Raw genomic sequence first — 53,008 nt, 5'->3', positions numbered from 1 at the left:
GCGGCCCGCGCTGCTGGTGACTGGCTGGGCAACGGAAAACGCCCTCGCTGATGCGCGGGGCGAACTGGAAAATGAAAATGAAATGTGCCATCCCAAGTAAGGCTGATGTTGAGATCAAACGAAACGTCATGCTGTGCGTTGGTTCCATCCTGCTCGCAGCCGCATGCTATGTGTTGTCTCAGGTGCATCAAATCGACCATCGAGCGGACGATTTGCTCGGAACGGCCTACTGGATCGGCTTGAATCTCTCCGTGTTGGCAATATTGTTTTTCGGTGTGCGGTGTTTTTTGGTGTGTCTGTGGCCTGCGAAATTCGCCAAGATATCCGGTACGTGGAACGCGCTAGTAACGCGGGCGCTTGAAAAGCAATATCCGGGAACAAGCGTGACCGAGTTCGGCAAGGAAGGATGGTTAGTGACCGATATCGCGAGCGGTAAAACGGTGACGGAGATATCTGGCGCCGATGCGGCTATGCGCGAACTTGGGAAGGAGCAACCTCGCGCAGATGGCTTTCCGCACCGGCCAGGTACTGGAGCGAAAATCACGCATCTGTCACAGTTCAGAAAGTAGATCGGAAAACATCATGCAAAACGTACAAGCCAACTTTGAGGACATTACCCGTGCGCGGGAGTTGTTTTCGGGATCGGCAGAAATGAACAAGGCGCTAGACGGCTACCTTTCGCCCCTGCCTACTCGGGCCGAACTGTTCAAAATCGCGCAGAACATAAAAGACGGCGTGCTGCCGCATGACGCGCCGCCGCAAACGATTTCGGAACAGGTCCGCGCTCTTGAGGCCGAACACGCAGCCTTGACGGTGGAAAATCAATCGCTTCGGGACGAGGTGAAACGGTTGAAGGATGAGCTTGAGAGCGAGCGCAACAAGGCTGGTTTCGGTACGGGGCTGATCGTCGGATCGCTGCTTGGCTGACACACCGGAAAACGGGGGAATGTTGGAACCAGTAGATCTCAAAACCTTGCTAAATTCCGATGCCTCCGCTCCGGGCATCATCGCGCTGTATCAACGTGCCATGCAGCATCGCACGAACGAGGCAATGAATGGACTTTCTAACCGGCTCGACCAAATCATTGTTCAGGCCGAAAAAAACGGTAGGGCTCAGGGCCGTCAACAAGCGGCGATGATCGCATTGACTGCGGTACTTGCCGTTGCAACGATCGTTTATACCGTCACCACCGTATACGCCACGCGGGAGACGATCCAGGCGCAGCAAGCGTCCGCTGGTTCGCAGTCTCGGATTGAGTACATTCGCAGCTCCGGCGCTGTGCCCGAGAGCGCCGCAGTGCATATGGGTGTTGATGAAAAAGGCGTGCCTGCTGTTTGTGTCAACGGTACGGCGTATGACGTTCCCGCTCTTGGCGACGTGCGGCTCAAGGAGCGTCCGCAACCAACTCGACCAGACGGCGCAATGATGCCCGTCCTGCGTTGCAAAGATTGATCGGAAAACGGCGTGAAGCGAAAAATCACAATTGAGTTGCTGACGTGGATTCCAGTGTTGTTACTCTCGTTTGCGATCGCAGTCGTAGGCGAGCGGTTCGGGAATTTCGGTCTGTCGCCGTGGCAGTTCTCATGCGTGACATTTGCACTCGGCGCAGCGCTGTATCGTGGGGTAACGTCGCCGCTTGTGGATTTGTACATCGTGTGGGACTTGACCCGCAAAGCGCGTCGTAGCAGCGATAGCACCAACTGAATTCGGAAAACGTTATGTCGAAGAGAATTTCAGTAGAGGAGGCAGCAGAAGCGGGCAAGCTCGATTTGCCGGATTCTGAGTATGCCGTGACCGCACGGTCGATGCTCGGCGTGAATGTCGTCGTAGCGGCAGATTCACTTAAGGACGCTCAGGCGCGAGCGAGTGAGCTTCGCGTCCTCGAAAATCATATGGTCTGCATCTTGGAAAAGAGAGAGCGCATCGCGCGCTGGGACCGTATCAATGCTGCGGGTGGCTACGTCTACGGCGAGCATACTCTCGTGCCGAAAGACAATCGCTGGCGTCGGGTTGCTGTGGACAGGGGCGAATTTATTGGCGGCGTCCGCGAAATCTGGACGCACTTGGTGTAACGGATTAGCCCAGGAAAACCCATGAAACTGTATGCCACCATCGTTTGTACACTGACTATCGCTCAAATCGGTTTGGCGAATGCGCAAGTCCCGATCGCCAAGCCTGAGAAGATGGCTGATTTCGCCTCGCAAGTTCAAGCGGCCGCAGACAAGGTCGCGGCGGTGCCGAAAATCCCATTGATGCTACTCAACGACCTGCAAAACGCCACACCTCAAATGGTTATGCTTCGCGAGCGCGACGGGCAAAAGTGCTCCTACATTGGAGAACTCAAGCCGTCTCGCAACGTGTGGTCGATTTCGATCACAAGAAAGAATTGCCCGGATGGGCTGTCGTCTCCTGCTGCTCTCGTCGTTCCACTGCGCAATCTCGCTACGGAGCCCGGATACTCTGCCGGATCGACGGTGATTGCCTACCAAGTGAAAGGCGCCGCGAACTAGGAAAACACATGGATGCTCGATGGAATAACGCGTTGACTGCTCCGCTCGATCAGACGCGATGCGCAGACCTAGCGGACGGTCAATATGACGAAAACCGACCGCTATTTCGCTGTGCAATCTGCTTGGATTCTGGTGAGAAAAATTTGCACCGCTACGTGGACGATTGCCCGTCCTTCAATGACTAGTCGGACAGCGGAAAACGCTCGCGCTCGATGCGCTGGCCGAACAGGAAAATGGCGATGACTGAATATCACTACACCTGTGATAGCTGTGCAAACCGGACCCGTGTGTTCCTCCACGGAGAGGAACACGACGGCAAGTCCGATATGGTTGTGTGCGATCAATGCGGCGACGATGTGACCGTCGAATTGCTCAAGCCCGACTGACTGGAAAACGGGAAAGTGAATGATGGCTAACGCGCTGATTAACCCGATTGCGTTCACCGTTGGAGCACTATTTTTGGTGGTGCCGTTGGTGTTGGCCGGATACGGATTCCGCCTGGGTTGGGCAACGCGTGCAGTCCTTGCCGTGGGTTTCGCGCTGTCCGCGATTAACGCCACTAGCAGTTTTTCAGGGGGCGTTTGTGCGCGCGTAGTGCCGCCCTTTGAATGCTCAGGCGGAATTTTCTTTTCTTCGAAGTAAGCAGAAGCCGCCCAAGGAAAACGCTCGCGCCCGATGCGCGGGCCGAACAGGAAAATTTGGATAGCCCCGTAAGCGGCCCGTACTGGCCGGTAGCCACGACAATAGGACCTAAGAATGAAGAAAATCGCTGCGATGTGCCTGCTTTCGATCCCTGCATTTGCAATGGCCGATAGCGCTCCGAAAGTCCTTTCGGAAAATGTGAAGAACATCCCGTATGCCGCGTCGATCAAGGATGGCGTGGTCACGACGGCCCAAGCGTGGGAAGGTGAGAGGATCGTCAAGCTTAATACTGGTGTGTGCAGGAAGATCGTGCATTCGAATCTGCACATCGTTGACCTGGGGCATGGCCTGCAAGGTGCAAATCTCCACGAGGACGAATCCCCCGTCGCCTGTCCGGCTTAAAGTTCGACCTTTTTGCTGCTGCTACGTGCGGCAGCGGAAAGGTGACTTACCAAGGAAAATTCCATCATGAAACTTTCGAATCGTCATCGACGCCAGCGCAACTCAATTGCTTTCGGTCATCCACGTCGGAACTTCGTGGTGACGATGCATTCCCGTTCCATACTGCCGTTGCTGAAAGCGCTGGAAACAGGCCATCCGGGGGGTACGAGGTCTCTGGCGCAGTCGAACATGGAGGCATCCCGCGAGGCCGCAGATGAATACACAGCGTTTCGGTTAGCGGATGCCGAAGTGATTGAAATTGGCAGCGGCAACGTACCTCGATAGGTCAGGGGAAACGGAACGAAAATGCGAAATTGGCCGCAAGCGTGGAGAGTTGAAGTTGACTTGGCGGTGAAGGTTCTGCTTTCCGTCTCGATGGTCTGGGTATACCTCACGACCATTTTTGGCGTTCGCGTCACAGAGGGGGGGCGTCAGTGGATCATTTACCTCGGCGGACTGGTGGCGCTCAACGCGTTAGCCCTTGTGGTGCTTGAAGCACTCCCCACTGCTGTAACCGATCGGATCGCCTAAAGGCTGATCGAAATAGTTGGAGATAAAATGGTACAACCCAAACGCATGTCCACTCCTGCGCAGTTGTTCCTTGGCGCGTTTGTTGGTTTTTGCGCGGCCGGCGTTTTGGCATGGGGAATCACGACCTTCGATTACGGCGTGCGTCAGATTCTCGACGGCTTGCCCTTGATAGCAATACTGGTGGGATTCATCCTACTGGCGATCACTGCCATTCGTTGCGTTTTCGTCCGCTACTACTTCCCGATCGTTCTTTGTTTGCTCTACATCGCGGGCATAGGTTTCACTGTGTTCCTTTACGAAAATTCGGGGGCAGAGGACAACGCGGTGGTAACGAATCTCCTGCCAATCCTACCGTGGGCATTCTTCGGCCTGTGTTTTCTCAGTACGGTCATGAGCTTTATGACCGCGCGGCAACCTGCGACAGATGTTAGCGGGTGAGACTTTTGGCATCTGCATCCAATCCCAAGTAACCATTTATGGGGGGCGTGCGTCTCATTGCCATTTGAGCCGCATGCTGCGGCTGAGTCGATGACGTTACGACTGAATCCGCCGCATGGCGCGTGAAACGAACGCGTCAATTTCGTCAAAACGCCGGCCACGCTCGGCCGTGACATAGATCGTCGTCGTATCAAGAGTCGTATGGCCGAAATTCGCCTGAACGACTTCAAGGCTCGCACCGTCACTCAGGGCGTGGGTGCCGTGCGTGTGACGTAGCCAATGGGCGCTTGCGCGGGCGAGTTGCGCCGCATTTGCCGGTTGGGTTCCAGCAAGCGCCGCAGCTGCCCGCTCAAAGATCGTCTTATACGCAACTCCGACCGCCCCAGCGGTCAGGGGCTTCTGTTCGTCTCCGGCCAGGCGGCCGAACAACGGCGTTGCAGCTGGCCACGCATCTGGATCAGCACCATGTCCACGGCTCGTCATGTACGCGGCCAGTTGCTCCATCAGCGCAGTCGGCATGGGCACGTACCGCGCGCGCTTGCGCTTGCCGATGACGCGAAGCAGGAAACGATCCGTGAGGTCATCGTTTCGCGTGAGGCGGGAAAGGGCGCCAGCTGTTGCACTCGCAATCTCCGCGCGCCGCAGGCCCGTCGCATATGCGAACAGAACCGCAAACAAGTCTCGCGCGCCGGCGCGCGCAGCGTGGGCGTACACGTATTCCCACTGCGCGACAGAAAGGCTTCGGCGTGTTTCTTCCTCTATTTCCTCTGGTTCCTGCAAAGGCACGCCGTCGATTGGATTGCTATCGAGGTAATTCTGGCCTACAAGCCATTTGAACAGGCTGTTGAGTACGTTCGTGGCAGTCCCCACGCTCGAAGCCGACAGCGGGCCGGAAAAGGGCCTCCATGCGTCACTAAATCGGTCGATGTGCCGGGGAGCGATCCATCGATCGGGGGGCACTGGCTTGCGCATGAAGCGCTGATATTCTGCGCAGTCAACCGCATCGAGATCCGACAGTGCGATGCCGCGCTCGAAAATGCACCATAAAAGAAGCCGTTCGGCCTCCTTCCGGTAGGCCCGCCATGTGTGACTGCCGGGCGCGTGGACGTCGAGCCACGCGTGAATTGCCTCGTAGTCGTTTTTTGCGCGAGTGCGGTTACGGTCGAGCTGGGCACGGTTCCGTCCGAAAGAGCCGTCTAGCAGGGACGGCGATCGCAGATACTCGAACGGCACGATGCCCGTGGCCGGCGGCCGCCTACGGGCAATCTCGGTGGCGATCGTGCGTTTCGGGGCGCTGGCGAGCGGCGACAGGTCGCGCTTCAATTCATCTGCGTGCAGCTGAATCCAGCCAACAATCCGGCTGCCCGCAACGCGTCCGATCCTCGGGATGCGATGGTAAAACCGGAAGCCGTGGATATTGATGAACCCGATCAGATCGTCAATCGTGTCCAGGCCGGCGGCCGCAAGTCGATCAGCCATGACAGGATCGAACCAGCCTGCGAGTGCATGGGCGGGATGGGGCGAAACGGCGATTTGCTTCTCGATGCGCTCAAGGGCGAGCTTCATGCGACGGCGCAAGCGTTCCGCCCGCTTGCCGCGTTCCGTTACCTGACTGTTGATCGCGCCGCCGAACCGCTCCTTAAACTCCTGGATCAATTCGGCCTCGGAATGGTAGTCGGCCGGGAATTGCGCTGCGAACTCGTCAAGGGTGGGGAGGTCCGCAATCGCGGCAACAGGCTTGTCGAGTGCCGTCGGCGACACGCGCAACAGGCGCGCGTCGCCGTGGTTGCCTGTGCGGTGAGCCGCAGCAACTAGCTCGCGCCGAATCCAGTCTAGAACTGTGCGAGCGCGTCGCGGATCGTCGTCGGCCAGAAGGTATTGACGTGCGAGCGTCGCTAGATCCACGCCGTTGAGATAGCCGCGAAAAAACGCCATGTGGTCGGCGCCGATGTAACGTGCGTAGGTCCGCTGCTTATTCCTCATCGGGTTTGATCTGGCTGGAACGCACAATCTGCATGATGCGCTGGTGATGGCCTACCGATTTCCTGAACTCAGCGAAATCAGCCAGGGAAACGCTATAGCCGCCACCGCGGTCGTCCAATTCTTCCAGGTGCGCAGCGACAGAGGCTAAGAGCCGGTCCATATGCGCGGCGGTCGGCATGGCGCTGACCTTACTCATGGCCTCGGGGAGTCCAGCGTAGATGAAAAGGTCAAAGTGCCGCGTGTCGCGCTTCGTGGCCTTCCACCAAACTTTGCCGACGTTGCCCGCAAACGCCAGAATGTCCTCCGCAAGACGGTGCAGGTTCTCGTGTTGAATGTCTTTTTTGGAGTTGACGTCCAAGGCCGTGAGCACCAGAGAAAGACGCCGCGTGCGCCGTTCGTCCTCGCGTTTCGCGTCGGCTTTCTTCTTGACTTCGCGCGCGAGCTTTTCCGCACGCTCAATATCATCTGCGAGCCCGGCGAGCGTTTCCGCAGTTCCTGAAATCGACTCGATCTGGACGCCACTCAGGTACTTCTCGTAGTGGCTTCTGATGCTGCGCAAAGCGCCAGCGGCGCGGCGGACCGTCGAGCGTGCCTTTTTCAGTTCTTCATCGCCATGCCACGCCGCACCAAGGCGGAAGCGTTTGAATATCTGTTCATCGCGTGTCATCGGCGCGTTGTCCGCGCACTCATGCTTGACGAACACGTATTTGTGCGGTGCTTCGTATCCCTTGGCGCAGCCCCACGTATGGAACTCGCCCGTGAAATTTTGGCAATCTTCGCAGCGGACAAGCTGTGGTTGTGGGGGATCGAGAGGGCGGGGCGTTTTCGGCATGGTCGGGAGAGTGCTGTTGCACTGTTGGCGTACAAGCGAGTTTGGGTCTTATCTGGAGCCAGCTTTGGAAAGCGGCGCGCGGAGTTATGCACAAAAACTGTGGATAACTCCGGCTAGGGACAGTAACCGCTCAAATCGATTCTCGCATGCGAGAATCGGACGCCGGCGGCGGCAATTCAGGCATCGGGCCTTCGGCAATGTTCCACGTCCACGAGTCCAGCTGACTTTCGTCCTGCAACGCCACGAATTCGTTTTCGAATTCCTCGGTGGCATTCGCCGGCACAATGTACATGGCAACCGGGGTGTCGGTGTCGGCAAGCACGGCGCTCGCGATCGGTTTCGTACTCGGCATGTTGTACCGCAGGCTCTTGACGAAACGCCTTTGCGAGAGTGCGTCGATCAGATCCTTTTCGTCGGTACTTTCGAAGGGAATCCAGTTCTCGTTCGTCAGAACAAGCGACGCTTCCTCGATCGAAGCGATGCCAGTGTCCGCAACGCCAAATGTCGCGACCACGAGAAGGTGCGTTCCTTCAAGCGCGCCCCAAAGGCCCAATTCAGCGCTGAATCGCTTCGCAAGTTTTTTGTGCAGCCCGTCGTCAATCATGAAAAAGCTGTCCGGCATGTGCTTGACGATCAACTTCTGGCCAAGGCGCGCCGGAAGTATCTCTTTGACTTCGCCGATCAGGATCATCAGCTTGCGTGTCGATTTTTCGGTCACACGCAGCTGGTTGAAAACTTCCATGCGGCGCTGGTCGATCTCCGGCTTGCGATCGACAGAAAACGACTCGGGCATGAACAGGTTGCCCGCAAGCGAATTGCCCTTAACGGCCTTGTCGTAAGCCGCCTGAAGCATGTATTTGCGAAACACGTACCAGCTGCGCTTTCCGGCCATTGCAGGCGACCAACGCGTGAAGCCGGATTCGTCCATCAGATAGTGCAGGGCGCCGCGCAGCGTGAGCTTCTTGCCGTCCGATTTCACTGCGGACTTTTCTGCGCCGCCGGTGCTGGGGGCGATGCGCGAGCCGGACTTTGACAGCGCAAAGTCGAACTTGAGAGTGGTGATGCCGGTTTTCACGTCCGTCTGGATCGCGGAACCGCTGACCTCGGCGAGACCGGACGTTTCGGCCGGCGGCTCGAACGATTCGCACGATGAGCCATGCAGCGCGCCCGTGTTCGGCATGCGCTTGATGACGTGCGCTCCGCCTACTTTGGCGACGTACATTTCGATACCGCCGGGGCGGCACTTGCACCGCGGCCGCTCGTTGTTGCCGTAGGCGTGGGAGAGAAAGGCTGCGAAATCAGGCGTATCGTCGGAATACGTGCGCCCCTGGAAACTGTAGCTTGCGGTCATCGGTGGTCTCGGTAGTTGGAGTCGGGCGTGGGCAGGTCCTTCATTCCGCACTCGGCGACGTGGAACACGTATTGCCCCGTGCCTTCGGCGTCGAATATTTCGACGTTGGGCGATTCCCGGCAATTCTGATCTTGGAGCGGGCCGAGCGCGTATCGAACGCATTCGCTCCTAGGTTCAGCTCCCAGCGCGTCGATGCGGCCCGATGTACGCCCCTTTTCCTCGTTGTCGTGTAGTTGAAATCCGTTGCTTACCCGTCGTTTCGAACTCGTGAATTCTCCTTTGCAATCAGAATCTTAAACGCGCCGCCGGAAAAATGTTCCTTTTTGGAGAGAAAAAATGCGATTGATGATTATGTAGGTAATCATCAATCGCATTTGACCTTCATTTCAAACTTGGCACTCGCGCCGGGTGAGTTACCGATTAGTCGGATTCGGTTTGAGGAAATAGAACGTCGAAGCCGGGCACGGGAATCACCCTTCCGTCGTTCAAGCATGCGGCCGCGGCGACAAGGTGTTCCGAAGCGGCACGCTGTGCGTGCGGCCGCCATCCAAGGTGATCGAGCGCGGTTTTCGCTTCCTCTGCGAAAACCGCGGCGACTTCTTCGGGCCGCATGTTGTGCAGCCTAATGTGCGCGTTCACTTGCTCGATGATCGCGCTCCTGAATGCCTCTTTACGTTGATTGCTGTCCATGCTCGTTCCTCGGGGAAATCAGCGTGTCGCAGGGTTAGCGACAGGGGATTGCTGCGCGGAGCATCTGGTTGCGCTGCCTACGCACTCGCCGTTGCATCCAACGCAGAAGCGGCGAGACACGATGCCGTCGCTGTTCCAGTGCATTCCGTTCGTTTGCGGCGGCGTGCCTACGGTGCGGCCGTTTTCCCTCGCATAGAAAACCGGCTCGCCGTTCATGCCAGCCCTGACGATCGGCACGATCACGTCTGCGCCAAACGCATCGCGCAACTGGTCGATCCAGGCGGCCGTTTCAGGCATAAGTTCACGCAATGGCTTGGCGCTAGACATGAGCGATTTAGTGCTTGATCGCAGACGCGATCACGTCCTTGCCGTCCTTGCTGAAAAGGACAGTGCTCGCACGCGTTTCGACGTCCACGATACCCATGGGCCAGAAGCGCAGACCAACAACCTGATAGGTGCCATCCGGTTGCTTGGCCGTGATGGAGTCCGGCATCTGTGCCATCGTTTTCGGGAGCATCTTGAAGCGGACATGAATGCCGGTCTCGTCTGCCCACACACCTTCAGGTGCCCACGGCTCGCCGGTTGCGCCCGTGAGGTTGTAGACGACGGCCGGCCCATGCGACTCAAGCGGCGGTCTCGCGCCGGGGAACGGGGCATCCGGCGCCGCCGCGTGACTTGCTTCGATGCGGTTGAGCGCAGCGAGGATCATTTGATCGGTTTGGAGCACGCTGGTCAAAAGCAGGTTCGTCGTTGCCGACGATTGAGCCTGCAACGCCCCGGGGTCGCTTGCGGCAGCAACATTGCTACCGGCGTGCGCTGCGGTTGCAGCGACAAAGAGGGTGAAGGGAAGGAGGATATTTTTCACTGCTTGTTTCCGTGTGGTTGGGAAGTGGATCAGAAAAGCGACTGTTGCGCGGCGCATAGTTCATCAAGCACGCACAACAGGTCATCTTTCGCCTTGCGCACCTTCTGCGGTGCAGCACTCTTGATAGCGTTAAGCAGAGGGGCCAGCGTTGTTCGAGCCGTGGCCGCTGCCTTCTGTGGATCTCGCATTACTGCGCCGCGGCCGCCAAGAAAACTCGGGTCTCCAAAAAGGCAATCGCTTTCGATGCGCTCGAACTCAGCGCCCATTTCCGTCGCGCCAAGGTAGTCGAGCAAACGCACGACAAGCTCGCACAGTTTTTCCTCGACAGGACAGGGGGGCGTGGCGGCGCAGCGTGGCATGGCTTATCTCGCAACAAGACACTCAGCGGATACCAGGGTGCCTTTCGGAAGCGTCTCGGGAGCCGGGTTGGTTCCGGCTGGATAGGTGATCCGGCAGCCGTGCGCGTCGGGAACAAACACGATCGCGTGCGGTGTGGCCGGTCGCTTTGACTGGAGCATGGTGCCGGTCAGCAAGATCAGCACACCAAGCAGGCCAACGGCTCTCAGGATTTTCTGTTTGTTGTCGTTCATTGCACGAGTCGGATGAGCAACCTAAAAGTCATGTTTACGGCTAACCGTGGCAAGGATTGAAGCCGGTTAGAACAGGTCGCGTTGCGCGTCGGCGTCGCCTTCTGCGGCGCGCGGGGTGGTCGCGGATTCGGCTCGCTCGCGCTCGCGTTCGAGTTCGGCGCGGTCGGGGTGAAGCGTGACAGGGTGCGGGATAACAACAGAGCGCGAAAATACGACGCCCGGCATCAGCGTGAGCAGGTCCATGAAAATTTCCGGTTTTCTCGCATGCGAGAACGTTACTCGGCAGCCGGCTCGTCGTCGGCGGGCGTGGCGCGACGCAGCACGACTTCCGCGAGGGCGGAATCGAGATCCGGGTAGCGATCCAGCAAAACCAGTCGTGACGCGATGGACTTTTCGCTACGACCGAACGCCGCGCAAATGCTCTCGGTGGGCTTCTTGACTTCCCACATGGTCAACAGTGCCAGGTCTGCGTCGCTGGTCCACGGTTTCCCCGAATTGCGTGCCTTGTTCATGATGCAAGTTCCTTTTGGGCGACTGCGATTGCAGCGCGCACGATGTAGCTTTGGTCGTTAATAAAAAATGATTCCGCGTGGGTCACGATCATGCGCGCATAGAGTGTCGCCAACGCACTCGCTTCCTGACACAGCGCCAGTTCGTCACCTTGCGACGGCGAGCGTTCGCGCCAGAAGTTGATAGCAACCTCAAGATCGCTGATTGAACAGGCGACAGCATCCATAGCATGGCTCCTTTATTGGCTAAATACGTCAACGCGCGTCATGACCTTCGATGCCCAACATTTTGCGCCGTCGAGCCAGTGTCTCAACAGCGTCAGCCTCATACCGGGCCAGCGCCTGCGCATCCCGGTCGCGTTGAATCAAATCATTAAGGTGCTCAATTCGCAGCGACCCGTTATCCGCGAGCGAGAACAGCAAGTCGCGCACATCGCCACCCAACGCCTCGTGCACAGACATAAGCGCCGCGTCGCTCAAAACATGAACCTCAACTTTTTTGGCGGGCTTCCGCCATTGCGTCCCGTACACCGCGAACAGAAGAAACACCGCAAACTGCAACACGTTTCCTCCCTGACTCACGAAACCCCAAGGAGCCTTAGCCGCGCCAATGCCAACCGCCAATGCCATCAAATACCATCCGATCATGTTCGATCGTGGTGTCTCGCGGTAGATGATTCGCTTGATTGATCTGACCTCGTGCTTGCTCAACATTGCTCGCCTACGTTGATATCATAATCGCATGCGCGTATGATATCACGAAGCGCGGGAAATTGCACTGCGTATAACAGAACAGGAAACTACGATGCCGGGTGAGGTTCACAAACAGTTGGTGACTCTCGGGGCAAAGTGGCTACGGCGACAAGGGTTTGCGGTCGTCGCCAACGAGTTGGTCACAGGCCGAAGGGGTGAGGAAGCTGACACGATCGGTTTCCGGTCGAACTGCTCCGCGTTGATCGAAGTCAAGGCGTCACGCTCGGATTTTCTCGCCGACGCGCGCAAGCCGCATCGGACAGCGGGTGGATTGGGCGTGTACAGGTTCTATCTGTGCCCGCCCGGCGTGATCGACGTTGACGATCTGCCGAAAGGATGGGGACTGCTGTACGCAGAGGGGCGGGGCGTGCGCGAGGTTCTGCGGCCTACTGGAAACGCGTGGCCGTCGTGGGGCGCGAAGATTGGAGACTGGCCAGCGTTTCAGCACGACGCCAATGTAGACGCGGAGCGCGGCGTCCTGTTCTCCATCGCCCGCCGGCGCTCATTGTCCCGATCGGACGAACGATACGAAAAGCGGTTGCAGGATGAGGTACGGCGGGGGAATCGGCTCGCCGGCCAGAATGCCCTTCTCGTTGAGCGGGTAAAGAAGCTGGAGCTCGATCTGTATCTGGCCACGAAGGGAGGCGTCGCGGACGAGAAAAGCCCTGCGGAATTGAAGGCGGCGATACGTCGAAAAGTTACGCCGCTGTAAGCCGAGGGGTGCTTACAGCGGCGGCGGGCGCACACTGATCGCGGTTGTTTGATCGACTTCGGCGGGCGCATGCACTAGGCATGACGCCTCGCCAAAGCCCTACGGCAGATTACTGCGATACCGTGGCGGTGAGAACGGCAAACTTGCTGGAAAACGGGACATAGCGGGCAGGGCGGCTAACCCCAACGGTCTGCGCAACTCGCAGAGCCGGGACCGGCATGCCGCCCGCGCGCAAGATGCGATCGACGTAGCCATTGCTCAGTCCACTTCTAAAGTTTCCTGTGTTGAATGCCGATAAGGCAGCAAGCAAAGCTGCGTTCGAATCCTGATATTTGGGGAGAGCGTTCCTATAAAACGCCGACAGGATCTGTCCGCCCGTGCGAACGTTGATGCAGGGGTCAAGTGCATCGCGCACAGAGAGGTTGTAGCGGGCCAGATTGCGGCTGCTCACCTGAGTCAGCCCGATATCCACGATGTGCCCGCTGGCAATGAGGTTGGTTGCGATCTGTTCGGCCTCTGCGGCACTGCTCGGCGCGAAGCTGCGAATTGTCTTTTGACGGACGGACCAGGGCAACCCCTCCAGTCCGCTATCGGACAGCGCGTAGGGATTGCCCTTCGATTCAATGCGAATAAGCGCGGCCATAGTGGTCGGATGCACATTCGGCGCGCATGACGCCATGATCGCATCGAGCGACTGCGCCCGCACGATCATAGGGGCAGTGCATGCGATCGACGCGGCCAAAAGTTTGATCCAACCACCGTATGCCATCGTCGGAACTCTTATTTGACCTTGCCGTTGTGTTTCTTCAACCACTCATCAAGGATCTCTCCGATGAGCGCCGGCGCACTCACGTTCTCGCCGCGACGCTCCGACTCGGCCATAGCCGCCTTGTGCAGTTTCGGGTAGATGCTGACGATCGGTTCAACGATTTCTTCGACCAGCTTCGGAACCGTCACCTGGTGCCCGCGACGCTCCGTTTCGAGCCCGGCGGCCTTGAGAAGCCTTTGGTACGTCTCAACCATAAACCGGATCAATGTGGGTCGCTTCTCGTCGCTCGACATGATGTATGCAGATTCCTTTCTAGGGTTAAAAATTCCGGTCCGGCGCGCAAAGGAAGCGAGGCTGATGGGCTACTTTCGTCTAATTTTTGGCGCGACACAAAGGCCACATTGTTATAATATCGTGAGCGCATAATATCATGCAATCACAACGCCAAAAGGAAAATAGCATGCGCGCCAAAGTAGCCTTCCTTGTGTCAGCGGCCTTCGCTCCTGCTGCGCACGCGGGGTTTTATGTAACGGATGCGACGGCACCGGTCGCAACCAGGGTCGCGAGTCAACCCATCGCAAACGACAACAGCACGACCTATAAGGTGCCTTTCTATGCGCATAGCAGTCAGATTTCCTGGACTGCCAAGCGATCGCTGGGCGCTATTCTAACGTCGCTTCAGGACGCCACGAACATTACCATTTCTGGATGTGGCGAAACGAAAGGCGGGGAGGCGCTGGCATACCGCCGCGGTGCCGCGATCAAGGGGTGGTTGATCGACAACGGGATCAGCCCCGACGTGGTGAACGTCACCGCCGACACCGATTCGAGAGTCATTCGTTCGGGAAAGGCTTACAACTGCGTGATCGCCGCAACGCGGCAGATGACCGCCTATCAGCAGCTTTTCGGCGTGAGCGCTCCGGCACCCAACCAGGCGGCCGCAAGCTACGCGCAACCGGCCATGCCGACGCAGACCGTCGAACAGGGCGCGCGAGATACCGCAGCCGAGCCGGGCGGTGAAGCGCAGCTGACGATGATTCGCCAGGTCCTGGGCATGGTGAAGGACAAGATCCTCACGCCGGAAAATGCAGTTTCGATGTTGCAGGCGATCGTCAAGACGAGCGGCAATCATCCGGGTAGCGCGCCGCCGCAAGGGGTGCCGCCCTCGATGCCGCCGATCTACGCCCCGACCACCGTCCAGGCCAGCGCGCAGCCGCATATGCAGTACGTGAGCACGCGCGCAGCATCGGCACCGATCGTCACTCCGGCGGTCATGCCGCCGCCCGCAATCACAGTCGAGCCCACGACGCAGACGTGGGCTTTCGGGGATAACCAGACGCTCCAGGACACGCTCGCGACGTGGGCGCGTGATGCAGGGTGGAAGCCGCCCGTATGGCGCGCGTCGAATCCCTATCGTGTGTCAGGTGCCCCGGTGACGGGAACCTTCTTCGATGCCCTTCGCGCGATCTGCGCAGCTGCTCCGTCGCTCGATATCAAGGCTGACGCGCAGACGCATGAACTGATCGTCACCGACGCCGGGCATTGATATGTGGCCCGCTCTCGCGGTTGTGGCGACATTGATCTTTGCGTCGTTCATGCAAGGTGAATTCGTTACAGCTGCACAATCTTCTGTGACGCAGGGGCAGGCTAATGCGCTCGCCACCAGTCTCGTCATTTACGGGAGCTACGCAGTCAAATACGCGACTGCGAATCCAACGGTGCAGGGGAGCGTGAGCGACGCCGCCTTGGGCGTGCCGTACTGGTTGGTACGCTCACCGCAGATCGGAACCTATGTCTCGAACGGTCGCGGCTATGCCTACTATACTGGTGCGCGCGTTCCTTCGCTTGCAGGGCAGGTCGCGCAAGCAACGCAAATGGCGATGACTGTTGGAACCGTGACGGCTGGCGTTCTCGTGGTTCCGCAGCTGGGCGCGACGCCGAGCATTCCTATTCCCGGTCAAATCGCAAACGGGAGTGTGGTAGTTACAAATTAGTGTTGACAAAAAGGCGACGCGTATATATAATAATTTCTGTGGTGATCGTGCGCGTGGGCGCACACTTTTATCCAAATTGAGGGTACACGACGATGAAGAAGAACTACAACTTGGCCATCGCGGCTGCGGCCGCAGCACTCATGTTGTCGGCTTGCGGTGGCGGCGGGGGCGGTGACTCGGCAAGCGGAACCGCCGCTTCGGGCAACAGCGGATCGAATACCACTTCGGCATCGACGGGGAACGTCACGACGCCGACCTACTCGGCATCGAGCGCGCAACTCGCGGTGTTCAACACCATCAACTCGCGTCGTCAGGCGTGTGGCTTCCCGGCGCTCACGGAAAACACGGTGCTCGATACCGCCGCACAGGCACACGCGGCGTACATGGGCGCGAACGGTGGTACGGTCACGGACAGCGAAGTTTCGGGTAACTCGGGCTTCACCGGCGTCACGTACTCCGATCGCGCGGTCAAGGCGGGCTTCCCGGCCAGCGCTGTCGTCGGGGGCATGAGCGCCGGCTTCTACACGAATTCGACGCTCACCGAGGCCGACTACGGCGAACAGATCGCGGCCGAGTGGCTGTCGGGCGTCTATCACAGCGCACTCGTCGATATGCCGGTCACGCAGATCGGCGTGGGCTGGAATGAATTGCAGTACAACGGCTTTCCCGAAATCCAGTCGAGCGTGACGATCGCCAGCCTGCAAACGATGACCGGCAATCTGCCGCTGACGTACCCGTGCGAAGGCACGACGGACGTTCCGTACCAGGTCGTCGGTGAATCGCCCACGCCGCCGAACACCTCGGGCGCATGGGGACCGGCGATCTCGGTGGGCGCAAACCCGACCGACACGATCCGCATGACGTCGGGTACGCTCACCGACACGTCCGGCAATGTCATCGCAATGCAGGTTCTGGATTCCTCGACCGACACGAGCGGCGTCATCAAGGCATACGAGGGCCGCGCCTACCCGGCCGTGGCGCTGAGCAAGAACACCACATATACCGCGACGGTCTACGGCACGACCAACGGCGTCGCCTTCACCCGCACGTTCAGCTTCACGACGGGCACGAAGGTCGGCTAATCGCCATCACCGCGGCCAGAAACAGAAAAAGCCCGCTTCGGCGGGCTTTTTACTTTCGTCGCGCGACTCTTTCAGTGGCCGCAGTTACCGGATGCGTGTGTCGTGTAGTACGCCCACTTGTAGAAGTCGTTGCTTCCGGTTTTGGTCCAGCACTCAAGAATGCTCTCGGTATACGTGGCGCCGCACTTATCCGTCAGGACTGACGTGCTACCGCTGTACCAGGCGATCTGATATCCCGCAGGCGGAGTGGCGCTGACTGATCCGCTATACGGTCCGCTCACCGTCCAACCAGCCGGCAAGTTCGCCGAGCAAACCGTCCCCACGTCAGGAATCTGTGGCGTAGACGGCGTGCAGATGAGGTTGACCCATGCAGTACCATTCCAGTCGGGGCCGGTCTGCGCGTAGCCATCAGCACAACTTGGTGGTGCTTGATAGTTACACTGCGGTGCGCTGTAGTACGCACCTTGCCATTTCGCGGCGGAAAGGGTAGTCCAGCCGGGCGCAGTCGAGCAGGTCGGCGCCGTCTGCGGAGCCGCAGAAAGGGCCGGTGGGCATGTCGAGTCCTGATAGCCCGACGTGCAGCGCGCAGGCGCAGAGAGAGTGTTCTGGCTGGCCGCAAGCATACAAGCCAGCAAGGCGATGTTTTTCGTTGTGCTTTTCATCATTTTCCTTTTTGGTGCTGCCTCGATTAGTATCCGCAGAACGTCTCTGCAATGCCCCAGCCCGTGACTGCGTTTCCGCTTCCGTCCGTGATATGCACGACCCACGGCCCCGAACCAGTAGACGGGCCAAAGTTCACCGTCGCGGTCGTGTCGATGGTCATGTTCATCGGGATCACCTGAATTTGCGGCGTACCGCCGGACGGGCACGTCGGCATGGGCACGCTGTATCCGTTCGCAACCTGATAGAAGCCCTGGAACAACTCTTGACCGCCAATAGGCATCCACTGGCCGTAGCGGCATTCCAGCGATTGGCCACTGTTATCAGCATTGGCAGCAAAATGGCCTGGGCCGGGACATGAGGTGCGCGGCGTTGCGATGCTACCAACCTGCACCGTGCCTTGAACCTTCAGGGAGCTTTGCCCGTTCGCGGCAATAAGCGAAATGCGCCCATCGGCATCGTTTTCGACACGCGTGTTGTAGTCCTGCACGCCTTGGCCAGCAAGATGAAAGTCGATATAGGGCGTGCCCGCGCCCGCCTGCGAGTTGTTGCCGCCGAGCTCCAGCGAACCGCCCTGATCGGATGAGAACTGTCCGCCGCCGGCGCTTTGGTACGTGGTGGCGTTTACCGAACTGGCGTTGTTCAGGTCATTGCCATTCATGTCGATCGACGCGTCATTCATCCGGTTTACCTCGGGGTGGCCGGGAACCGTGTTGCGATACAGATAGCCGTTCATCAGCCCGGCATTCGGCACGAAAAGCGCATAAGCAACGTGGCCAGCACCCGGCGAACCGCCGAAATTCGACCATGCAATGTTCCACGCGTTGAACGCCCCTTGGCCTGTTGCGGGGGCGCTGCTTGGCACATAGCCGCCGGCGCCGCCCAGCAGCGTCGCTACCTGCTGCGCGTTGCCGTCGCTAATGGACTGACCGCCGGTCGTGACCACCACGGCGTCCAGCTTGTTCGCCTGGCTTTGGTAGACGCGTAACTCATAGCTTTGTCCATACGCGTTCGTCGTCTGGCTGAACGACGAGGGCAGGTAGCTCGCGAAGGTCGAAAGAGGGTAGGTCTTTTCCGGCGCGGCATCCGTGACCACGGTGCTCTGATTCGCGTTGATAAAGTCGTTTGCTGCCTGCCCGACGATCAGCGCGTCGTGCGCGACGCCCTTATTCACGAAGTAGTCGCTCAACAGATTGAGCGCGCGAGCCGCGACGATCAGAAACAAGGCAACAACGACCGTTCCTATCAGGATTTCGATACTCGTCCACCCGCGTTGCAACGCGCGGCGCGTCGGATATGCGGTCGGATTCTCACCGGGTGCCAGAACGCGAAATCGGGTATTTTTTTTCATGCCAATCCTGTCTTTTTTGGAGTCACGCGCGCGGCGTGTCGTTCGACCACAAAACGCGATTGCGTTGCAATTCGATTTCCTGCTCAAGATCGCCGAACCGGCCTGCGCGAATCTTCGCGCGAACGCTGTCACTCTCGCTCTTGTTGACAAAGAGGAAGTCTGATCTCAGAAACGCCGCCGTTTCGCCTTTTTCCTGAAGCGGCACAACCTCAAGCTGCTGAAAGATGACGATCGCAAGCCCGGCGGCCAGAAGGCCGTTCGCGCTGCTTTGCTTCGCAGATGCAAGGGCGGCTGTGCGCTCGATGAGATCCGACAGGCTCGCGCCGTGCGCCGTCGCGATAATCAATTCGCCATTGACGCCAGATTGCACCGCCTGGTATGCCTCGGACGGACGCCGAATTTCCCCGATGTAAATTGCGTCGGCGCGCGAGCGCACACCACGGGCAAGCTGTTCTTCGAGATCAAGGCCATCGCGCCGGATTGGTACTTGCAGGCAACGCCCCGGCCCGTGGGGGCCGTTCAGATTGGTTTCTTCGGGATCTTCCGCCGCGTAGATGAGCTCGCCCAACTGCTCCATGCGTGCGATGGCGAGCGCAGCCGCGCTCGTCGTCTTGCCAGCGCCAAACGGACCACCAAACAGCACCAGGCCAGTCAGGTCGGGAGCCAGCAGGGCGTCGCACAGAGGGCGCGGGTAGCCAAGATCCGCGAAGCGACGCTTCTGTTCGTCGGCGATCGCCAGCACATAAATGGTCTCGCCACGCACGTCCACCATCGTCGTCACACGAAAAGTCCGGTCGTCGTAGACCAGACTAAATTCGTCCTGTCCTACGCTCTCTCGCACCTTCGCGCAGCGCGCGCGAATGTCCTTCAAGTCCTCGCTCCATTCGAGCGGCGCCGGCGTCAAACCCTTCCGCCCGTTGAGCTTCGATACGTCGCAGAAGGACTCTCCGATGTAAAGGTCAAAGAATCGTTCCGTCTGGATAAAAGACATTGCGCGCGCCTTCCTTTTTAGGTGAGGGACGTGAAGGTGATCGTGTTGGACGTGGCCCCGTTGCAGAGATTGCCAGCAGTGTTCAGGTCGATCGGCCCGGAGTTGCCGCCGCTACCGTTGACGCTGATCGTGTCCCAATCGCCGGTTTGCGAAGCGTTCTGAACGACCCCGGCGCACGCGTCGGAGGGCACCGTGTCGGTCATCGAGAAGCCGTAGCCGGTGCTCGTGATGGTGTACGCGACGTTCCACGGGTTGAGAATCGTTGTGCCAGTGGTCGGCATGTTTGTCGGCACCTTCTTGGCGGCAATCAGGGCGGCCGCGAGGTCCGCATTGGACGGCCCGTAGCCCGCCGCGGTCTTGGCGGCCTTGACCTGGGTGTGCAACAGGTTCACGTTCCCTGCTTCGGTCGTGCCGTCCGCGCTCTTACTCAGAAGGTTTCCGCGGCTCGCGACCCAATAGATAAAGAGGGAGACGACTGCGACGCTGACCAGAATTTCGATCATCGTCCAACCACCCTGTTTCTTCGTGAGGCCGAGTGCGCGAGCCGGGGAGACGAACTTTCGTTGTTTGATTGCCATAGTGTTGTTGCTCCAGAAAATAAGGTTCAGACGTGCAGTGGGGTTACATTATGTTGAAGGCTTTCAGCAGTCCCTGGCTCATGTCGTTCATGGTGGACCCGAGCACGATCAGCAGAGCGCCGAGGACAAGCATCGCAGCGTTGCGAAATACAACGGAGGTCGCCTTGAGCTCGATGATCGACTGCTTCATCCAGTTGTTGCCGAACTCCTTGAGCCGGTCATCGCTGCCCTTGAGGTTGCCGATAACGCGGATATAGGCAATCGCGTCTCGCGCCGGGAAGTTGAGTCCTGTGTTCTTGAGCGCGAGGCCGAGATTGCGGCCATCGCGAACGCCCTGGACACCGTTGAGCGTCGCGTCGATGCGCTCCCGCATGTACGGCGTGGCGTGAATCAGCATGCGTTCGAGCATTTCAACGCGGTTGACGCCGCCGCCCTCCAGAATGGCGCCGACGTTGTAAATGAAAATCGCGCCCTGCACCGTGCGATAGGTTGACCACGGCTGGAGCTTGTCGAGCGTAACGCGCAGCTTTCCCGTGAGTCTCGGAAAGCTGACGAAAACCAGCACGACGAGCAACGCCGTCGCAACGGCGACAAAAATGCCGTAGTTGCCGAACCACGTCGTCAACGTCTCGGTCAACGTCTGGTGCTGCTCTTGCCCCGCCCGGTGAGACGCCTTGAGCATCTGCGGAAGAATATGCGTTGCCATGTAGTAAAAAACGGCGAACGCGAAGGCCAGGATGAAAGAGGGGTAGGCGGTCGCGGCAATCAGGGCATTGCGCATCTCCTCCTTGCGGTCGATGATTTCGACCGCTCGATCGAAGGCGAGCGCGAGCCGGTTTTCCGAACCCTCGCGGGCTGCGCCGAAGGCGCCCGACTCGATCGACGTTTGCTCGTCGTAGGGTATCCAGCGCGAGAGCGTTTCAAAAATTGCGGTTCCTTGGGCAATGCCGGTCGCGCAGTCCTGTGCAACGATTGCGAGAATGCGGTTCGGTGTGCGTCCTTCGTCGCTGTAGATATCGTAGATTTGGTCGCACGCCGGCTGGATTGCGATGGACGACTTCAATTGCAACGAAAGTGCCGTGTAGAAAATGCGGCGTGCTTTGCCATCGAACTGACCGCGCCAGAAGGTGGCCTTGATGCTGTCGAGTATCATGCGGCCTCCGCGATCGTTAGCGCATCCTCGTCCAGCGGTACGATGGTGTCGCCGTCGAACGGATCGAGCTCGCCGTCATTGATCCGCATGATCGTGTGACGATTTTTGGTGATGCCGTTCATTTTTTTGACCCAATACGATCGCGCTTCGGCAGAACCCTCCTTCCGATAAATTTCCAGCAGCGCCTTGTTGGTCACGCACACCTCCGCGACCAGTTTGCGATCGACGTAGCCCATGCCACCGCAGTCAGGGCATTGATCGTCCTTGCCCCGGAGAAAGACGCTATCGGGGTTGCAGAACTCGCGCACCCGGTCGGCGGTTACTGCGTCGAGCTCGTGATAGTGTGTGCTGAACGGCACCTTGCAACGCTTACAGAGAATCGGCGCGAGCGACTGATTCACGAAACCCTTGAACAGTTTCGGATTGGCAAGGCGGCGATCATCAACGCCAAAGTCTGCGAGACGGTCGAGAATCGCGAAAATTTCTTCGGCGTGGATCGTGGACAGCAGGCCGTGGCCGGTGAGCGCAGCCGTGACCGCCGCAAGGGCCGAAGCAAGGTCGCGGAGCTCGCCGACCATGAAGTAGTCGATATCGAGACGCACTACGTTCGTGATCGCCGACGCCCACGCGCGCGAAATACCTTCTGGCGAGTCCAGGTCTCCCGTGAGGATCGTTTGTACCGCGCCGTCAATGACGTATTCCAGCGGGTTTTCGATCGTCAGCAGGTTGATCTTGCCGTCGAACAGTTTCAGCAATTTGCGCAGCAGGATAGCCAGCGAGGACGATTTGCCGGAACCCGTTTCGCCAGAAAAGAGGATGATGCCCTTGCGGCGCAACATCGTTTCGAGCAACACGATTTGCTCCGTGAGGTAGCCCGCATCCTCAAGCGACGTAACGCGTGCCTGATCGTGCGTGTAAAGCAGACGCAGCACGAAAATGTTTCCGTACTCCATCGGCCTTGTTGCGATACGCGCCCCGGCGAGGCCCGCTTTCTTCATGAAATCGCGGGACAGGCGGCCGTCTTGCGGCGCACGAATCAGGTACGAGTGCCCAGCATCGTCCGTCATGGACTCGTACATGCAGCGGCAAAGTGATTCACCATCCTCGGGCAGCAGCTTGAGTTTCGTGATGAGCGAACCGTGGATACGCCAGCGCACAAGCGTCTGCTTCTCGTAGTTCAAAAAGTGAATGTCGCTGGCTTTGTCCTCGACCGCCTGACGGATGATCTTGAGAACGTCATTCTGGCGCTCACTATGGTCCGTCGATGCTTTTTTTGCGTCGAGGCCAGCTGCGCCCGACGCGACGCGCTCGATAACTGCCGGGTCCGCTTCCACCTCGCTGAACTCGATGTTGAGTCGCTTGAGTTGGTCCTTATACGTCAGTACGCCGAAGTCGGTCCGATACTCGCGGCTGACCAGCAGCCTGCCATCAGTGAGAAGAAGCACCTTGTCCGAAGAATCTTGGCGCGGCGGGTGGCGCAAGTCGGGTGCCATGTCGATCATGACATTCGTGGCAACGTGCGCAGATTCATTCATGCCCATTTTCGTGCCTCAGCGTTGAACGCCGTTGATCGACGGCACGACTGCGCCGGATGGGGTCGCCTGGCCAAAAGCGATCGCAGGAGGCAGGGGAGTCGCCATCAGTGGTGCTGCGGTGGCCACGGCGGGCACCGGCGCGGACACGCCAACCTGCGACGAGCCGACAGCGATGATCTTGCCGTGCTTGTCGCGGAGCTCGCCACTGGCCTTCTCGGGCCACAGGTGGACGATCGTGTAGTCGCCCGGAATCTTGTCACCTACGGCACGCTCGACGGTTTGGCCGTCCGCGTATTGGAAACTCCCGAACACGATGCCATTGACGCCCATCAAACGCGTCAGTGTCGGAACGTCTACGCTGCGCTCGACGCCGGCGCCTGCGCCGGATGCGGGCAACTTGCTCTGGTAGTTGGCCTCGGCGTCCAGCAGCGCAGCCTTGCCGATAAACATGATTCGGTCGGCCTGCACGCGTGCGAGGTCGCCGACCGTCGCAGCCTGTGCTTGCGTTTCGGCGTGAAGTGACACGGAAATTGCCGTCATGGACAGTGCAGCGATCGCACGGACTTTAACGTTGCGCATAAAGGTTTCCTTCAATTTGCCAAGTCAATTCAGCCTTGCCGGGGTTGAGCGTCGCGCTGATTGCGTCGATTCGCGTTCCTGCGTAATGGCTGAAGTTTTCGAACAGTCGGTCGGGCGGCAGGACGCTTCCACGGAGGATGAACGGGAACTGACGCCAGGTTGCTTGCGGTGGCTTCAAGGAGGGATCAGGCGGTGGACCACCGGGCTTGATCGGGAATGCCAGCTGAACCGCCTTTTCGTTGACGCTCGGACGTAGCCCCTCAAGATTCAGCGCCTGAAAGTGCGAAAGAAATCCGCTTTGCATCACGTCTGCGGACGCCAGGGAATCGTCACCTCCCGCCGGCATGCTGTGCGGAACGTCGAACGAACCGAAGTCTCCCGGTCCATCAAAATTCGCTTGCACGCCGACAACCTGCCGGACGCCCTCCGCGAACTGGTCATCGGTCAATCCCGTCACGCGCCTGTAGGTCGCGGTGAGTTCAGTTGCGTTGCACTTCCACGAGTCCAGAATCCACCCTGCAATGCTCAACGGCAGGCTATCGCTGGCCGCCGAGCAAATGCGGATGAAGTCCTCGGACGTGGGTTGGACAGCCCAGGGGTGCGCGAGGGCTTCCGCCATGAGCTTTGTGCGTGCGTCCGCGTTGATCCGCGCGAGCCTGGCCGCGGTTTCGGCTTGCTCCTTGGCGGCGGCCTGAGCCCACGCGTCGCGCTTGTAGGCCTGGTACAGATGCACGCCAAAGCCGATTGCGACCAACACGCCTACGCCCGCCGCGCTCACGGCGATTTCCCGCTGAGTCATACCGAACCGCAGACGCTTCAAGCGCAGATCTTTGCGGAGCGCCTTCGGCTTCAAGAGCTCGTATATGTCCTTCGTGTGCGGCGAAAGTTGGAGCTCACGGGACGCAAAAATGGCCTCGGGGGCGAACTTGAACAACCCGATTGCTTCGCGCAGTTTCGTGCGCGCGGCGTCTGCGTCGGTGATGAGATCGAAGCCCGGGGCAATCTGGCCATCGTGCACCACGACCACGACATAGCGCCCGTCGTTCAGCTTCAAGCCGCAGCACCACGAATCGCCCAGCAAAGCGGCGAGTGACGCCGCGAGGCTGTACATGCCTTTGACACCACCGGTATTGCGCGTGACGAACCCGGCCTGAATGCGGCGGCCGCGCCGGATGGCCACAACGTCACAACCAGCCCTGTCGCCTTCCTTGCGTGCCTCGGCCATATAGTTGGTCGAGCTACTGAGCAACAGCCAGTACAGATTCGAAACAAAGATGACACCGTTGATTTCGACAATCTGCTGGGGATTCGCGCCAAAAATCGAAGGAGCCTTGCGCGCCAGTGGCCTCGCCTTATTGATAAACATTGGCAGGCTTCTCCGCGAGGATCGGCGTGATCGTCACAACCATCATGGTGTGATTGCGGCTTGCCGTCAGCCCGCCGCCCATGAGCCAATTCCACGCCGCGCCAGCGCCGGTATGCGCGGAACTGGTGTCGTCGTAGTCCTGCCCCGTCAGCATGACCGTCTGACCCGGGTCCAGAGGCACGGTAACGGTCGTATTCAGGGGCAGGCCGATGCTCGGCAATTCGATCTTGCTTCCTGCGGCGCTCTCGGTGCGAATGCCGTTGTTGGTCGAGAGATTGATCTGGAATTTGAGGATCATGTTGTTGTCCTCAAACACGTTCGGCAACAGGGAAATGTTGAACCCCGTATTGATCGTGCCCGGCGTGAGCGTTGCCGTACTGCCGACCTGCGCTGTCTGCGAGACGGCGGACTCGGCCAGATAGCCATCCTGATTCCCCGTCTGCGTTGCGGCGAGGGTGAGATTCATCGCCGGAACAGCCGTACTGCGCGTGAGGTTCGCGTTGCCCAACTCGTTGAGGGCCGACAGCATGGCCGATGATCCCGCCCACGGCGACGAGGACGTGTCGAGCACCGAATAGCCGCCCGTCACCGCGCCAGTCGGTGCCGCGAACACGTTGGCGAGGGTAATGCCTTTGCCCGCAAGATTCTTCCAGACCAGATCCCAGTTCAGACTCAGGGAGTCGGAGGTGGTGCGCGTGATCGAATACACGTTGATCTGGAACGTGACGAACTTGTCGAACATTTTGTTGCGTTCGTCCACGAAGCTCTTGACGCGCGCAGCTACGTCGGCCGTGTCGTTGACCGTGACGGCACCGGTCAGCGGCTCAACCGTCACGTTACCCATCTGCCGAAGCGCATTGCCCATTTCGGTCCACATATCGCCCTTGATACTGGACTGAACGTGCTGCAGGGTGTTTGCCTGCCCCTGGCCGCCTTGTGACGTGGACGTGAGACCGCCGGCGGTGCCGTTGTTGCCCGTCGCACCCGTTACCTGCGTGGTGCCGCTGTCAAACTGCGAGCGCATGTCGATATCGCCGCCGGTCAGATGAATGCGATACGTCCAGGTGCCGATCGAATAGATGCGGTAATTCACCGTGCCGTTCGGCCCAGCCTGACGCGAGAACGACAGCCCAAGGCGGTCGGTTACGATACCCATCACCTGATCGAGATCGCCATGCACGTTCAGATCGAGCTTGTTATCTGGTGTCACGCCGACTCCAGCAGGCTTGCTGCTGATGGCCGGGACGAGCGGCGCGCCGCCGCTCGCGCTGACCGAGGCACCCGTGTTGCTGCTGGTGTTCTGCGAGCCGCCCGCGAGGTGTTGCAGCGCGTCTTGAGTGATTCGCACGTTGACGCCGCAGCGCGTCATTACGGCCTGGGCGAATTCCTGCAACGTGATCGGCATCACCGTCCCGATGTTCAGATCGCATTTGACGCGCGACTGCCCCGGATCGCGTTCAAGAACCGGCTTGAGGTCCACCCACGGTTTCGTCATGTACTGCACGGTATCGTCGTAGTGGGTTGCAGGATTCGCATCGGCAATCTGTTTGCCTAGAACGGCTTCGCGGCGCTGTGCTTCGGCATCGACCTGACCCGCGTGTTCGTATGTCGCGCATCCGGCCAGCGAGAACGCGAGTGCCGCGAGAATCGCTATGGAATGAAATTTCATATCAGTGTTTGAGCGTGATGACGAACAGCTTCTGTTCGGGGTTGATCAGAACCTTGAGCGGGAGACGCGCGGAGTCGTAGAGGTGGATGAAGCGCGATACAACGTCAACAATCTGCCCCTGCATTCGAACGTCGGCCTCGGTGATGTTGTAATTGACCAGCTTGCCGTCCGGGGTTTCTGCACGCCACGCGGCTTTCCATCCGGCGCTCGCGGCCCAGCTTTCGACGCTTTCGCGCGCCGTGGAACCGACCCTCGCGACGAAAACGGGCAGCGGGGGAGGAACGGGCTGAATCTGGATGCTTGCGGGCGCGATCGTGCCTTGCGGCGCAGTCGATCGAATGTCCACGAACCCGGACTGCGCGGGTGCTTGCGAGGGCAGGAGTTGCGTGGCGGTGTGAGCGGCAATGGGAGCCGGCGCGGCGGAAACCTTGATGATCGGTGCTGCCTTGGGTGCGACCGGCGCGACTGAGCCAGGCGGATTCGGCGGATCGAGCACTATGAGCTCCGCCTGACTTACGGCCGGCACCATTGCCAGCGCGACTACAAATTTCTTCATCTGCGTACCTTTTGGAGTAACCGGGATGGTTCGACCGCAAATCATAATATCATGCGCGCACGCGTCTATACGCGCATAATATCATGCGCGCAAAGTGTGATATCGTTCGATGCGTTGCCGCGAGTAGGACACGCACGGCGCAACTGGCGGGAAGGACCGGCAGGTAGGGGCAGAGCAAGCGCCGCTGGGGATGGGCGTGAAGTGTCCGCGGTTGACCCCCGTATTAACGGCAGGTCGAGCGAAACCTTTACCCCGAGTTTCGACTTCTTTCATGGTGTTCCGCCGAAGCGGCCTGGTCGTAAGTTTTGAAGTTTTTTCAAGTATAAGATGTGCTATACTTTGTGTCAATCCGATCATAAAAACAGTCGGTAAATCGAGGGGTTATATGAGCGTCGACAAGATTTACACCCTGCCGGACCAGAAGGCCACAAACCCAGGGCAGGTAATGATTCAAACGGTCGTCATGCTTCTGATGATTACGTGCGCGGCGATATGGGCGGCCACGCAGTACGTGGCGTGGAAGCTGGCGTTTCAACCCGCGCTGGGCGAGCCACTTTTCAGGACCGCACGGTTTGCGCTGTACAGCCCCACCGACTTCTTCATCTGGCTATTGAAGTTCGGGCACGTCGAAGAAACCGATAGCGCGTTCAAGGGCGGCGAGTGGATTCTGGGGTCGCTGCACTTCCTGTTTGTGCCCGCAATCTGGATGTCAATTCGGCGCGGCCGCCAGTTCAACAAAAAGACGGACACGCATGGTTCTGCGCATTTCGCAGATGCCAAGGAAGTCGCGCTGGCCGGGATCACCCCGAAACAAAGCGACGGACACGACGTCTATCTGGCGTCGTACATGGACCCCAAAAGCGGCAAGCGGCAGTATCTGCGCGACACGGGCGGCTCCCACATATCGGTCGTCGCGCCCACCGGCTCAGGCAAGGGCGTCGGCACGGTGCTGCCGACGATGCTTTCCTGGGTCGGCTCGATCATCGCCTACGACATGAAAAAGGAACTGTGGGCATTTACGTCCGGGTTCCGCAAGGCGCTCGGGCAAGTCGTTATGCGCTTCGAACCAACGTGTATTGACGGCACGGGCGCGCGGATCAATCCGCTTCTTGAGATCCGGTTGCGCACGCTGCGGGAGGTGGCGGACGCTCAGAATATTGCGGAAATGATTGTTGACCCCGATGGTAAGGGCATGGAGGACCATTGGGCAAAGACCGGGCACGAATTGCTCTCCGCAGCCATTCTCCACATTCTCTACGTGGGCCAGAACAAAACGTTGCGAGGGCTGGTGAGTTTCTTCTGTGATCCGCGGCGTTCGATCGAGCAGGTCGCAGAAAGCATGCTGAACGCGCAGCATGATCTGGACGCCTCCCAGCGCTGGAGTGATCCGCTTACCGGCCGTCCCACACTGACGCACCCTGTCGTCGCGGAAGCGGCCCGGTCGTTTCTGAACAAGTCGGATAACGAACGTTCTGGCGTTCAATCCACCGCACTTTCGTTCCTCTCGCTGTATCGCGATCCAGTCGTTGCGATGAATACGGCGGTGTCCGATTTCAGTATTTCGGACCTGATGAATCACACGAATCCGGTGTCGCTGTATCTGGTCGTTCCGCCTAGCGATCGCAAGCGGCTGCGCCCCCTGATCCGCCTGATCTTCAATCTGGTGCTGCGCAACCTTACGGAGTCGATGGACTACGAGGACGGCAAGCAGGTGCAGCACTTCAAGCACCGCCTTTTGATGGTGATGGATGAAGTGCCCAGCCTCGGTCGCCTGGACGTTCTCGAAGAATCCATTGCGTTCGTGCGCTCCTATGGCATCAAGATCATGTTGATCTTCCAAGACTACGCGCAACTGTTCAAGGCTTACACCAAGGACGAAACGCTGACGTCGAATACTCACATCAAGGTGATCTTCACGCCGAACAAGATCGACACGGCGAAAATTGTGTCGGAATACCTGGGAAAGCGAACCGTGCAACGCGAAACCCGCAGCTATTCCGGGCATCGCCTTAACCCATTGCCGATGCACGTAATGGGCGCAACCAACGAGACGCCGCGCCCCCTTCTGGAGCCTGACGAAGTGTTGCGGATTCCCGCGCCGGTGAAGTCGGAGGACGGCAAGACGCTGCTGCAAGCGGGCGATCTGCTTGTGTTCGTGATGGGGCACACGCCTATCTACGCGCAACAGATCCTGTTCTTTGAAGAACCCCTTTGGTTGAAGCGCTCGCGAATCCCGGCGCCACGCGTGTCGGATCGCATTATTGCCAACCCTGACGAGATCCTGATTCCCTATGACCCGATTGATGACGTTGAGGTTGAAGAAAACGAGGATCGTGCAGGCGATGAACTGGAAGAAGGGCTGTCCAACGACAGCGAATATGTAGCGCCAACGGAGGCGCCGGCGCCGGCCGCGCCGCGCACGCGAAAGATCCAGTCTGGGCTTCGCCCCGCTGCCAACCGTCGGGAGACGTCCGATGGCCGCACCTACACGGTTGACGAGGAATCGGGCGAAATGGTCTTTGACGACGCACCGACAACACCATCGGCCGCAGCGTCGCCGCCAGACGAACCGCCGCCGATCGTCTACACCGATGAGCAACTGGCGGAGATCGAGGCCGAGGAAAGGGCAATGGCGGCAGAGCAACCGACGATGGCACGCATCGGCGCCCAGGGAGACGTGCATGCAGACTAGAAGCGCCCTCGTCATGGTCGCCTCGACAGCTGCGCTGTTCTGCGCGGTGTGGGCCTCGGGCTATACGATCGCTGTGAATCCGTCTGCTTCGATGCCCCGCGGCCTGTATCTTCTCGGACCGGTCAGCAAGCCCGCCGTGGGCGATACCGTCGCCGCGTGCATTCCGGCCAGCGATCAGGCCAGGCTCTATCGTCTGCGCGACTATCTGCCCGCAAGCGATCGGTGCGCCTCGGGCCTGCCGCCAGTCCTTAAACCTGTCGTTGCCACGGCGGGCGACACGGTTTCCATCGACGCAGACGGAACGCGTGTCAACGGAGCGCTCATTCCGAACTCGCGCGTCTATGACACGGACACTCAAGGTCTTCCGATCGACCATCTGCCGTTGCAGTGGCATAAGCGCCTTGAAAGCGGTGAGTATTTTGTACTTGCCAATCACATTCCGCGCTCTCTCGACAGTCGTTACTACGGGCCGCTGCCGCGTCGCAATATCATCGGCGCCGCGCACGCGATTGTGACGTGGGGGTGAGCATGCACGCTACTAAACGCATTGCGCTCGATTGCTCGCTGGTGTGCGTCGGGGCCGGAAGTGGGCTTGCATGGGGATGGCCCGGCGCCAACTGGTTGCTGGGGGTTTCTGTCCTCGTGCCATTCGCGTGGAGCGCCGCCCGCAATCGCTGGATTGGCGCGCTGGTGCTGCTCGCCTACTATCTTTGCGCGAGCCGTGGCCTGCCGGCCGGCACGGGCATATTCTTCGCTGAGTCCGCTCCTGCGTGGTTCGGTTGGGCGCTCTGGTTCGCCGTTGCGCTGCTAAACGCGGCAGCATGGGGTCTTTTCTGGAGTAAAAGCGCGAGCCGCCGCGCGCTCGGCATCCTCGCTGCCATCGCCATCACGGCGCTACCGCCGATAGGGTTCGTCGGCTGGGCCAATCCCGCTACTGCGGCTGGCGTCCTGTTTCCCGGTATGGGGTTTCTCGGGATTGCGCTACTGCTGGGGCTCTGGAGCGCCGGTGTACTCCAAAAAAATGCAGTTGCACTCGTATTGGCCAGCGTCTGCGTGATAGCCAATGCCGTCGCCTCATCGAGCGCAGCAAGCAGCGGCCTATGGAGTGGAATGGACACGCATTACGGTCGGCTCGGTTCGGCATCAACCGACTACATGGCTGCCTTCGGGCGCATCCAGTCGGTGCAGGATCTGGCCGATGCTGTCCCGCCTAGCCATGTACTGGTTCTTCCCGAAACCATTCTCGGCATCTATACCGTCGCGACTGAAGGCGTTCTTTCTGGAACCGCGCGCGAACTCGCAAAAAAGGGGAGCGCGGTAATCGTCGGTGCGGAGTTACCAGGAGAGCGGGGGACGCGGCGCTTTGACAATGCGCTGGTCGTGATCGACGGCAAGGAGACGCGCCCGATGCTCGAACGTGTGCCTGTGCCGATTGGCATGTGGCGGCCGTGGGACGTCGATACGTTCAACGCGCATCCGTTTGGGGATGGAATCGCAACGGTTGCGGGCAAGCGCGTTGCTTACTCCATCTGCTACGAGCAATTGCTGGTCTATCCGATTCTGGTGAGTTTCTTGCATTCGCCCGACCTCCTGATTGGCGCGGCGAATGACTGGTGGGCAAAGACAACGAGCATTCCCGAAATCCAGAGGCAAGTGCTCGACACATGGGGACGACTGTTCAACGTGCCGGTAGTGCGCGCGACCAATATTTGAGGAAACCATGAAAGACCCTAACGATAAGAAAACGCTGGATCTGGACTTTCATCCCAGCGACTTCGTTGCAACGGAAAAGGCAGCGCGCGTCGCGAAGGTTGATACGACTGAATTCTGCAAGCTGGCAATTCATGTTCTGACTCGCAGTACACTGGCCGGTGAGTGGCCGCCAGGTGTGCGGAGCCTCGCCCGCGACGATTCGCGCGGCGACAACCGCTCATGATGTGCGCTGCGGTTCTCGCATGCGAGAACCGCGAGCTAAAATAGACGCATCGGGGCGCACGCCCTGGATCGAGCAGAGAGTGAAATCATGATTCTGAACCGTAACGACCTGTCGCACCTGGATCGGGCCACGCCTGCCGAAGAAGCGCAGTTCTGGACCGCGTTCGAAGCAGAGCTTGCGCGCGATGACGGCGAGGCTGCACGCGAGCATCTGGCTACGGGGCACCCCATCTTCGTGAGTGAGCCCGACTACCCCGGCCGGGTAATCCGGCGCAATCCTGACGGCTCGCGCGACCTGATGGTGTTCGATGAAGCCAACGGCGTTCTTCGCAAAGATCGCCGCCTGTGAAGGCCCAGCTGTGGGTTATCGCCGGGCCGAACGGTTCGGGAAAAAGCACCGTCGTTAAACGCTATCTCGCTGGCAAGCTGCCCGTCATCAATCCCGACGACATTGCGCGGATTGAAAACGTAGGACCGGTTCAGGCGGGCCGCCTCGCGATCGAGCGTCAAAATCAACTTCTGATGCGCGGCAAGAGCTTCGCTTTCGAGACCACGCTATCGGGTAAGCGCGAGCTTTGGGTAATGCAAAACGCGCGCGAGCGCGGCTACAAACTCAATGTCATTTTTCTGGCGCTGGAGGGCCCGGCGCTTGCTGTCGGCCGGGTTTCCGCGCGTGTCATGGCCGGTGGACACGACGTTCCCGCGCGTGACGTGCTCAGACGCTTTCGCCGCAGCATCGAGAACCTCCCGGTTGTGCTTGCGATCGCCGATCGCGCATTCGTATTCGACAATTCGGGGGATCGGCGGCGGCTGCTGCTTTCGCTCGATCGCGGCAAGGTCAAGATGCTTCGGCGCGATCTTCCCGAATGGGCCAAACCGTATTTGACGCGGTATCGCGGGCAAGAACAGTCACGCGGCCGCTAAGACTCGCCAACGGCGCGGCGCCGCGATCCATGCCAAGGTATAAGCGAGGTGGGTGCAGCGGCTCCCCGGCCAGTTCTCGCATGCGAGAAGGCAGGACTGGAGCTCTGGCAGGGGGGATGATTCGATGGGAGAGAAAAAGGCGGCTTGGGCCGCCTTTTTTATTGCTGCGGACCGAAGCCCGGGATTTCCATCGGCGCGTCGTAGATGCTTTGGTAGGAAATCTTTCTGACGGCTGCGCGCGAGCCAAAGCCGGGCACCTCCATCGGCGCATCGTAGGGCGAGAGAGCGCCGCCTGAGCCGACGCGCACCGAGCCCCCGCGGCCGCGCACAATTTCCCCCTGTGCGAGACTCGGAACCGTGATTTCGACGCGCAGGCCGCTGTTCGCCGTGACGTGCTGCACATAGCCATTGTCGAAGCCGGCCGTCAGCGATCCGGTGTTGTACGTCGATATCGCCGCAAGCAACGCCTTCTGGCCGGGTCCGTAAGCCTTGACTGCCCGCTGGTAGCCCCAGGTGAGCACGCGGGCTGCTGCTGTAATGTTCGCGCAGGGTTCAAACACCTGGTCGATCGTCAGGCCAAGACTGCGCAAGTTGCGAACGTTGATCTGACCCAATCCGAGGTCAAGGTTATGCCCGGCGTTCACCAGTTCGGTCGCACGGGCGATTGCCAGTTCCTTGGTCGGGAGCGTGTACGAACTACCGTTCGTGTTATCTCCGATCCGCCAGGGCACGCCCCCTGACTCGGTACGGATGATTGCGGCCATCGTCACAGGACCAACATCGGGCGCGCATTGCTGCATCAGTGCGCTCAAGTCCATCACCATGCTATTCCCCAGCGTCGGCCAGACTGAGGAACCACATCAAGGCGCTGCGTAGGAAAGTGGCCATGCTGACGTCGATGCGCAAGGCTTCCTGCCGTATGCGACGTTGCAATGTCTCGGGCAGGATCACGTTGAAGGCTGGCCACTCTGGCGTTCCTGCGGGCGGGGCGATATACCACTCGAATTCCTCTGACGTATAGGGTTGGTCTGCCAGAAATCGCGTCAATGCCCGCTCCTGGAACGCGCGGAGCGTTCCATATTCAGGCTTTGCGGCGACGGCCTTTAGCTGGTCCCGGATTGTGATCTGGATGCTTGTTCGCATCGGCACTGGTTTTTTCATCGCGGCTGACCGGAGTTGACGTCGAGCCGGCGATTCTATATCGCGACTTGCGCAGTTCCGAAATTACCGCTGCTTGTATGACGACCGAAACGGATACGTTCGGATAGGCTTGCTTGATCGCCTCGATCTGAGCGTCATCCACGTTCGCGCTCATCTGCACGTATTCTGTTCCGGCCAACTTTGGTCTATCTGCGAGCGACTGCTTCTTTTTGGAGAGAAAGCCCGCGATCGCGTCGCGGACCACTCCCGATTGCTTCTTCTCGTGTGTCATGCCAGCGAGCCGAAGTTTTTCTTTTACGCGAGCACTGAGACGAAAGACATATTTCATTGAGGAATAGGTTCGAGCACGCAGTCGGCCGTGACCATGATGTTGAACCGATAACCCGGCGCGACTGTAAGCGTCGGCTGAATATTCAGGTTCTTTTGCGTGATCGTCATCCCGGTCTGGCCGATCTGCTGGCCAAGCGAAGCGCCAAGAGTCTGCGATACGCTGGGCTGGTTGTAGTTGCTTGCCCCATTATTCGGCTGGGACAGCTGGACGCCGGCACTCAGCAACGCGATCACTCCCGCGCTCGCGAACGTCTTGATGTAGTGGTTGTTCACTTCATCGTAGAAGCCCGCGTAGCCCGCCTGATCCGCGCCCGGCATGCCCTTGATATTGTAGCTGGAGCCATCATCGAAAATGACGCGGTTCCACACCACAAGAATCCGCTCCTGGCCGTAAGCCACATGGGCGTCATACACGCCAATGAGGCGAGCACCACCGGGGATCAGCAGCTTGCCCGTTCCCGCTGAATCGTAGACCGGTTCGCGAACCTGTGCGATAACTTCGCCAGGCAAATCGCTGTTTAAACCACTGATCATTGCCGCCGGAATCAGCCAACCGGCCTTGAGCTCGTAGGGCGAACGCGGCTTGGTCTTGGTTGCCGTGTTGTAATCATTGTCCGTCGCAAGACGTTGGTCGCGAAGGAACTGGTCCTTGCGCTCCTGCTTGTTCTGGTCGTCGTCACGTGCAGCGTTTGCCGTGCCGAAAGCCGCGGGAGTGAGTTGCGGTGCCGTGGAATTCGTCGCTGTGCTCGGGTAAGCGGCGTTCATAAGCCCGGCCGCGCCAGTCTGCTTCTGCTGGTTGAATCCTTGTACGTCGAGGCTGGCATCGTTCGCGTTTTTCAGATCGTCTTGCGCCTGCCGAGCAGCCTCGCTTTGCTGCGCATTCTGCGTGGCCGCCTGCTGTGGGGTCTGCGAAGGGTTGCCGCCGCTGCCCACGCTGGTCCGCGGCGCTGTTGCCGCACTGAACGGCGTAACCGCCTGACCGGCCAGATTCGGCACGCCCGTGGGCACGCCATTGCTCGCCGCAGTCAAGGCGGCAGCTGACGCGCTCATCGGCACGCCCGCGCCAGCCAGTGCGACCGGAGACGACGCCCCAACTACTGCATCATAGGTGTTCGGCTTGCTCTCGTACCAGAGTGAGCCCGGCGCCGACTTGACCGGCTTCGTGTCGCCGCCCTGGTTTGCGACCGCGTTCTTTGCGCCGTTCATCGCGTTGGAACCGACGTTATTGAAGGTGGCTGCGGCGATCAAGGCGATGACGGCGGCCGCGCCAGCGACTGCGTACTTGGCGTTCTTGTTCAGCGACACGATGCCCGAGATCTTCGGGCGCAGCGAAAAGCCTCCGCTGCCGCCAACCTGACCGGGGTTCTTGCCCAAAAGGTTCGGGTCGATGTTGTTATCGTTGCTCATGCAATGGTCACTCGCTTAGTTTCCGCCCGCGCCAGCCCAGCTGAAAAAGCCGGGACCATCGCCCTTGTAGATATCAACCTTCGTCTGGTCACTGCCCACGCCGATAATCATGACGGCGTGCTGAAAGAGCTTGTCCACCATGAAATAAGCGTGACCATCAGCCTTGCGCGCCGGCTTGACGCGGAAGTTGACCATGTGCAGGTCTTTGCCGACCTGCTCCATCAGCACCGGCGTCTCGTTCGAATTCATTTCGGTCGGCATTTCGATGTAGACGTGCGAACCATCATCGAAGGCGCGGATGGGAAACCACGGCACGCTCTTGTCGCCCTTGATCGTGTAGTTCAGGTTCAGCTGGTCAGGGCGCACGTTCGGCATGCTGGCGATCGTGCGATCGTCCTCGCGCTTCTGCGCGGCAGCGTCATCGTCAACGCGCTTGCCCCAAATCACGGCCGAGTCTTGCGGATAGTAAAAGCCAACCGTCGGCATGTAATTCTTGTCCGACGATTCGAGCATGATGGTGTACGTGCGGCGGTCCGTGTACACCTTGAGGTCCGTGTGCAGATTCGGACGCTTGGGCTTGACGACGACGTGCGTGACTGAGGTTGCGCCAGCGCCACTATCTGCGCGCGAGATAATCCAGCGTGCGTTGTCCCCGGCCTTCGCATCCCTGACCGTCTCGCCCGGCTGCATGGAGATATCGCACGCGGCGAGCACCGCACACGTGAGCGTCGGGTTGCCGTAACCGAACGGGAAGCGAACCATGCCATCGTCCTCGGTCACAATGTCCATCTTCGAATCCGGCTTCGCCGCGCGTGCGGCAACGTCAGGAATGGTCTGCATCGGCGGCATGTCGGGCGAGTGATAGACGAGACGGACCGTGTTGGCCGCACTCGAATACACAATATCGAGCGTTGTCCCGCCTTGTGCGCCCATCGTGCTGAGTGCGTCCTGCACACTGCCGTTCTGCACGTTAAGGCGAACCGGTACGGGAATCGGGCGCCCCAGCGGGGCGAGCACCTGCAAACTCGGGTCGATCGCTTGCAGCGCCCTGATTGCGGCAAGCGCATCGCCGTTGAAGTTCATCGAGACTGGCGTGTTTGCGGCTGCGTGCGCACCTTGCGCAAGGGTCAGGCATGCAGCTGCGGCGATCGGGAAAACGGTGCGGATAGTCATTTTTTTCGTGGTCATGTCGAGCGAGTCCGGCGATCAGAGACGGGGGTTCCAGGCGAGCGTTTCCGCGATGGTTCCCGAAAGGTTCTTCATGAATTTGTCCTGCTCCTGCTGCTCGATGTGACCAGCGGTGATGATGGCCTGATAGCGGCTCTTGCCGATCAGCTGACCAGTCAGCGACGTGCGCGTTTCTTCCCACTCGATCTGCCACGACTTGCCGCCGGGCAGGGGCGTCGCGGGCGCAAGTACGACCTGCACCGTTTCCGATTTCATCCGGTTCCAGGGATCGTTTTGCGGCTGCCGGAAATAGTCGTTGAGCACCTGACTCGTGACCGGGCCGGCCATCGCATACGCGTCGTCAAGCCATTGCTTCTGCACTGCGGGGTCCGTCGTCACGCTGCGCGTGTTGTGAATGAACATTTCGAGCTGGGCGGCGACGTAGCGCGGATCAACGACCGCGGCCTGGTCGGCGGAAGTGACCTTCATCGGCTCGCCCATCTTGTTCGTCTCAACGATGTAAGTGCGAACCTTCGTCTGGCCTGCTTGATACACGTTCCCGACAACCGCAACGGCCGCGATTCCGAGCGACATAAACGCGACGACCTGCCAGTTGCGTTTCTGCGCGATGTATGACCCGTAGCGTTCCGTCCACTCGCGGCGGGCTTCAAGGTAGGGGTTCGATGCTCGCTGGCTCATCGCTTCCCCCATGACGGGATCGACGTTGCGCGCGGCTTCTTTTTTGGAGGAAAAGGAAAATTTCAAGGTGGTCTCTCGCGATCAGTGCCGTTAGTCTCTGGTGTGCTTCATGTCGATCTGGATGCCCTGGCCGCCCGCCGAATCGTTTGGCGTTTGGCTCATTGCCTTCGCGCTGGTCGCCATGCGTTCGAGCGTGGAACGCTGCGGCGCTTTTGGCTGTGCGCTCCTGCTGCTATCCGAACTCGGCGACGGCGGCGCGCTGCTCGTCGGATAGGTGGCGCTCGCACTCGCCTCTGCGGGCGATTCGGTGCTGGCCGGAGCGCTGCTGGACGGGGCGCTGGGCTGCTGCGCCTCGCCAGCGTCGCGTTGCTGGAGTGCTTGCGAAACAGAGGTGGACGTGTCGATGATGGGGGACTGCGAGCTCGACGGCACGGGTACTGATGGAGCCCCGCCGCTCGCCGCGCTGCCTGCGCCGGTAGCACCTCCTGCCGTACCACTCGACGGCGCGGGAACATTGCCCGCCGCTGACATTGCCTTGCTGTCGGTCGCGGCCGCGGTCCCGGCGCTCACGCGGCTCGCGAGTTGCCCTGCTGTGGACTGCGCGCCCAAACCCTTTATGCCATCGGTGATCGCCCCCCCGACCGCTCCGCCGACCGCACCCATTGCCCCCGAAATCATGCTCATAGGGCCGCTGGCACCGCCCGCGGATGCCGCACTACCCGCAGCGCTGGCCAGGCTGGCCAGGCCGCTCGCACCACCCGCTACACCCTTGGCTGCGCCCATCGCCCCAGCCGCGCTTGCTGCCGCCATGCCGACTGCGCCGGCACCCGCTGCGCCCACGCTCGCGGCAGTTGCCGCCGCGCCTCCCAGCGTCATGCTCACGGCACCACTGAGCATGCTCGATGCGAGGGAAGGGATCTGCCAGCAAAGGAACATATAGACGATCGAACTGCCAACGATCGGGAGATAGTCCTTGGCCTTCATCCCGTCCACGATTAGCGTTGTCCACTGACCGGCAAGACTTTGGCCCACGCCGATGATGAGGTATGTGACGAACAGCTTCACGCCGACCGATACGCAATAGCTGATGTACTTCTCGGCAAACGATGTGGTCCACCGGCTACCCGCGAACCCGAGAAACAGCACACCCGCCGAAATCGCGATGTAGCTCTCGATGAGCGTCACCAGCATTTGACCGGCGATGACGGTGAATGCGATGAGGATCAGAATGCCCGCGAATGCGCCGGTCAACGCGGTAAGCATCCCGTCCGAACTGAAAATGTCGAACGACACCTTGTTCAAGATGCCCGTCGAAAGCTGCAACCCGGTATCGAGAACTTGCGATGGCGTGAGTGCGCCGATTCCCGCTGCGGTTTGGCCCGCCTGCGAGAACCCGTTAATGATCGCGGGAATCCACGTCGAGAAATTGAGAAGGATCGCCCAAAAAAACATCAACCCCATCACTTTCTTGATGAGGTTGCTCATGAGCCTGTCGGGCTCGTCGCGGTTGATGACCCACCAGATAGCGGACCAGAGGACTTCCAGCATCGCGAGCTTGATGAACAGGCTCTTGGCGATATCGAACAGCTTACTCTGCCAGCTTGATGACGCCGACTGATAGGACTGCGCGATCTGATCCAGCAAATCCGCATGCGCCGGCTGCGTCACAAGCAGGGCCATCAGCAGCGTGAGAAACAGCAGATGAACCGGTTTTAGAACAGATGCACTGCGCATCGGAACAACTCCACGCGATAGAAAACGAGAACGGCAAGCGCGAGCCCGAGCAGCATCACCTTGCCACCATCAACGGATTGCTTGCGCGCCGCCATCACGCCCACAGAATCCGCTGCAACGAGTTGCGCACACTGACCGTCGCGATAGAACCGGTAGCCCACAACCATGAAGAAGAAGGGCACGGCATAAAGCAACAGAAGGAAACGCAAGGCGAACTCACCAAGGAACACGCCAAATAAGCCAAGAACTTGCATGATCGACTCCAGTAGGGGCTATGGCCACGATAAAAGTATAGCACATATTATACTTTCTTCAAGACCATATCACCCCTTCGCAACAGAAATAAGCCCCATAAAAACAATCACTTAATGGAGCCCAATCCGCTGCGACCTTTAGTTCGAGCCGCCTGCGCTACTGAAATGGGAGCCGGTGGGCGTGTACACCTGGAAGTGATCCTGCTGCGTGCCGATTTGCGTCTGGCGCGTTTGCGACTGCTCGGCGATGTAGGTGTCCTGCGACTGCATCTGCGCCATCATCAGTTGCCGGAGCTTCTGGAGTTGATCGACGGTCTGACTGGCGATCATCGTGCCCGCCTGGATCGCCTGGGTCTGGCCGGTGGGGCTGTTCGCCATCGCCTGGATGGCGCTCAGTGCCGATCGTTCGCTGGCGAACTGCGATGACTGTAGACCGGCGGCATTGAGCGCCGCGCGCACGTTATCGAGCGTGTTGGTGCCCCACTGCTGGTATGAGCTCGTGTAGTTCGTTCCCGACTGATAGCCCGGATACTGCTGCTTGAACTGCTGGTCAATGTTCTGCATCGTGTAGCTCAACGTCTGCCCGGAGCTGACAATCTGGGTGAGCGCACTCAAATCCTGCGACGCGCTCCCCCATTGCTGGCTAGGCAGGCTCGCAAGAGCTTTCAGTTGATTCTCGACCATCGTGACCTGCTGGGCGTACTGCAACACCAGCTGGATATTGTTGAGGATCTGCGTCGGTTCGGTGGCACCCGCAACCGCGCCGGCGAACGACGGAGCCGATGTAGCGGCAAACAGGGCCGCCGCCGCGCCTTTAAGCAATAGCTTCTTCATGGTGGTCTCTCTGCGCCTCTTTTTTCCAGTATTCAATCCAGTCCTCGGGCACCGACTGTTCGCGCATCCAGTGTTCGATCCACGCTTTCCCGTGTTGCGCTTCGAGTTCGTCGCAACGCCTGACGGCATCAATGCCGGATGCACCGACGAAGGCGAGGGCGACCCTGCCAAGGCCAAGGTCGATCATCCGCCTGCCTTCCGCACTCATCAGGTAGTAGTCGCGTTTCTTGGTCGCGTTCGCGAGGTTTTCGATCTGGCGCTCGTTCAAGCCGATCTTGTAATACAGGGGCTTGATCTGTTCGGTGAGCGCTTCGGGATTCGGCAGCAGTATCTTCGTCGCGAGCGACGAAAACACAATGTCTGCGATCGGCGAGTTCACTGCTTCACTCAAACTCTGCGTAGCGAAAACAACGTGTGCGTTAAACGATCGAAGCAAACGCAGCCACGCAACAAGCCTTTCCCGGAAGAACCAGTGCGCCAGCATCAGCCAGGCTTCGTCCAGCACGACCATCAGCGGCTGGCCGCGGAGCTTCTTTGCGACGGTACGGAACAGGTACTCAAGAACCGGGATAACGGCCTTTTCCCCCATTTCCATTAGGTGCATGGTCTCGAAAGAAATCAGACGGGCATCGCTGATCGAATCCGCCTTGGCATCCAGGAGTTTTGCCTGACCAGATACGGTGTAGTAGTCCAGAACGGCCTTGATTTCCTCGTCCTGGATTTGCATACGCATATTGGTCATCGTGCGCGCGGCTGCGCGCGCAACCGGATCGGCAATATCCTTGGTGGACTCGTACAGGCGCTCCACGCCCTTATGGATACGATTGCTTTGCTCCGGGGTGATCTTCTGGGTCTCGGGCACATGCAGCGCGAACAGCAGACCGATGTACTCCTTCGCCCACGCACGGTCTTGGGGCGTTTCTAAATCACCGAACGGGCAGAAGCTGGGGGCGTTCTTTTCGCCAGCGATATCGTAATGGTGGCCGCCGGCAGCCTTCGTCTGCACGTAGGAGCCGTACTTGTAGTCGAAGATGATCGCCTCGGCATCCGGGAAGCGAAAGTGCTGCGCAACAGCCAGATTCAACAGCGTCGTCTTACCCGCGCCGATCGGGCCAAAGATCCCGGTGTGGCCGACGTCACCGACGTGGAAATTCACACGGATAGGCGTTGCCCCGGTCGTCGCGGCATACATAAGCGGCGGCGAATTCTTCGGATAGAACGGGCACGGGTGCGTATCTCGGCCCGACCAGACCGAAGTAAGCGGCAGGAGGTCCGCGAGGTTAAGTGTGTGAATCGGAACGCGCTTGACGTTCGCGAAGCCTTCGCCCGGCAATGTGCCAAGGAACGCTTCGGTAGCGTTGACGGTCTCGATCTGGCTGGCGAAACCGAATTCCTCCAACAGATCCTGCACCGCCTTGGCATGCTCGTCGGCGTGCGCGAGGTTTTCATCGGACACGATGATCGTGGCCGTGTAGAGCCCGTATCGCACCAACCCGGACTCGATATCGTTGATTGCCGCGTCAGCGTCTTGTGCTTTCGAAACTGCATCGGTATTCGACCACGTTTCGCCGCCGCCGAAAGCGCTCTTGACGATCCCGGCCAGACCGTGCCGCTTCTGGAACCAGTTGCGACGATACTTGGTGATGATCTTCTTTGCGTCGTTGGGATCGAGTGCGATAAAACGCGTGTTCCAGCGATATTCGAAGTGCAACGAGTTCAGCCGATCCAGGATGGCCGGCTGCGTTTCCGCTGGGTAGCCGGTAAGAGTGATGGCCCGCACGTTGCGCTTGCCGACGCGCGGCTTCAAACCGCCAAAGTAGTCCTTGCTGGAGAGCACTGCGTCGAGATACATCGGGATCTTCGGCACGCGCACGCGATGGTTCAATCCCGTAATGCAGCTGTGCAGATAGGTCAGCAGTTCCTCACCGCCCATCTGACGAACGTGAATCTGCGAACGCAGCGTGCGGACAACTTCATCGACATACTCCTTGTAACGCGCCAACACCGCGTGATAATCCACGTCCTTCGAGCGCGTGTCGTCCTCGATAAACCAACTGGTCACGCGCTGCTGAAGTTCCGGCGGGACGGTGTAGGTGAACGTCATCGCATAGACGGTATCGAAATGCAGCCCCTCCGTCTGGTACTGCATGCGGCGTTCTTCATCAATCAGCGCCGTGATGTGATCGGGGAAGTGGTTACGGTTGCGGGCAGGATAGTTCGTTGCGGGCACCTTGATTGCGTCAACGTGCAGGAGCCAGCCCGTCCCGAACTTCATGAGCCCGGCATTCACCTGTGCCGCGATGGCCGCCATTTCTTCGTGGGTGGATGACTGAAGATCCTCACCCCGAAAGTAGAACGACGTCATGAACGCACCCGTCTTTAGCAGAATGGTGTGCTCGTCCGCCATACAGGCGTAAGTCAAAAGATCCGCAAACCCTTTCAGACGGTTGCGGTATTCGCGAAGATTGAGCATGGCGCGGCCTACCGTTTGTAGTATTTAACGATTGCGGACGGGGCGCTCTCCGAGGTCTGCGCGGGGTAATACTTCTTGTAGTTGAAGTGACGGCGCGCGACGTCCCGCATGTACGGGTCCGACTTGGCCAGTTGCACCAAACCCCAATGCCCGACAAACCAGAGCAGCAGGCCCATTACGACGGCCTCTTTGCTGCCAACCCCAAAAATCAAAGCTGCGGCGAATGACCCGACAATCATGGTCAAATCGCGGTCCGCACCGCCCAGGAGAATCGGGCGGACCAACGATTGCCGCAGCACAACCTTGCGCGGCGTGTTCATGGCGGCGCCCTTAGAACGCGGCGCCGAACAGCGCGGTGACGAACGCGACAACACCAACCACGATCGAGCCGCCGAAGGCGATGCCCATCAGCTTCTTGAAGCCCGAACCGTGTTCGCCGAAGGCCATCAAGATCCCGGTGATGATGATCGAGGCGATGATGCCGAAGCGTGCGACCGGCCCCTGGAGCGACGTCAGGATCGTGTTCAGGGGGTTCTCCCACGGCATGCCGGAGCCGCCGGCGCTGGGCGAGGACGCGTGAGCCGCGCTTGCTGCGACCATGACGCCGACGGCTGCGACGCTACGGGTTGCGCGCAGCCGGGAAATAACGCCCTGCGCGATGGTTTTAATGCTTTTCATTGTGGTCAACCTCAACGGTGGTTTAGCGGATTGCTGCGTTCTGGAGTATAGCACTTGTTATACCCCGAAAATCAGGCGAGAGCTTCGAACACGAACTCGCCATCCTTCACGCCATCAAGGCGCAAAATTTCTTCAAGACGGCGCTTGCCGCCCGTCGAATGCCTCTTTTGGAGGCTCACAAACAGGTCGATACTGGTGGCGATTTTTCGCATCGCGACGTCCGCGGGCATGTCCGCCTGACGCAGCATGTCCATGAGACGCGTCCCGCCGTCTGCCGCGCTGTTTGCGTGAATGGTGCCCATACCCCCTTCGTGCCCGGTGTTCCACGTATCGAGCATGTCTGCGGCGGCACGGCCGCGCACTTCGCCGACAATAATCCGGTCCGGCTTCATCCGAAGTGAAAACATCAAAAGATCCTGCATGCCGATCTTCGTATCGCCAGTGACTTTGGTGCGCAGGGCCACTTTGTTCTCGAACGGAAACTGGAGCTCGCGCGTATCCTCGATCAGCAGAATGCGAATATCGGGAGACTCCTCATAAAGAGCGTGGCCGAGTGCGTTAAGCAGGGTTGTCTTGCCGGAGCCCGTTCCCCCGATTACGAGAATGTTCTTACCCTCGCGCACCGCATCTTTCAGGATTTCCGCCTGCTCGGCGGTCATGATCCCCGCTTCAACGTAGTCCGCGAGCGTGTAAATCTTCGTCGCGGGCGTCCGAATCGAGAACGCTGGCGCAATGACGATGGGCGGCGCCGCACCCGCAAACCGGCAATCACGGATCGGCAATTCGCCTTCCAGCAGCGGGTTTTCCGGGTTGACCGTGACCCCGAGAATGTCCGCGATGGTATCCAAGAGTGCGTGAGCAAGGACCGACGAGAGACTTCCCAATTTGCCGCGCCCCGTGTCGAACCGCTCGATCCAGAGCTGCCCGTCCGGGTTTAACTGAACCTCCTGCGTATAGTCGTCTGCAAGGGCAGTCAGGATCGTGTCGCCCATTTCCCGACTGAGTTTTTCAAGCGCCCTCGACTGGCGCTCCGGCTCCCAGTTGCTGAACATAAAACCCCCGTTATGTTTCTCGCATGCGAGAAAGTTGCGTTAGTGGCTCCCGCCCGCGCTCGAAAAGTGCTTTGCACCGCTGGGCACATACACCGGGTTGTCTGCCTCGTGGGCCGCTTTTCTGGCCGCATCACAGTCGGAAACCTCGCCAGCAGAGAACGATGCGCCCGCGACCTTCGACTTGTTGCAGGCAACGTCGCGCGCCTTGGCCTCGTCGGGGTGGGCTGCGTAGTAGGCCGCGTCGCGGGCCGGCGCCGCCTCGGTCACGACCGGCGCCGGCTTGCCGCATCCTGCCAGCACTGCCGCCACGCCAACCGCGACCGCACACAGAGACAGCTTGGTGTTAATGGAACGCATCAGTTAATCCTCACAAATAGGAAAGTGGTTTTGGTGTTTCAGAAGCATCGCTGGCGTCCTGAATATCTTCATGCGGCGTCGATGGAATATCAGAATCAGACTCATCGTCACCGGAACCCGGATTATCTTGAGCGGCTTTACCTTTTTTAACCACACACCACGTTTCAGCGACAAGCTCAAGAACGGAGCGTTTATTGGTGCGGTTGGCCTTTTTATCTTCGTCCGTTAAAAAATAACGGGTCCGAATATAACCCTCAAACCAGACCGTATCGCCGGGATCAAATTCGCGCGACGCCTGTTCGGCATTTTCGTAATAGCCGACGAGCTTATGCCATTCGTCGTGCGACCCGTGGCGAGTTACCAGATTGAATGTGCAAACAGCGTCGCCGCTCGGCATATATCGCAATGTCGGCTTGGCCCCTACTCGCCCCTTCAATATGACCCTATTTATATCCTTGCTCATTGCCCATCACCGTCATCTGCCCCGGATTTGTCCACCTCTGCGGCAAACACCGCGCGTCGCTTCCGCCCGACGAACTGCGTCGCAAACGATTCGAGAAACCCTGTATATCGGCGCGAACCGACGATCGCCGCAGCCTCTTTATCAAATATTTCTGGAGTGACCTGAAACATGAACCTGATGAGTTGATCGACCTGGGCGATCACAAGCTGCACATCGTCGCCAACTCGGGCTGTCTCCGTCAGCGCACGAACCATCGTTGTGGCCAGCCGCTGCTCCATGTCCGCGAGTTCATCGCGGAAAGTTTCATCGCGAAGGAAGCGATCGACTGCCAAGGCGACTAGCGCGGAAACGGTTGTTTCTCTCTCGCTCGCGATGGACCTGAGCCGTTGCCTCACCTCGTCGTCAAGCCGCACAGCGGTCACTTTCTTCATGTATGCCTCTATGTAATACATTATACGACCAACATCGACAATTGTAATACACCTCAAACACACTATCAACGTGGCTATAAGCCACGGAAACCACGCGCGATGTAATACGCGCTTTATGTTCCACTATTCTTTGTTTTCGGGTTTGGCTTCAGCTTTTCCGGGAAAAGCTGCTGGATAACTGCCCCGGATTTCGGGGCGGCCAGGCGCATAGCGCCGACCGGCCGAACCGTGATCCGGGGCCGCCAAGCCCAAAGGGCTTGGCGGCGGCGCTTTTTCAACCTCCGCGCCACCGAAAACGGTCCTTGGTGAGCGTGGCGTGTGCAAACCGTGAGCAACCCGTGGGCATGCCTCCGGCACGCCCACGGCAGGCGTGTGCGTCTAGTGTGCATAGCGTGGGCCTTGCGTGTGCAAAACGGGTGAGCTATGATCGGCGGTGTGCAAGTCGGGTGGTGTGCGTGTGCATACCGTGTGTAAAATGCTCGTCTACCTCTTGAGACGCCTATGAAATGACCAACTCCAAAGAGAAAGGCGGTGAGTTTCCGAAATTCACCGAGACCGCGGCCGGGCGAACCAAGACCGGGCGGCTCCGCGATCTGTTCGATGAAATTGAGCAGGCGAAGTTGGCCGGGTGGCGGTACGAAAAGATCCTGATGGGTCTGGAGGCGCAGGGGCTCGCCGTGAGCATGAACACGCTCAAAGACGCGCTGAAACGAATCCGCGCAGAGCGCCGCGCGCATCCGGTGCCACAAGAGCAAACCCAACCTGCCCCAAAAAAAGAGTCTGTTCAGGCTTCGGGCGAGACTGCCGATAAGTCAGTGTCTGGAAGCGTAGCTACGAGCGGCGGGAAGATTTCGAATAGTGGATATCGTGAGGCAGTTCAGACATTTACCCGCGATGTGAACAAACGAACCAATCTGGACGAATAAGAGGGCTGAAAAATGGAAAATAGCATTCAAATGGTCGATACCGTCAACTTCGTTTTGCAAGGCAAAGGCGGAATCGGTAAGTCGTTGGTCGCCAAAATGTTGGCAGCATGGTTCACTAAAATCGCGGCGCCGGTGAAGTGCTACGATTTGGATCAAGAAAATACAACCCTCGCGGATCACAAGTCGTTGTCGGCCGTGCATTTGAATGTCATGCGCGCGGATTTGACGATCGACCCGAAGCAATTCGATGAATTGATGGTGGAAATTCTCGAATCCGAAGGCACGAACTACGTGATCGACGTGGGTGCGAATACCTTTTCCCCGCTGATGGCATACCTGATTTCCAATAATGCCTTCGACACGATCCGCGACGCTGGGAAAATCCCGGTGATTCATTCGATCGTCGGCGGTGGGGCGGAATTGCAGCACACGGCGGAAGGGTTCGAGTCGGTTGCGGGACAGACGTGCGCGCCCAAGGTCGAGACGGACGTGGATCTGATCGTGTGGGAAAACGAGCACTTCGGCCCGCTGTTGACTGACGGCGGCAAGCACTTCTCGGAAACGAAGATGTTCAGCGCGTTCTCCAGCCGAGTGAAGGCGAATGTGGTGATGAAGGCGCGGGCGTCCGATACGTTCGGTGACGACGTGCGCAAGATGAATAAGGCACGATTGACGCTCGATGATGTGCTGTCCGGCAGCGAGTTCAACGTTATGGAAAAGAACCGGATCAAGCGTGTCTACCATGATGTGTTCGCACAACTCGATCAGGTGGCGTGGTAATCATGAATCTGTCCGACGCCAAGGCTGTCGTGCAGGACGTGTTCGAGGCTACCGGTCAGAAGATCGACGTCGATGATCCGCTCGTTGCGGCGGCCTTGGTCAATTCGAGGGTTCAGGAGCGCGCGGCCGCGCGCTCGATCGCTGCGATCGAAGCGGCGGTGCGGGCAGGTGTAGCCGAATTGGCAGCGGCGGCCAACGATGAGCGGGCGGCGGCCGCTGCCGCGAGTGAAAGTGTCGCGGCAGCGCTGCGCGACGTTCGGGCGTCGATCGAGGCTGGTGGGGACAATGAACTCTCCAGTTTGCGAGCGAAATTCGCGCAAACCGCTGATTCCGTGTTGCGCGACGTTGCTGGCACAGCGCGCGAGGCAGCGCCGCAGGTCTGGAAGTACCGCGTAGGGATGGTGCTGGGTCTGAGCGCGTTGCTTTTCGCGCTCGCGGGTGGTGTCGTCGGGGCAGAGTTTTTCGGCCGTCAGGCCGAACGGACTCAGGATGAGGCGCGACAACTCGCAGCTGGGCGCGACATGCTCGCGGTGCTTCCGAAGCTGGACCTCGAAACGCACGATAAGGTAGTCAGGATGGTCGAGCAACTACATCGACAGTAACCGCCGCGCCGGTAGGCGCGGTCTGCGTGAGCCCGGTTTGCGCGAGAGCGCGAACCGGGCTTTTTTCTTTCGTCGGCGATAGCCGGCGCTGTTGCGCGCGGGCGTAGCTCGCGCGCTCAATTTTCCCAAACCGGGCGGGTTGCTCGGTTTGGCTGTTGGGGCGCCTGAGCGGCGGGCGAAGCCCAGGAGCGGAACGTTTTTCTGTTCTCCACGCCAGGGGCGTGGCTGACTGCGGCGCGCCCCTGGCTTTCACTGTCCGCTCGCACTCAACCCTGGGATGGTCGGATTCGACCCGAGCACATAGCGCACAATAGCCGCCTCCACGGCTGCGGCCCGGTCGTCCGTGGCGGTTCTCAGTCCGCACGCGCGCAAGGCCGCGCACATATCCGAAAACGCCGCGTCGATGGCCGCTTTGTGGCCAGGGGCCATGCTGTCGCGGTGTTCCAGTAGTCGGCTCTCTTGCGTGGTGATCGTCATTGCTGCTGCTCCTGCTGGTTGGGGATCATGCTTTCCATCATCGCGATACGCGCCTTGCGGGCCGCGCGTATCTCCTTTGAAAACTGCCGGGTGAACCACGCGTTGAACTGGCGCAACAGCACGGCGCTGCGGTCGTAGCTCGCGCGCAGCGCCCGATACTCAGGCATTGTCTTAACGTGGTCGGGCGTGAGGCCCATCGGGCCGCGCCCAAACTGGTCTATGAACGTATTGAGCGCCTTGCTCGCGGTCGAGTTTGCCGCGTACAAGTCATCCTGACGCACCTTGGCGGCTGCGTAGTCCATCGGGTTCTCTCCTGTCTCGCGGCGCTTACGCGGCCATGCGGTCGGTCTGCCGACAATAGGCGCACAGTGCAGCGTCAAATGCGACGGCAAATTCCTTGCCGGTGCGGTCGCTCAGGTGCATCAAGCCACACAGCAAGGCTTGCAGACCTTCCGCCTCGGTGCATTGGGATGCGGCCAGAAAGGCTTCCAGCGCTTTCCTTGCCATCGCGGCACGGCTGCCGTTTGTGCCATCAACGTTCGGGGGCATCATTTTTTTCCTTGGGTGAGCCTTTACGGGATTGATCCCGTAAAGGCCGGGGTAATTCTTCGCGCCCGCCGCTATCAGTTGGGGAGCGGCTTCACGTTGCGGGCCATGCCGTAGGCAACGGCCCGCGCTTGATCCAGCGAGTCGCATGGCACGCTGCGCTCCATGATCCGACCAGACCGCGCGCCGCTTTTCCATTCGGTGAAAAGTTGGGCGGTCGGGTGGCCGTAGCTGTTGTTGCCGTAGTAGGCGGTTTGCTGGCGAATCGTTCTCATGGCTGGCCCCTTAGTGCGTCGTGGGATACAGCCCATACTGGCGGTGTTCCTCCATCACGTCCCAGGCTTGCTCAGTCGATTGGCACGTCACTGCGAAGCCCTTGCAACCGACTTTGACGCCCGTTTCCGCATCAAAGAAGTGGCGGAAAAGCATCACGTACAGACGCCCAATGGTGTCTCTGGAACTGATTGCGGTGCGCGTCACGGTAACGGGTCGTTTCATGGCTATCTCTCCTGGTCGATGCGGGCTTAGGCTTGGGCGCGACGTGCTGCGAGTACGGTGGCGATGGCGATCAGCGGCACGATGAACATCAGCGCCATGCCTCGCGCTTGGGTGTTGTTGCCAAACGAGGGAAGATTTCCGGCGATGCCTTCGCCAATCCATTGCCAGAAGGTCAATTGCAGTGCCGCCTTCGTTGCGCGGTATGCGTCGAGCGCGGCCCATCCACTGGTGCGCACAATCTCCAGTTCGCCGCGCTGCTCGATCAGCACACCGGCCAGAACGACGAAAATGCCGATCAGCGGTGCGAAGGTCAGGACGTCGCGCACGCGGATGCGTGCGACGGTTTGGCGGATACGTTGGAACGGGCTTTTCATCTGGCTCTCCGGTTGGTTGCGTTGGTCAAAGGGTCGGCGTGGGTGCGAAGTAATCGAACACGGCGCGGCGCGCTTCCCACTTCGCGCGCACGGTTTGTTGAGCGTCCGCGAGGGTCGGCGCTTCAACGTGTTCCTTGCTGAACATGACGAGGCCATTGGGCGTGCTAACCGGGCGCTGGAAGAAAATCTTGAGTTCGAAAATCATTTGACGCCCCTTTAAACAGTCCACATTCACGACCCGCAAAAGGCTTCTTTTTTGGTGCTAAACGGTTTCCCGCTGCGCTTCCGCCGTAGCCCTGCGTTCGTTGCCTCTGCGACAAAGGAACCGATCGGGTGGAGTGGTCAAGGGGGAAAGCACGGGGTTGGTGCGGCCCGCAGCGCGCAGCGCGAGGACACGGCCCCGTGCGGCCCTTGACCGCGGAGCCCGATCGGTTACTGTCGCGGGTTGAGGCAACGAATGCAGGGCTGCGGGACGGCGGACGAATGAACCGTCGAGCGCCAAAAAAGAGGTTTTTCGTACCTCGCGCGATAGCGCGCTATCGGGACGCGAAAGCGGCCCGCACTTGGGGTCGCCCGAGCGGCGGGGGCGCAAGCCCCCAGGAGCGGAACGTTTTTCCCCATGCCGGGGCAAGGGAGCGGCTTTCGTGACGTGCGCAGCGCGGCGCGAAAGGTGCTGCCCCGGCATGGCTGTATGGCGGCTGCGAATTCTCTGGCGACGCCCTGTTCTCGCATGCGAGAACAAAAAAAGCCCCGCATCTGCGGGGCTACTCGGGATTCAGGGGGTTACGCGGCCAGTTGTTCCGCCTCCGCGTTCATCTTCGCGCCGGTCGGCCAGGGCCATGCTGCGGCGACTTCGGTGCTTGCCGTTGCTTCGGCTGCGTCGTCCGTTGCGGCGGCGGCGGGCACCTCGGGCGCGGCAACTTTCTTCTCCTTCTTCGCCGCCTTTTCAGCCTTCGTGCGCAGCGTCGGCGGGAGCCACTTCGAACCGGCGTCGCGCAGCGCCTTTTCTGCGGCGGCGGCGGCTTCGCCCTTCTTCATCGTTTCGAGCTTCGCGCCTTCGTCTGCCGACAGGGCCTCGCTCACGACTTCCACGATGCGCGTCTTCGAGACGTGGCTGAAATAGTTGTCGCTGGTCGCCGTCCAGTGGCTGCTCATATCCAGATCGACGGCCTTTGCGATCTGCGCGAGCGGCGCTTGATCTTCTGCGCCGTGGATGCCATCAACCGACATGGCCGTGAGGAATGCCAGAAGTTCGATGAGCGTTTCCTGCGGCTGCGTCAGCAGCCATTTGAACCGCGCGTCGCTCTGCTTCGGCATGTCCTTCTTCCACTTCTTGGTCGCGGCCTCCATCGCCTTCCAGGACGCATTGCCCTGCATCGCGTCGAATTCGTCCAAGCGATGCGATGCCTTGGTCAAGCTGATCTTGGCCGGGTGCTCGTCCCCGCCGCCGATGTACAGGGCTCGTTCGGACAGACGGTGGGCCAGCACGGCGAGCGCAACATTCGGCGCGGCAACCAGTTCCGCCTGGACTGCGATGGTGTGCGCGGCGCTGAGTTCCATCATCAGCTTTTCCGAATGAACGGCTTTCACCTTCTCGGCGCGCAGGTTGCGCACCTGCTCGCCCGCCACTGCGACCGCTTTGGACTGGTCGGCACGGCGCACGAAACCGCGCTCGATTTCGAGACCGCCTTGATAATTCAGATGCACCAGCACGCCAGCGGTCGCCTTCAACTCGTCCGTAAAATGGCGTGCGCAGTTGTTGATTTCCTCGATGCGCGCTGCGATCGTCGCGGCTTCCTGCTGCAAAGCCGCGTACTCGTCGTGCGTGAGTTCGATTGCGGCGTCGCCTTCGTGCGCCGTCAGGCCGGTTTCCGCCATCTCGTCGTCGAACATTTCTTCTTCGTCATCGCCGATCAGGCTTTCCAGTTCTTTGAGACGCGCCGTAAGCGTCTGCATTTCTGCCTGTTCAGCGTCCGTCAGCGGGCGCGTCGCGGGGTTGACGGTCGCGAAGCGCGAGCGATACGAGTAGTCAAGAGAAGGCAGCGTTTCGACCCACGCCCAGCCTTCCGCGCGAATCTGATCGGCGGCTTCCTCCAGCTTCTGGTTCGCGAGTTCTTGCAGCAGTTCGCCGTTCTCGATGTAGGCGTCGCCGTCGTTGCTGAACAGGTCACGGTCAACGCGACCGCCCGCAGCCTCGAATGCGGCGAGCCCGACGAACATGGCGAGATTGCTTTTCCGAGCATTGATCCGATTGCCCGCGATTGCTTCGCGCAACCGCGCAGGCTCGCGCATCCAGTCCGTTTTCGTGTTGTCCCACACGCGTTCCTGCGTTTCATGATCGTCCGAAAGGCAGAGCGCGGCCAGTTGCTCCGGCGAGATTTGGTCGTCTCGCAGCAAAGCGTGCAGCTTCGGCGAAGCGTTGGCGAGTTTCAGGCGACGCTCGACGGTCAATGCCGTAATGCCGAAGATCGTTGCGATGTATTCCGACGACTTGCCATCGTCCACCATCGCCTTGAAAGCGTCGATCTGGTCTGCGGGGTGCATGGCTTCGCGCTGCGTGTTCTCCGACATACTGATGACAAGCGCATCGGCTGCGCTGACGATCTTCACGTCCACCGGGAAGTCAGCTGGCAAGCGCCCCTGCGCTGCCAGCAGGTCCAGCGCGGCGTGACGACGCTGGCCGCCCGCGACGCCGTATTTCACCGATTTCGTTTTGCGACCCTCGGTCTGCTCATGCACCAGCAGGTTCTGCAACAGGCCCGTCTCAGCGATGTTCTCGGCCAGAGCCTCAATGCCGCCCAGTTTCTGCTTACGCACGTTGAATTTCGATTTCACAAGCGACGACAGCGGCACCGTCACGGTCGGCAGGGCTGCGATCTTGTTCGTGATAACGGCGGCTTCAACGGCTTGCATTTCGGTCTGGTTCGCTTGCATGACTGACTCCTGTAAAAATGGGAAGGGACTTCTTTTTTGGAGTAACAACGGGCCTTGGTGAACTGGAGCGTTCCCCTGAGTGCGTTGCCTCTGCGACTAAGGAACCGGTCAGCCGGAGTGGTCAAGGGGAAACAGTGCGGGGTTGGTGC

Annotated in this window: 71 protein-coding genes (1 of these 71 only partly in view); 24 read left to right on the top strand and 47 right to left on the bottom strand. The window is 59.6% G+C overall.

Going from position 1 to position 53,008, the window contains the following annotated elements:
• The 11 genes from LDO54_RS28260 to LDO54_RS28205 all read left to right on the top strand — a co-directional run.
• Positions 1-20 carry the 3' end of a hypothetical protein gene (locus LDO54_RS28260; RefSeq protein WP_224014228.1) on the top strand. The gene continues 376 nt to the left of window position 1, outside the view, so only the last 20 of its 396 coding nucleotides appear in the window; its start codon lies beyond the left edge, outside the window; the stop codon is at positions 18-20.
• A gap of 57 nt (positions 21-77) precedes the next feature.
• On the top strand, positions 78-569 hold the full coding sequence (locus LDO54_RS28255) for a hypothetical protein (protein WP_224014226.1): 492 nt from the start codon (positions 78-80) through the stop codon (positions 567-569).
• Between the two features lie 13 nt (positions 570-582).
• Entirely contained in the window at positions 583-927 is a 345-nt protein-coding gene (locus LDO54_RS28250) for a hypothetical protein (protein ID WP_224014224.1), read from the top strand.
• A gap of 19 nt (positions 928-946) precedes the next feature.
• Positions 947-1,453 carry a hypothetical protein gene (locus LDO54_RS28245; RefSeq protein WP_224014221.1) on the top strand — a complete coding sequence of 169 codons (507 nt, stop codon included), beginning with the start codon at positions 947-949 and terminating at the stop codon, positions 1,451-1,453.
• Between the two features lie 12 nt (positions 1,454-1,465).
• The gene (locus tag LDO54_RS28240; RefSeq protein WP_224014219.1) at positions 1,466-1,705 is read left to right on the top strand and encodes a hypothetical protein; all 240 of its coding nucleotides are present in this window, start codon (positions 1,466-1,468) and stop codon (positions 1,703-1,705) included.
• Between the two features lie 14 nt (positions 1,706-1,719).
• Positions 1,720-2,073, top strand: a complete 354-nt coding sequence (locus tag LDO54_RS28235) for a type IV pilus biogenesis protein PilI (RefSeq protein ID WP_224014218.1) — start codon at positions 1,720-1,722, stop codon at positions 2,071-2,073.
• A 21-nt stretch (positions 2,074-2,094) separates the two neighbouring features.
• Positions 2,095-2,511, top strand: a complete 417-nt coding sequence (locus tag LDO54_RS28230; RefSeq protein WP_224014216.1) for a hypothetical protein — start codon at positions 2,095-2,097, stop codon at positions 2,509-2,511.
• Between the two features lie 239 nt (positions 2,512-2,750).
• Complete coding sequence (locus tag LDO54_RS28225) at positions 2,751-2,897, top strand: hypothetical protein (RefSeq protein ID WP_224014214.1); 147 nt, start codon at positions 2,751-2,753, stop codon at positions 2,895-2,897.
• A 370-nt stretch (positions 2,898-3,267) separates the two neighbouring features.
• A complete protein-coding gene (locus LDO54_RS28220; protein WP_224014212.1) occupies positions 3,268-3,555 on the top strand; it encodes a hypothetical protein in 288 nt (95 codons plus the stop codon).
• A gap of 66 nt (positions 3,556-3,621) precedes the next feature.
• Positions 3,622-3,879 carry a hypothetical protein gene (locus LDO54_RS28215; protein WP_224014204.1) on the top strand — a complete coding sequence of 86 codons (258 nt, stop codon included), beginning with the start codon at positions 3,622-3,624 and terminating at the stop codon, positions 3,877-3,879.
• Positions 3,880-4,152: 273 nt separating this feature from the next.
• Entirely contained in the window at positions 4,153-4,563 is a 411-nt protein-coding gene (locus LDO54_RS28205; RefSeq protein ID WP_224014200.1) for a hypothetical protein, read from the top strand.
• Between the two features lie 96 nt (positions 4,564-4,659).
• On the opposite strand, the gene LDO54_RS28200 is transcribed toward LDO54_RS28205, so the two are convergent.
• From LDO54_RS28200 to LDO54_RS28145, 12 genes are all read right to left on the bottom strand, one after another.
• Positions 4,660-6,546, bottom strand: a complete 1,887-nt coding sequence (locus LDO54_RS28200; RefSeq protein WP_224014198.1) for a phage integrase family protein — start codon at positions 6,544-6,546, stop codon at positions 4,660-4,662.
• Positions 6,536-7,378, bottom strand: a complete 843-nt coding sequence (locus LDO54_RS28195) for a hypothetical protein (protein WP_224014196.1) — start codon at positions 7,376-7,378, stop codon at positions 6,536-6,538. Before LDO54_RS28195 ends, LDO54_RS28200 begins: the two co-directional genes overlap by 11 nt.
• A gap of 130 nt (positions 7,379-7,508) precedes the next feature.
• Positions 7,509-8,729: a DUF1173 domain-containing protein gene (locus LDO54_RS28190; protein ID WP_224014194.1), complete on the bottom strand. Its 1,221-nt coding sequence runs from the start codon at positions 8,727-8,729 to the stop codon at positions 7,509-7,511.
• Positions 8,730-9,149: 420 nt separating this feature from the next.
• Entirely contained in the window at positions 9,150-9,419 is a 270-nt protein-coding gene (locus tag LDO54_RS28185) for a hypothetical protein (RefSeq protein WP_224014192.1), read from the bottom strand.
• 18 nt (positions 9,420-9,437) lie between these two features.
• Complete coding sequence (locus LDO54_RS28180; RefSeq protein ID WP_224014191.1) at positions 9,438-9,746, bottom strand: hypothetical protein; 309 nt, start codon at positions 9,744-9,746, stop codon at positions 9,438-9,440.
• A 7-nt stretch (positions 9,747-9,753) separates the two neighbouring features.
• Positions 9,754-10,284 (bottom strand): hypothetical protein, encoded by a 531-nt coding sequence (locus LDO54_RS28175; RefSeq protein WP_224014189.1) that lies wholly within the window; start codon positions 10,282-10,284, stop codon positions 9,754-9,756.
• Between the two features lie 29 nt (positions 10,285-10,313).
• Positions 10,314-10,643 carry a hypothetical protein gene (locus LDO54_RS28170; RefSeq protein ID WP_224014187.1) on the bottom strand — a complete coding sequence of 110 codons (330 nt, stop codon included), beginning with the start codon at positions 10,641-10,643 and terminating at the stop codon, positions 10,314-10,316.
• 3 nt (positions 10,644-10,646) lie between these two features.
• Positions 10,647-10,874: a hypothetical protein gene (locus LDO54_RS28165; protein ID WP_224014185.1), complete on the bottom strand. Its 228-nt coding sequence runs from the start codon at positions 10,872-10,874 to the stop codon at positions 10,647-10,649.
• 66 nt (positions 10,875-10,940) lie between these two features.
• Positions 10,941-11,117, bottom strand: coding sequence for a hypothetical protein (locus LDO54_RS28160; protein ID WP_224014183.1), 177 nt, complete (start codon positions 11,115-11,117; stop codon positions 10,941-10,943).
• A gap of 32 nt (positions 11,118-11,149) precedes the next feature.
• Positions 11,150-11,386: a hypothetical protein gene (locus tag LDO54_RS28155; protein ID WP_224014181.1), complete on the bottom strand. Its 237-nt coding sequence runs from the start codon at positions 11,384-11,386 to the stop codon at positions 11,150-11,152.
• Complete coding sequence (locus LDO54_RS28150; protein ID WP_224014180.1) at positions 11,383-11,610, bottom strand: DUF3717 domain-containing protein; 228 nt, start codon at positions 11,608-11,610, stop codon at positions 11,383-11,385. The genes LDO54_RS28155 and LDO54_RS28150 overlap by 4 nt, the downstream gene beginning before the upstream one ends.
• A 28-nt stretch (positions 11,611-11,638) precedes the next feature.
• Positions 11,639-12,097, bottom strand: a complete 459-nt coding sequence (locus tag LDO54_RS28145; RefSeq protein ID WP_224014178.1) for a hypothetical protein — start codon at positions 12,095-12,097, stop codon at positions 11,639-11,641.
• Positions 12,098-12,188: 91 nt separating this feature from the next.
• On the opposite strand from LDO54_RS28145, the gene LDO54_RS28140 reads away from it, so the two are divergent.
• Positions 12,189-12,848: a hypothetical protein gene (locus tag LDO54_RS28140; protein WP_224014176.1), complete on the top strand. Its 660-nt coding sequence runs from the start codon at positions 12,189-12,191 to the stop codon at positions 12,846-12,848.
• A 109-nt stretch (positions 12,849-12,957) separates the two neighbouring features.
• Here the strand turns inward: LDO54_RS28140 and LDO54_RS28135 are convergent, their stop codons facing one another.
• Positions 12,958-13,617, bottom strand: a complete 660-nt coding sequence (locus tag LDO54_RS28135) for a lytic transglycosylase domain-containing protein (protein WP_224014174.1) — start codon at positions 13,615-13,617, stop codon at positions 12,958-12,960.
• Between the two features lie 11 nt (positions 13,618-13,628).
• Positions 13,629-13,910, bottom strand: coding sequence for a hypothetical protein (locus LDO54_RS28130; RefSeq protein WP_224014172.1), 282 nt, complete (start codon positions 13,908-13,910; stop codon positions 13,629-13,631).
• A 167-nt stretch (positions 13,911-14,077) separates the two neighbouring features.
• Here LDO54_RS28130 and LDO54_RS28125 point away from each other — a divergent pair, with 167 nt between their 5' ends.
• From LDO54_RS28125 to LDO54_RS28115, 3 genes are all read left to right on the top strand, one after another.
• Positions 14,078-15,163: a TcpQ domain-containing protein gene (locus tag LDO54_RS28125; RefSeq protein WP_224014170.1), complete on the top strand. Its 1,086-nt coding sequence runs from the start codon at positions 14,078-14,080 to the stop codon at positions 15,161-15,163.
• Between the two features lies 1 nt (position 15,164).
• Positions 15,165-15,611 (top strand): type IV pilus biogenesis protein PilM, encoded by a 447-nt coding sequence (gene pilM, locus LDO54_RS28120; RefSeq protein WP_224014168.1) that lies wholly within the window; start codon positions 15,165-15,167, stop codon positions 15,609-15,611.
• A gap of 92 nt (positions 15,612-15,703) precedes the next feature.
• The gene (locus LDO54_RS28115) at positions 15,704-16,693 is read left to right on the top strand and encodes a CAP domain-containing protein (protein ID WP_224014166.1); all 990 of its coding nucleotides are present in this window, start codon (positions 15,704-15,706) and stop codon (positions 16,691-16,693) included.
• Between the two features lie 688 nt (positions 16,694-17,381).
• Here the strand turns inward: LDO54_RS28115 and pilV are convergent.
• The 9 genes from pilV to LDO54_RS28070 form a co-directional block, all read right to left on the bottom strand.
• The gene (gene pilV, locus LDO54_RS28110) at positions 17,382-18,704 is read right to left on the bottom strand and encodes a shufflon system plasmid conjugative transfer pilus tip adhesin PilV (protein ID WP_224014164.1); all 1,323 of its coding nucleotides are present in this window, start codon (positions 18,702-18,704) and stop codon (positions 17,382-17,384) included.
• 22 nt (positions 18,705-18,726) lie between these two features.
• A complete protein-coding gene (locus LDO54_RS28105) occupies positions 18,727-19,695 on the bottom strand; it encodes an ATPase, T2SS/T4P/T4SS family (RefSeq protein WP_224014162.1) in 969 nt (322 codons plus the stop codon).
• A gap of 17 nt (positions 19,696-19,712) precedes the next feature.
• Positions 19,713-20,273 (bottom strand): type 4 pilus major pilin, encoded by a 561-nt coding sequence (locus tag LDO54_RS28100; RefSeq protein WP_224014160.1) that lies wholly within the window; start codon positions 20,271-20,273, stop codon positions 19,713-19,715.
• 43 nt (positions 20,274-20,316) lie between these two features.
• On the bottom strand, positions 20,317-21,426 hold the full coding sequence (locus LDO54_RS28095; RefSeq protein WP_224014158.1) for a hypothetical protein: 1,110 nt from the start codon (positions 21,424-21,426) through the stop codon (positions 20,317-20,319).
• The gene (locus tag LDO54_RS28090; protein ID WP_224014157.1) at positions 21,423-22,961 is read right to left on the bottom strand and encodes an ATPase, T2SS/T4P/T4SS family; all 1,539 of its coding nucleotides are present in this window, start codon (positions 22,959-22,961) and stop codon (positions 21,423-21,425) included. Before LDO54_RS28090 ends, LDO54_RS28095 begins: the two co-directional genes overlap by 4 nt.
• A 15-nt stretch (positions 22,962-22,976) precedes the next feature.
• Positions 22,977-23,540: a hypothetical protein gene (locus LDO54_RS28085; RefSeq protein WP_224014155.1), complete on the bottom strand. Its 564-nt coding sequence runs from the start codon at positions 23,538-23,540 to the stop codon at positions 22,977-22,979.
• Positions 23,527-24,906 carry a type 4b pilus protein PilO2 gene (pilO2, locus tag LDO54_RS28080; RefSeq protein WP_224014153.1) on the bottom strand — a complete coding sequence of 460 codons (1,380 nt, stop codon included), beginning with the start codon at positions 24,904-24,906 and terminating at the stop codon, positions 23,527-23,529. Before pilO2 ends, LDO54_RS28085 begins: the two co-directional genes overlap by 14 nt.
• On the bottom strand, positions 24,893-26,401 hold the full coding sequence (locus LDO54_RS28075; RefSeq protein WP_224014151.1) for a PilN family type IVB pilus formation outer membrane protein: 1,509 nt from the start codon (positions 26,399-26,401) through the stop codon (positions 24,893-24,895). The genes pilO2 and LDO54_RS28075 overlap by 14 nt, the downstream gene beginning before the upstream one ends.
• Positions 26,402-26,576: 175 nt before the next feature.
• Positions 26,577-27,131 (bottom strand): TcpQ domain-containing protein, encoded by a 555-nt coding sequence (locus LDO54_RS28070; protein WP_224014149.1) that lies wholly within the window; start codon positions 27,129-27,131, stop codon positions 26,577-26,579.
• 385 nt (positions 27,132-27,516) lie between these two features.
• On the opposite strand from LDO54_RS28070, the gene LDO54_RS28065 reads away from it, so the two are divergent.
• From LDO54_RS28065 to LDO54_RS28040, 6 genes are all read left to right on the top strand, one after another.
• Positions 27,517-29,823: a type IV secretory system conjugative DNA transfer family protein gene (locus tag LDO54_RS28065; RefSeq protein ID WP_224014148.1), complete on the top strand. Its 2,307-nt coding sequence runs from the start codon at positions 27,517-27,519 to the stop codon at positions 29,821-29,823.
• Positions 29,813-30,349 (top strand): conjugative transfer signal peptidase TraF, encoded by a 537-nt coding sequence (traF, locus tag LDO54_RS28060; protein ID WP_224014146.1) that lies wholly within the window; start codon positions 29,813-29,815, stop codon positions 30,347-30,349. Before LDO54_RS28065 ends, traF begins: the two co-directional genes overlap by 11 nt.
• 2 nt (positions 30,350-30,351) lie before the next feature.
• Positions 30,352-31,536 carry a nitrilase-related carbon-nitrogen hydrolase gene (locus LDO54_RS28055; protein WP_224014145.1) on the top strand — a complete coding sequence of 395 codons (1,185 nt, stop codon included), beginning with the start codon at positions 30,352-30,354 and terminating at the stop codon, positions 31,534-31,536.
• 7 nt (positions 31,537-31,543) lie between these two features.
• A complete protein-coding gene (locus LDO54_RS28050) occupies positions 31,544-31,759 on the top strand; it encodes a hypothetical protein (RefSeq protein ID WP_224014143.1) in 216 nt (71 codons plus the stop codon).
• 87 nt (positions 31,760-31,846) lie between these two features.
• Positions 31,847-32,107: a hypothetical protein gene (locus tag LDO54_RS28045; protein WP_224014140.1), complete on the top strand. Its 261-nt coding sequence runs from the start codon at positions 31,847-31,849 to the stop codon at positions 32,105-32,107.
• The gene (locus tag LDO54_RS28040; protein WP_224014139.1) at positions 32,104-32,682 is read left to right on the top strand and encodes a zeta toxin family protein; all 579 of its coding nucleotides are present in this window, start codon (positions 32,104-32,106) and stop codon (positions 32,680-32,682) included. Before LDO54_RS28045 ends, LDO54_RS28040 begins: the two co-directional genes overlap by 4 nt.
• A 158-nt stretch (positions 32,683-32,840) precedes the next feature.
• Here LDO54_RS28040 and LDO54_RS28035 read toward each other — a convergent pair whose 3' ends face one another.
• The 16 genes from LDO54_RS28035 to LDO54_RS27960 form a co-directional block, all read right to left on the bottom strand.
• Positions 32,841-33,494, bottom strand: coding sequence for a lytic transglycosylase domain-containing protein (locus LDO54_RS28035; protein WP_224014137.1), 654 nt, complete (start codon positions 33,492-33,494; stop codon positions 32,841-32,843).
• Positions 33,495-33,507: 13 nt separating this feature from the next.
• Positions 33,508-33,729, bottom strand: a complete 222-nt coding sequence (locus tag LDO54_RS28030) for a hypothetical protein (RefSeq protein ID WP_224014135.1) — start codon at positions 33,727-33,729, stop codon at positions 33,508-33,510.
• Positions 33,730-33,763: 34 nt separating this feature from the next.
• On the bottom strand, positions 33,764-34,171 hold the full coding sequence (locus tag LDO54_RS28025; RefSeq protein WP_224014133.1) for a hypothetical protein: 408 nt from the start codon (positions 34,169-34,171) through the stop codon (positions 33,764-33,766).
• Positions 34,168-35,580 (bottom strand): TrbI/VirB10 family protein, encoded by a 1,413-nt coding sequence (locus tag LDO54_RS28020; protein WP_224014131.1) that lies wholly within the window; start codon positions 35,578-35,580, stop codon positions 34,168-34,170. Before LDO54_RS28020 ends, LDO54_RS28025 begins: the two co-directional genes overlap by 4 nt.
• Positions 35,581-35,595: 15 nt before the next feature.
• Positions 35,596-36,768, bottom strand: a complete 1,173-nt coding sequence (gene trbG / locus LDO54_RS28015; protein WP_224014129.1) for a P-type conjugative transfer protein TrbG — start codon at positions 36,766-36,768, stop codon at positions 35,596-35,598.
• An 18-nt stretch (positions 36,769-36,786) separates the two neighbouring features.
• Positions 36,787-37,512 carry a VirB8/TrbF family protein gene (locus LDO54_RS28010; protein ID WP_224014127.1) on the bottom strand — a complete coding sequence of 242 codons (726 nt, stop codon included), beginning with the start codon at positions 37,510-37,512 and terminating at the stop codon, positions 36,787-36,789.
• 24 nt (positions 37,513-37,536) lie between these two features.
• Positions 37,537-39,180, bottom strand: a complete 1,644-nt coding sequence (gene trbL / locus LDO54_RS28005) for a P-type conjugative transfer protein TrbL (protein ID WP_224014125.1) — start codon at positions 39,178-39,180, stop codon at positions 37,537-37,539.
• On the bottom strand, positions 39,159-39,434 hold the full coding sequence (locus LDO54_RS28000) for a hypothetical protein (RefSeq protein WP_224014123.1): 276 nt from the start codon (positions 39,432-39,434) through the stop codon (positions 39,159-39,161). Before LDO54_RS28000 ends, trbL begins: the two co-directional genes overlap by 22 nt.
• A 138-nt stretch (positions 39,435-39,572) precedes the next feature.
• On the bottom strand, positions 39,573-40,268 hold the full coding sequence (gene trbJ / locus LDO54_RS27995; RefSeq protein ID WP_224014121.1) for a P-type conjugative transfer protein TrbJ: 696 nt from the start codon (positions 40,266-40,268) through the stop codon (positions 39,573-39,575).
• On the bottom strand, positions 40,249-42,741 hold the full coding sequence (locus LDO54_RS27990) for a transporter (RefSeq protein WP_224014119.1): 2,493 nt from the start codon (positions 42,739-42,741) through the stop codon (positions 40,249-40,251). The genes trbJ and LDO54_RS27990 overlap by 20 nt, the downstream gene beginning before the upstream one ends.
• A gap of 8 nt (positions 42,742-42,749) precedes the next feature.
• A complete protein-coding gene (gene trbD / locus LDO54_RS27985) occupies positions 42,750-43,061 on the bottom strand; it encodes a conjugal transfer protein TrbD (RefSeq protein ID WP_224014117.1) in 312 nt (103 codons plus the stop codon).
• Positions 43,062-43,071: 10 nt separating this feature from the next.
• Complete coding sequence (locus LDO54_RS27980) at positions 43,072-43,419, bottom strand: TrbC/VirB2 family protein (RefSeq protein WP_224014115.1); 348 nt, start codon at positions 43,417-43,419, stop codon at positions 43,072-43,074.
• Between the two features lie 71 nt (positions 43,420-43,490).
• Positions 43,491-44,471 (bottom strand): P-type conjugative transfer ATPase TrbB, encoded by a 981-nt coding sequence (gene trbB, locus LDO54_RS27975; RefSeq protein WP_224014113.1) that lies wholly within the window; start codon positions 44,469-44,471, stop codon positions 43,491-43,493.
• Positions 44,472-44,510: 39 nt separating this feature from the next.
• On the bottom strand, positions 44,511-44,828 hold the full coding sequence (locus LDO54_RS27970) for a hypothetical protein (RefSeq protein ID WP_224014112.1): 318 nt from the start codon (positions 44,826-44,828) through the stop codon (positions 44,511-44,513).
• A 10-nt stretch (positions 44,829-44,838) separates the two neighbouring features.
• Positions 44,839-45,291 (bottom strand): single-stranded DNA-binding protein, encoded by a 453-nt coding sequence (locus LDO54_RS27965; RefSeq protein ID WP_224014110.1) that lies wholly within the window; start codon positions 45,289-45,291, stop codon positions 44,839-44,841.
• Positions 45,288-45,722: a hypothetical protein gene (locus tag LDO54_RS27960; protein ID WP_224014108.1), complete on the bottom strand. Its 435-nt coding sequence runs from the start codon at positions 45,720-45,722 to the stop codon at positions 45,288-45,290. Before LDO54_RS27960 ends, LDO54_RS27965 begins: the two co-directional genes overlap by 4 nt.
• A 506-nt stretch (positions 45,723-46,228) precedes the next feature.
• Between LDO54_RS27960 and LDO54_RS27955 the strand changes: the two genes are divergently transcribed.
• Genes LDO54_RS27955 through LDO54_RS27945 form a run of 3 tightly spaced genes read left to right on the top strand, consistent with a single transcriptional unit; the run spans position 46,229 to position 48,030 of the window.
• Entirely contained in the window at positions 46,229-46,648 is a 420-nt protein-coding gene (locus LDO54_RS27955; RefSeq protein ID WP_224014106.1) for a hypothetical protein, read from the top strand.
• Between the two features lie 30 nt (positions 46,649-46,678).
• The gene (locus LDO54_RS27950) at positions 46,679-47,428 is read left to right on the top strand and encodes a hypothetical protein (protein ID WP_224014104.1); all 750 of its coding nucleotides are present in this window, start codon (positions 46,679-46,681) and stop codon (positions 47,426-47,428) included.
• A gap of 2 nt (positions 47,429-47,430) precedes the next feature.
• Entirely contained in the window at positions 47,431-48,030 is a 600-nt protein-coding gene (locus LDO54_RS27945) for a hypothetical protein (protein WP_224014102.1), read from the top strand.
• A 249-nt stretch (positions 48,031-48,279) separates the two neighbouring features.
• Here LDO54_RS27945 and LDO54_RS27940 read toward each other — a convergent pair whose 3' ends face one another.
• From LDO54_RS27940 to LDO54_RS27905, 8 genes are all read right to left on the bottom strand, one after another.
• Positions 48,280-48,507, bottom strand: a complete 228-nt coding sequence (locus LDO54_RS27940; RefSeq protein WP_224014100.1) for a hypothetical protein — start codon at positions 48,505-48,507, stop codon at positions 48,280-48,282.
• Positions 48,504-48,809, bottom strand: a complete 306-nt coding sequence (locus tag LDO54_RS27935) for a hypothetical protein (RefSeq protein WP_224014098.1) — start codon at positions 48,807-48,809, stop codon at positions 48,504-48,506. The genes LDO54_RS27940 and LDO54_RS27935 overlap by 4 nt, the downstream gene beginning before the upstream one ends.
• A 25-nt stretch (positions 48,810-48,834) precedes the next feature.
• Positions 48,835-49,059, bottom strand: coding sequence for a hypothetical protein (locus LDO54_RS27930; RefSeq protein ID WP_224014096.1), 225 nt, complete (start codon positions 49,057-49,059; stop codon positions 48,835-48,837).
• Between the two features lie 71 nt (positions 49,060-49,130).
• On the bottom strand, positions 49,131-49,328 hold the full coding sequence (locus LDO54_RS27925; protein ID WP_224014094.1) for a hypothetical protein: 198 nt from the start codon (positions 49,326-49,328) through the stop codon (positions 49,131-49,133).
• A 10-nt stretch (positions 49,329-49,338) separates the two neighbouring features.
• Complete coding sequence (locus LDO54_RS27920; protein ID WP_224014092.1) at positions 49,339-49,551, bottom strand: hypothetical protein; 213 nt, start codon at positions 49,549-49,551, stop codon at positions 49,339-49,341.
• 26 nt (positions 49,552-49,577) lie between these two features.
• Positions 49,578-49,925, bottom strand: a complete 348-nt coding sequence (locus tag LDO54_RS27915; RefSeq protein WP_224014091.1) for a hypothetical protein — start codon at positions 49,923-49,925, stop codon at positions 49,578-49,580.
• 25 nt (positions 49,926-49,950) lie between these two features.
• Positions 49,951-50,130: a hypothetical protein gene (locus tag LDO54_RS27910; protein ID WP_224014089.1), complete on the bottom strand. Its 180-nt coding sequence runs from the start codon at positions 50,128-50,130 to the stop codon at positions 49,951-49,953.
• Positions 50,131-50,708: 578 nt separating this feature from the next.
• Entirely contained in the window at positions 50,709-52,859 is a 2,151-nt protein-coding gene (locus LDO54_RS27905; protein WP_224014086.1) for a ParB/RepB/Spo0J family partition protein, read from the bottom strand.
• Positions 52,860-53,008 lie beyond the last annotated feature (149 nt).

The sequence above is a fragment of the Paraburkholderia tropica genome, from assembly GCF_914484835.1.
Classification (GTDB): Bacteria; Pseudomonadota; Gammaproteobacteria; order Burkholderiales; family Burkholderiaceae; genus Paraburkholderia; species Paraburkholderia tropica_A.
This window is presented reverse-complemented; position numbering and strand designations above follow the sequence as displayed.

Excerpts from the sequence above, each read along its gene's own strand:
- LDO54_RS28090 (WP_224014157.1), bottom strand. The coding sequence starts at position 22,961 with ATGAATGAATCTGCGCACGTTGCCACGAATGTCATGATCGACATGGCA.
- LDO54_RS28025 (WP_224014133.1), bottom strand. The coding sequence starts at position 34,171 with ATGAAATATGTCTTTCGTCTCAGTGCTCGCGTAAAAGAAAAACTTCGG.
- LDO54_RS28160 (WP_224014183.1), bottom strand. The coding sequence starts at position 11,117 with ATGGACCTGCTCACGCTGATGCCGGGCGTCGTATTTTCGCGCTCTGTT.
- LDO54_RS28215 (WP_224014204.1), top strand. The coding sequence starts at position 3,622 with ATGAAACTTTCGAATCGTCATCGACGCCAGCGCAACTCAATTGCTTTC.
- LDO54_RS27940 (WP_224014100.1), bottom strand. The coding sequence starts at position 48,507 with ATGACGATCACCACGCAAGAGAGCCGACTACTGGAACACCGCGACAGC.
- LDO54_RS28140 (WP_224014176.1), top strand. The coding sequence starts at position 12,189 with ATGCCGGGTGAGGTTCACAAACAGTTGGTGACTCTCGGGGCAAAGTGG.
- LDO54_RS27935 (WP_224014098.1), bottom strand. The coding sequence starts at position 48,809 with ATGGACTACGCAGCCGCCAAGGTGCGTCAGGATGACTTGTACGCGGCA.
- LDO54_RS28220 (WP_224014212.1), top strand. The coding sequence starts at position 3,268 with ATGAAGAAAATCGCTGCGATGTGCCTGCTTTCGATCCCTGCATTTGCA.
- LDO54_RS27945 (WP_224014102.1), top strand. The coding sequence starts at position 47,431 with ATGAATCTGTCCGACGCCAAGGCTGTCGTGCAGGACGTGTTCGAGGCT.
- LDO54_RS27950 (WP_224014104.1), top strand. The coding sequence starts at position 46,679 with ATGGTCGATACCGTCAACTTCGTTTTGCAAGGCAAAGGCGGAATCGGT.
- LDO54_RS28150 (WP_224014180.1), bottom strand. The coding sequence starts at position 11,610 with ATGGATGCTGTCGCCTGTTCAATCAGCGATCTTGAGGTTGCTATCAAC.
- pilO2 (WP_224014153.1), bottom strand. The coding sequence starts at position 24,906 with ATGTTTATCAATAAGGCGAGGCCACTGGCGCGCAAGGCTCCTTCGATT.
- LDO54_RS28045 (WP_224014140.1), top strand. The coding sequence starts at position 31,847 with ATGATTCTGAACCGTAACGACCTGTCGCACCTGGATCGGGCCACGCCT.
- LDO54_RS28075 (WP_224014151.1), bottom strand. The coding sequence starts at position 26,401 with ATGACGAAACCGTGGGTGGACCTCAAGCCGGTTCTTGAACGCGATCCG.
- LDO54_RS28235 (WP_224014218.1), top strand. The coding sequence starts at position 1,720 with ATGTCGAAGAGAATTTCAGTAGAGGAGGCAGCAGAAGCGGGCAAGCTC.
- LDO54_RS28125 (WP_224014170.1), top strand. The coding sequence starts at position 14,078 with ATGCGCGCCAAAGTAGCCTTCCTTGTGTCAGCGGCCTTCGCTCCTGCT.
- LDO54_RS28195 (WP_224014196.1), bottom strand. The coding sequence starts at position 7,378 with ATGCCGAAAACGCCCCGCCCTCTCGATCCCCCACAACCACAGCTTGTC.
- LDO54_RS28165 (WP_224014185.1), bottom strand. The coding sequence starts at position 10,874 with ATGAACGACAACAAACAGAAAATCCTGAGAGCCGTTGGCCTGCTTGGT.
- LDO54_RS28200 (WP_224014198.1), bottom strand. The coding sequence starts at position 6,546 with ATGAGGAATAAGCAGCGGACCTACGCACGTTACATCGGCGCCGACCAC.
- pilM (WP_224014168.1), top strand. The coding sequence starts at position 15,165 with ATGTGGCCCGCTCTCGCGGTTGTGGCGACATTGATCTTTGCGTCGTTC.
- LDO54_RS27990 (WP_224014119.1), bottom strand. The coding sequence starts at position 42,741 with ATGCTCAATCTTCGCGAATACCGCAACCGTCTGAAAGGGTTTGCGGAT.
- trbG (WP_224014129.1), bottom strand. The coding sequence starts at position 36,768 with ATGACCACGAAAAAAATGACTATCCGCACCGTTTTCCCGATCGCCGCA.
- LDO54_RS27980 (WP_224014115.1), bottom strand. The coding sequence starts at position 43,419 with ATGAAAAGCATTAAAACCATCGCGCAGGGCGTTATTTCCCGGCTGCGC.
- LDO54_RS28050 (WP_224014143.1), top strand. The coding sequence starts at position 31,544 with ATGAAAGACCCTAACGATAAGAAAACGCTGGATCTGGACTTTCATCCC.
- LDO54_RS28230 (WP_224014216.1), top strand. The coding sequence starts at position 2,095 with ATGAAACTGTATGCCACCATCGTTTGTACACTGACTATCGCTCAAATC.
- LDO54_RS28185 (WP_224014192.1), bottom strand. The coding sequence starts at position 9,419 with ATGGACAGCAATCAACGTAAAGAGGCATTCAGGAGCGCGATCATCGAG.
- LDO54_RS27920 (WP_224014092.1), bottom strand. The coding sequence starts at position 49,551 with ATGAAACGACCCGTTACCGTGACGCGCACCGCAATCAGTTCCAGAGAC.
- LDO54_RS28065 (WP_224014148.1), top strand. The coding sequence starts at position 27,517 with ATGAGCGTCGACAAGATTTACACCCTGCCGGACCAGAAGGCCACAAAC.
- LDO54_RS28180 (WP_224014191.1), bottom strand. The coding sequence starts at position 9,746 with ATGTCTAGCGCCAAGCCATTGCGTGAACTTATGCCTGAAACGGCCGCC.
- LDO54_RS27960 (WP_224014108.1), bottom strand. The coding sequence starts at position 45,722 with ATGAAGAAAGTGACCGCTGTGCGGCTTGACGACGAGGTGAGGCAACGG.
- LDO54_RS27905 (WP_224014086.1), bottom strand. The coding sequence starts at position 52,859 with ATGCAAGCGAACCAGACCGAAATGCAAGCCGTTGAAGCCGCCGTTATC.
- LDO54_RS28095 (WP_224014158.1), bottom strand. The coding sequence starts at position 21,426 with ATGATACTCGACAGCATCAAGGCCACCTTCTGGCGCGGTCAGTTCGAT.
- LDO54_RS28000 (WP_224014123.1), bottom strand. The coding sequence starts at position 39,434 with ATGCAAGTTCTTGGCTTATTTGGCGTGTTCCTTGGTGAGTTCGCCTTG.
- LDO54_RS27925 (WP_224014094.1), bottom strand. The coding sequence starts at position 49,328 with ATGAGAACGATTCGCCAGCAAACCGCCTACTACGGCAACAACAGCTAC.
- LDO54_RS28145 (WP_224014178.1), bottom strand. The coding sequence starts at position 12,097 with ATGTTGAGCAAGCACGAGGTCAGATCAATCAAGCGAATCATCTACCGC.
- LDO54_RS28135 (WP_224014174.1), bottom strand. The coding sequence starts at position 13,617 with ATGGCATACGGTGGTTGGATCAAACTTTTGGCCGCGTCGATCGCATGC.
- LDO54_RS28070 (WP_224014149.1), bottom strand. The coding sequence starts at position 27,131 with ATGAAGAAATTTGTAGTCGCGCTGGCAATGGTGCCGGCCGTAAGTCAG.
- LDO54_RS27915 (WP_224014091.1), bottom strand. The coding sequence starts at position 49,925 with ATGAAAAGCCCGTTCCAACGTATCCGCCAAACCGTCGCACGCATCCGC.
- LDO54_RS28255 (WP_224014226.1), top strand. The coding sequence starts at position 78 with ATGAAATGTGCCATCCCAAGTAAGGCTGATGTTGAGATCAAACGAAAC.
- LDO54_RS28055 (WP_224014145.1), top strand. The coding sequence starts at position 30,352 with ATGCACGCTACTAAACGCATTGCGCTCGATTGCTCGCTGGTGTGCGTC.
- LDO54_RS27910 (WP_224014089.1), bottom strand. The coding sequence starts at position 50,130 with ATGATTTTCGAACTCAAGATTTTCTTCCAGCGCCCGGTTAGCACGCCC.
- trbB (WP_224014113.1), bottom strand. The coding sequence starts at position 44,471 with ATGTTCAGCAACTGGGAGCCGGAGCGCCAGTCGAGGGCGCTTGAAAAA.
- LDO54_RS28190 (WP_224014194.1), bottom strand. The coding sequence starts at position 8,729 with ATGACCGCAAGCTACAGTTTCCAGGGGCGCACGTATTCCGACGATACG.
- trbL (WP_224014125.1), bottom strand. The coding sequence starts at position 39,180 with ATGCGCAGTGCATCTGTTCTAAAACCGGTTCATCTGCTGTTTCTCACG.
- LDO54_RS28115 (WP_224014166.1), top strand. The coding sequence starts at position 15,704 with ATGAAGAAGAACTACAACTTGGCCATCGCGGCTGCGGCCGCAGCACTC.
- LDO54_RS27965 (WP_224014110.1), bottom strand. The coding sequence starts at position 45,291 with ATGAGCAAGGATATAAATAGGGTCATATTGAAGGGGCGAGTAGGGGCC.
- pilV (WP_224014164.1), bottom strand. The coding sequence starts at position 18,704 with ATGAAAAAAAATACCCGATTTCGCGTTCTGGCACCCGGTGAGAATCCG.
- LDO54_RS28020 (WP_224014131.1), bottom strand. The coding sequence starts at position 35,580 with ATGAGCAACGATAACAACATCGACCCGAACCTTTTGGGCAAGAACCCC.
- LDO54_RS28170 (WP_224014187.1), bottom strand. The coding sequence starts at position 10,643 with ATGCCACGCTGCGCCGCCACGCCCCCCTGTCCTGTCGAGGAAAAACTG.
- LDO54_RS28245 (WP_224014221.1), top strand. The coding sequence starts at position 947 with ATGTTGGAACCAGTAGATCTCAAAACCTTGCTAAATTCCGATGCCTCC.
- LDO54_RS28100 (WP_224014160.1), bottom strand. The coding sequence starts at position 20,273 with ATGGCAATCAAACAACGAAAGTTCGTCTCCCCGGCTCGCGCACTCGGC.
- LDO54_RS28225 (WP_224014214.1), top strand. The coding sequence starts at position 2,751 with ATGACTGAATATCACTACACCTGTGATAGCTGTGCAAACCGGACCCGT.
- traF (WP_224014146.1), top strand. The coding sequence starts at position 29,813 with ATGCAGACTAGAAGCGCCCTCGTCATGGTCGCCTCGACAGCTGCGCTG.
- LDO54_RS27955 (WP_224014106.1), top strand. The coding sequence starts at position 46,229 with ATGACCAACTCCAAAGAGAAAGGCGGTGAGTTTCCGAAATTCACCGAG.
- LDO54_RS27970 (WP_224014112.1), bottom strand. The coding sequence starts at position 44,828 with ATGCGTTCCATTAACACCAAGCTGTCTCTGTGTGCGGTCGCGGTTGGC.
- LDO54_RS28105 (WP_224014162.1), bottom strand. The coding sequence starts at position 19,695 with ATGTCTTTTATCCAGACGGAACGATTCTTTGACCTTTACATCGGAGAG.
- LDO54_RS28205 (WP_224014200.1), top strand. The coding sequence starts at position 4,153 with ATGGTACAACCCAAACGCATGTCCACTCCTGCGCAGTTGTTCCTTGGC.
- LDO54_RS28085 (WP_224014155.1), bottom strand. The coding sequence starts at position 23,540 with ATGCGCAACGTTAAAGTCCGTGCGATCGCTGCACTGTCCATGACGGCA.
- LDO54_RS28130 (WP_224014172.1), bottom strand. The coding sequence starts at position 13,910 with ATGTCGAGCGACGAGAAGCGACCCACATTGATCCGGTTTATGGTTGAG.
- trbD (WP_224014117.1), bottom strand. The coding sequence starts at position 43,061 with ATGAACACGCCGCGCAAGGTTGTGCTGCGGCAATCGTTGGTCCGCCCG.
- LDO54_RS28155 (WP_224014181.1), bottom strand. The coding sequence starts at position 11,386 with ATGAACAAGGCACGCAATTCGGGGAAACCGTGGACCAGCGACGCAGAC.
- LDO54_RS28250 (WP_224014224.1), top strand. The coding sequence starts at position 583 with ATGCAAAACGTACAAGCCAACTTTGAGGACATTACCCGTGCGCGGGAG.
- LDO54_RS27930 (WP_224014096.1), bottom strand. The coding sequence starts at position 49,059 with ATGATGCCCCCGAACGTTGATGGCACAAACGGCAGCCGTGCCGCGATG.
- trbJ (WP_224014121.1), bottom strand. The coding sequence starts at position 40,268 with ATGAAGAAGCTATTGCTTAAAGGCGCGGCGGCGGCCCTGTTTGCCGCT.